Below are 57,671 nucleotides of genomic sequence, written 5' to 3'. Positions count from 1 at the left end.
GAAGAGTATGATACAAAACTGAATGCTCTTATCGCAGCGAAGGATACGCCGGATATATTCATTTGTAATCCGGGACCTAATCTGACACAGTACGTAGATGCGGGCGTTGCGGCTGATTTAACGGATATACTTACGAACCAGGAAAAGGATTGGTATAACAGCTTCAGTGGAGGTATCTTCGAAAGAATTACATATGACGGAAAAATAATGGCTGTTCCAACGAATTTTGCGGCTGCTTGTGTATTCTACAACACGGAGATATTTGAAGCAGCGGGTGCGGAAGTTCCTTCCACCTATGAGGAATTGCTAACAGCGTGTCAGAAAATCAAAGACACGGGATATACTCCTATTTCCTGCTCCGCAGGAACGGCATGGTGTTTATCCATGGTAGCGGGTTATCTTTGTGATCGTGTCGGCGGCCCTGATAATCTTCAGAAAATTGCAGAACATCAGATGGAATGGACAGATCCTACTTTTATCGACGCGGGCAATAAGCTGAAAGAGTTATCCCAATACTTCCAGGCAACGGCTGCAGGCGATTCCAATGATCAGGCAACGGCCGCATTCTATAACGGCGAAGCGGCAATGCTTATCCAGGGCTCTTGGGCTATAGCTCAGGTTAACGGTAATAATCCTGATTTTGAGCCCAAATGCGGTGTGTTCCAATTTCCGGCGGTTACCGGAGGAGCTGACCCGAATCGCATGATCGTTAAGACAGATAACCTTGTTATGAGCTCTTCTACAGAACATCCTGATGCGGTAATTGCATTGATGAAATATTTTACGGATGATACAGCGCAGAAATATACGGCAGAGGTGGGAGGAAAGATTCCGGTTGTAACCAATGTGGAAATCGATTACTCCAAGGCGCCTGCACAGTTATCCTATGTTCAGGATATCCTTGCTAATATGACGGGTACTTTCGGCTTCTATAATGAATCCCTGGCGAGTGTGGAAGCAGGAGATGTTTTCGATAACGCTATGGTAGATATTTTCCTCGGAAATGCTACTTCGGAGGACGCGTTCCAGAAAGTACAGTCCTTCTATGAAAAAAATGTCTGGAATTAAAAAGTAACGAATATTAAGAAGATATACGGGGCTTGAAATTTAGTCCCGTATTCTTTTAAAAAAGCATCGGGAGGTGGGTTCCCTAATGGAAAAGATTTTAAAAGATAAAAAAGCGATTGTCATTTTTATTGCACCCGCATTTCTTTTATTTACACTTGTTTTATTTATTCCTATTATACAGGTATTTTATTATTCCTTGTGTGACTATAATGCGCTGACAAAGCCGGAATTTGTCGGACTTAAGAATTATATCAATTTATTTACGGACGATGAAACGATGAGGACAGCTCTTAAAAATTCATTATTCTTCATGATATTTTCAGCTGTTTCACAGCAGATTACCGGATTGCTGTTAGCGGTTTTTCTAACGAATATAAAGCATGGAAGGAACTTCTTTAAGAATGTTTATTATCTTCCCTGCGTTCTCTCTTCAGCAGCTTTGGGTTTGCTTTGGGCATTCATGTTTAATCCCAAGATGGGAATCAATCAGATGCTGGCCTACTTCGGCGTAGAAGGTCCGATGTGGCTTTCTTCTACAAAGGGATTTATCGTTCTGCCTATGTGGGTTATCGCCTGCATTGCACTCTGGCAGTATGTAGGATCGACAATGATGCTCTACATAGCACAAATCAGCGGAATATCAAAAGAATTATACGAAGCCTCGTATATTGACGGTGCGTCCAAGGGACAGACCTTCCGCTATTTGACGCTTCCGCTTGTAAAACCGATGGTGACCATATCCTTGTCGTTAAATTGCATCGGTTCCCTGAAATTTTTTGATTTAGTCTATAATATGACACAAGGCGGTCCTAATCATAGTACAGACGTGCTGGCAACGCATTTATACACGCAGGGCTTCCAATATTTCAAATACGGCTATGCAAGTTCCATATCCGTCATATTGCTGGTTCTCTGTTTAATAGTATCTTTTCTTATCAATAAATTAATTAAAGCAGAAACTTATGAAAGTTAGGGGGATGAAGGTATGATTAATAAAAATAAAAAACCGGTCAGCCCGATTTCAATCATCATATATGTAGTATTACTGCTGTTGGTCTTAGTATATTTGGTACCTCTTCTATGGATGGTAAACGTTTCCTTAAAAACAAATGCGGAAGTATTTGCTTCTCCCTTCGGAATGCCGGAAATATTACAGATTGGAAATTACATTTTTGCATGGACTAAGGGCTATCTGGGAAGGGCTATGCTCAATTCTCTGATTGTATGTGTAATTGCGCTGATCGTCAGCATGTTTTTCGGTTCTATGGCTTCTTTTGCCATCGCGAGGATGAAATGGAAGCTGTCCGGACTTACGATGACATATTTTATGATAGGAATGATGGTACCTGTACACTGTGTACTAATTCCTCTGTTTGTGCGGTTTTCCAATCTCGGATTGACCAATTCGCTGGCGGGTTTGATTCTGCCTTATATTACGTTTTCTCTTCCGATGACCATATTTTTACTGGTAGGATTTTTTAAGGGCATGCCGAGAGAAATGTTTGAAGCAGCATGTATCGACGGATGTAATATTTATCAATGTTATTTTCAAATAGCGATACCTCTCTCCAAGACAGGTATGAGCGTAGCGGCACTTATGACCTTCGTAGGAAACTGGAACGAGCTTTTACTGGCAATGGTATTTATATCCGATACGACCAAAAAAACTCTGCCGGTAACCCTGACCTATTTTGTAGGGCCATACTCGACGAATTATGTTCAGATGTTTGCAGCGGTCATTATTGCAATAGCGCCTACGATTCTCGTTTATTGCATGTTCAGCAACCAGATCGTAGACGGATTAACGGCAGGTGCGGTAAAGGGTTAAATTTAAAAAGATAAAAGCTTGGAAAGGTAAGGTAAACAATGACGAGGGAAGAAGCGAGGCAGAAGGCTACCAAGCTGGTTGCAGAAATGACGATAGAAGAGCGCGCCGGGCAGTTAAGATATAATTCACCAGCAATTCCGAGGTTAAATATACCTGCTTATAACTGGTGGGGGGAGGCGTTGCATGGGGTGGCACGCGCCGGTACTGCGACAGTTTTCCCACAGGCAATCGGTATGGCGGCAGCCTTTGACGAAGAATTGATATATGAGATTGCTGATTGCACTGCAACAGAAGGAAGGGCAAAATATAATGGATATTCTGCTCACGGTGACAGGGATATTTATAAAGGGCTTACCTTTTGGTCACCTAATGTAAATATTTTTCGAGATCCCAGATGGGGAAGAGGGCATGAGACTTACGGAGAAGATCCTTACTTGACTTCAAGGCTTGGTGTAGCCTTTGTCAAGGGCTTGCAGGGGGATGAAGAGGTAATGAAAGCGGCGGCTTGCGCGAAGCATTATGCAGTTCACTCCGGTCCCGAAGCTCTAAGGCATGAATTCAATGCCTTAGCTACGCCTAAGGATTTGGAAGAAACCTATCTTCCTGCCTTCGAAGCGCTTGTAAAGGAAGCGGAGGTAGAAGCGGTAATGGGAGCTTATAACCGGGTAAACGGAGAGCCTTGCTGCGCAAATAAGATGCTGATGCAGGATATTCTTCGCGGCAAATGGGAATTCGAAGGACATTTTGTCTCAGATTGCTGGGCACTTAAAGATTTCCATGAACATCATATGGTTACATCATCGGCGAAGGAATCTGCGGCAATGGCATTAAACGCCGGCTGCGATCTTAATTGTGGAAATATATATCTTCATATATTAAAAGCTTTTCAGGATGGACTAGTAACAGAAGAAGCGATTACCAGGTCCGCTGTCCGGTTGTTTACTACCCGTTTTCTTCTTGGATTATTTGAAAAAACCGAGTACGATAAAATACCGTTTGAAAAAGTAGAATGCGAGGAACATTTGGCGCTTGCGGATAAAACAACAAAGGAAAGCATCGTTATGTTGAAAAATGACGGAATCTTGCCTTTGGATGTGGATAAGTTGAAAACTATCGGAGTAATAGGTCCCAATGCAAACAGCAGGAAAGCGCTGATCGGCAATTATCATGGAACCTCTTCGAGATATTTTACCGTACTGGAAGGTATTCAGGATTATGCCAGGGATAAAGTCCGCGTTTTATATTCAGAGGGATGTCAGCTATCGGAGGAAAGAACGGAAAAGCTGGCTTTTGCTAAGGATAGATTGGCTGAGGCGCTGACTGTGGCAGAACATAGCGATATTGTTATTCTTTGTCTTGGCCTGGATGAAACGTTAGAGGGAGAAGAGGGAGACACCGGGAACAGCTACGCTTCTGGAGATAAAGAAGATTTAAGGCTTCCAAAGCCGCAAAGGGATTTAATGAAGGCGATAGAAAAAACAGGGAAACCGGTAGTGTTCTGTCTAATGTCAGGAAGCGATATCGATCTGAGTTTTCCTGCCAGCCATTTTGGTGCGATATTGCAACTGTGGTATCCCGGTGCCCGCGGAGGGAAAAGTGCTGCCGATATTATATTTGGCGAGGTATCTCCTTCCGGTAAACTTCCTGTAACCTTCTATGAAAGCGTGGAAGAGCTTCCTGAATTTACGGATTATAGCATGAAGGGAAGAACATACCGCTATATGGAGAAAAAGGCACAATTTCCGTTTGGCTTTGGACTGACTTATGGAAAAACACAGGTTATGGGAATTGAGGTAATGGAAATCGATAAAAACGGTATATGTGTTGAAGTCATGGCAGAAAATCAGGGAATTGTAGATACCGACGATGTAATTCAGATTTATATAAAAAACCTAGATTCAAGATTTGCTGTTAGAAATCCGGCCTTGTGTGCTTTTAAAAGAGTGCATATAAAGGCAGGAGAAACGTTAAAGCAAAAACTGACTATCGATAAAAAAAGCTTTACTGTTGTTAACGATGAAGGAGAACGTTTCTATGACGGCAGTAATTATATTCTGTATGCAGGCATGAACCAGCCGGACGCAAGAAGTGCGGAACTGACGGGAATAAAGCCGATAGAAATGAAATTACAAATTGAATTTTAATTAAAAGAATAATTGGAAAAGCAGCTAATTCACCCGATATAAGGAAAAGATTAGCTGCTTCTTTATTTAATATACGAAATAGTATAAAAAATAATATTTTCACGGAATATTAATAGAATAATATGTTAAAAAGGATTTCAATATTTTCTAAGTCGAGATATAATGAAGGTATATCAGGAATATATTCAAAGCCGGCCGGGCGAAACCATTTATTATAACACATAAGAAAGAACAGAAAATGAGAAAGCAGTTAGAGGGACAGATAAATCTCTTCGATATTTTTATTTCTAAGGAATCGGAGAAACCACAAAAATCAGAGGAAGTAAAAAAAGACGGCAAGCAATATTTTGAAGAATGTAAGATGTGCTGGTGTTTCGACTGCAGACACAATGCCGTAAACGAAGGAGTCCCCAGAGAATTCATGGGAGAGTATAAGCCCTGTCCGTCGTGTACGTTTTGTACAGACAGGGATAAAGCAGATCCTTGTGAAATCGGCTCTTATGACAACGGATGTAAGGTTCGTTCCGAAGAGGAAGGAATTTAATGGTAACGGCCAATCAGGGAGGCTTTGGGAATTTCAGAAGATATTTAAAAATGTAATGCTGCAAAAGGAGAAGACGAAATGAAAAAGGAATTTGATGTAGTTGCGTTAGGGGAATTGCTGATTGACTTTACGGATAACGGAGTGAGTGAGCAGGGAAATACAATATTTGAAGCCAACCCGGGAGGCGCTCCATGCAACGTGCTGGCTATGCTTCAGAAATTAGGCGACCGTACTGCGTTTATCGGAAAGGTCGGGGAAGATATATTCGGAACGAAGTTAAAGGGAGTTTTGGAGGAAGTAGGAATCAATACTACCGGCTTGATTGTGGATAAGGATGCAAGGACCACTTTGGCATTTGTTCAGACCTTTGAAGACGGAGACAGAGATTTTTCTTTCTACCGCAATCCTGGCGCGGACATGTTGCTGACAGAAGACGAGATAGATGAAAAACTGATCAAGCATAGTGAGATCTTCCATTTCGGAACCTTATCTATGACTCATAAAGGGGTTCGTAAAGCGACGAAAAAGGTAATCAAAATGGCAAAGGAGCATGGTGCACTGATTTCCTTCGACCCCAATCTGCGTCCGCCCCTTTGGGAGTCTTTGGAAGAAGCCAAGGAGCAGGTAGCGTACGGACTGGGCAAATGCGATATTTTGAAGATTTCCGACAACGAGATTCAGTGGTTTACCGGAGAAGAGGATTACGATAAAGGTATAGAGAAACTGCGAAAGGAATACGGCATTCCTTTGGTCGTGCTGTCTATGGGAAAAGACGGAAGCAGAGCTTATTATAAGGATATCAAAGTGGATAAGCCCGCTTTTGTTCAGGAAAAGACAATAGAGACTACGGGCGCGGGAGATACCTTCGGCGGCTGCTGTCTGCACCATATTCTGAAATACGGTATCGATAATCTGAATGAAGAGAAGCTGGACGAAATGCTTACTTTTGCCAACGCTGCCGCTTCTATCGTTACGACGAGGAAAGGTGCCTTGCGCGTTATGCCCGCTAAGAATGAAGTGGAAGAGTTTATTAGGACCTATTAAGTTATGCCCACCGGATAATCGGGCTTGGAGGACAAGAATGGAAGAAAATAAGATTATTTCTCCGCTAAGCAGCATTCACATGATTCCGATGGACGTAATAGACGGTTTTAAAGTGAGGCCGGGGATGTATGAAATTAACGGGGCAGTGGCAATTCCCTGCGGTGTTAATTTCACGGTACATTCCTTCGGCGCTACCTCCTGCGAACTGCTTTTGTTTAAGAGGATGGAAGAGGAACCCTATGCGGTACTAAGATTTCCCGAAAATTATAAGATAGGAAAGGTATACTCGATGATCGTATTCGGGCTGAAGATCGAAGAATTCGAGTATGCCTATCGTTTGGACGGACCATATAACCCCCAAAAAGGACTTTTATTCGATAAAGATAAGTGCTTGTTAGATATATATGCAAAGGCGGTTACCGGTCAGAGTGTGTGGGGCATGGAGAAAAAAGAGACGGTCTGTTACAAAGCCCGGGTGGTGAAGGACGATTTCGACTGGAGGAATAACGGGCGGCCTTTGATACCTATGGCAGATTTAATCATATATGAAATGCACATCCGAGGACTTACCTATCACAAATCTTCAGGCGTGAAATATCCGGGAACCTTCGAGGGTTTAAGGGAAAAGATACCTTATCTGAAGGAGCTTGGAATAAACGCCGTTGAGCTAATGCCTATCTTTGAATTCGACGAAATGTCCGATTACCGGGAAGTAGATGGAAAGCCTTTAATTAATTACTGGGGCTATAATACTGTCAGTTTTTTTGCTCCGAATACGAGTTATGCAGGAAAGGTTGAATATAACAGAGAAGGTACGGAGCTTAAGGAACTTATAAAGGAACTGAACGACAATGGCATTGAATGTTTTCTCGATGTGGTTTTCAATCATACGGCGGAGGGTAACGAGCAGGGGCCATTCTTTTCTTTCAAGGGTTTCGATAATAATATTTATTACATGCTTACTCCAGAGGGCTATTATTATAATTTCAGCGGGTGTGGAAATACGCTGAACTGCAATCATCCTATCGTGCAGCAGATGATACTGGAATGCCTGCGGTATTGGGTAACGGCATATCACATTGACGGTTTTCGTTTCGATCTGGCCAGCATATTAGGGCGTAACGAGGACGGCTCTCCGATGAGCAAGCCCCCTCTGCTGCAAAGTCTCGCTTTCGATCCTATTCTTGGAAATGTGAAGCTCATTGCCGAGGCGTGGGATGCGGGAGGCCTTTATCAGGTAGGCAGCTTCCCTGCATGGAACCGCTGGGCGGAGTGGAACGGTAAATATCGGGACGATATGCGTAATTTCCTGAAGGGCGATTATGGCATGGCGGACATTGCGGCGCAGCGGATCACCGGCTCCAGGGACCTGTATCTTCCCGAATTCAGAGGTACTAACGCGTCGGTAAACTTTCTGACCTGCCACGACGGTTTTACGTTATGGGATTTATATTCCTACAATATGAAGCATAACGAAGCCAACGGCTGGGACAATACGGATGGAAGCGACGATAACAGAAGCTGGAACTGCGGAGTGGAAGGTGAGACGGAGGATAAGGAAATTCTCGCACTTCGCAGGAGAATGATAAAAAATGCGGCAGCAGTTCTTATGCTGAGCCGCGGAACACCGATGTTCCTGGCCGGAGATGAATTCGGCAATACCCAGTATGGAAATAATAATGCTTATTGCCAGGATAATGAGACCTCGTGGCTTAACTGGGATATGCTGGAGAAAAACAGAGATATCTACGACTTCTTTAAATACATGATTCAGTTTAGGAAGAAGCATGTTATTGTTCGGAAGTTTTCCGGACGATGTTCCTTGGGTTTCCCCGAAATCCATGTGATGGAGCCGGAAGAGAATCTTAAGGTACTGCGTATCGTTTATGCAGGGCGTAATGCTCAGGACGGCATAAATGATAAAGATGATATCGTGTGTCTGGCAATCAATGTATTCTGGGAAGAGCAGGAATTCTTGCTGCCGGGTTTAGTTCCCGGTATGGAGTGGTTTGTAGCGGCAGATACGGGGTTGAAATATCTTGCGGATGGTATTCCCCGGTCGGAGGAGGATATGCCGGAGGTAGCCTGTGGAAGAATGCGGATGATGCCTCGTTCGTTATGTGTGTTTGTGGTAAAAGAAGTGAGGGAATTTCGCATGTGATAAGTGGGTATTTTTAAACATATACATACCACCTGTGGTATAGGCAATTACCTGATTAAAAAATAAAATAAAAGGAGAAAGATTATGGAAAAAGATTTACTGGAAAAAGACATGCTGGGCGGAAACGCCGGAACCTCCATGGAGACGGCTGCAGAAAATGAGGCCGGAACTCAGGAAACGATGGCGGATTACAGCAGGGAGCTGGAGGCTTCTTTCAGAAAGATCGGGGAAGGGGAGATTATATCCGGTACGGTAATTTCTGTGAATGAAGAGGAAGTGATTCTCGATTTGAATTATTTTGCTCAGGGCATCATCAAGGCGGAAGATATGAGTAATGATCCGAAGTTTAATATTCTGGAGGAAGTGAAAATAGGCTCTGTTATTGAGGCTACCGTAATTAAGACAGATGATGGGGCAGGGAATATTCAGCTTTCTTGTAAAGAAGCGAAGGATATTTTATCATGGGATATTTTGAAGCAGTATCTGAATGATGAGAAGGAAATTTCTGTGAAGGTGAGCGAGGTGGTAAACAGCGGAGTTATTGCTTATGCGGAAGGAATTCGAGGATTTATTCCGGCATCACAGCTATCTCTTAGTTATGTGGAGGATTTGGAGCCGTGGATGAACAGGCAGCTTACTGTGAAGGTCATTACAGTGGATGAAGAGAAGAAGAAGCTGGTCTTGTCGGCGAAGGCCGTGGAGAAGCAAAAAGCGGAGACGGAAATTAATCATAAGATTTCTATGCTGGTGCCGGGTACGGTACTGGAGGGAACCGTGGAATCTTTGATGCCTTACGGCGCGTTCATCGCTCTTGCGGATGGACTCAGCGGCTTGGTGCATATTTCTCAGATTTCTTCGAAAAGGATTAAGAAGCCTTCTGAGGTGCTGGCAGTAGGAGATAAGGTGAAGGTGAAGGTGCTGGGCACTAATGACCATAAGATCAGCTTGAGTATAAAGGCTGTGGAAGAGGATTCAAGACCGGATGAAATGGAAGAGAAGGAAGCCGCGGAATATAGCTCAAATGAGGAAATCGGTACGTCTCTTGGAGATTTGTTTAAGAAATTAAAGCTTTAAGTAAGAACGAAAGAAGTAAAATAAAAAAGGAAGTAAGATAAAAATGTCAGTAGAAAGTGTTAAAAAATATTTAAAGCCTTTCGGGCTGGATGACAAGGTCAGGGAATTCCAGGTATCCAGTGCGACGGTGGAGCTTGCGGCTGCGGCTGCAGGCGTTATTCCGGCGAGAATTGCCAAGACGCTCTCCTTTAAAACGAATGACAGCGTTATATTAATTGTTACGTCGGGGGATGCCAAGGTCGACAACAAGAAGTATAAGGCCATATTCGGCACTAAGGCGAAAATGTTAACGCCGGAGGAGGTCATTGCTTATACGGGACATGCTGTAGGCGGCGTGTGTCCTTTTGATATTCCTGATAAAAACGTTAAGGTTTATCTGGATATTTCCATGAAGCGTTTTGAAACAGTCCTTCCTGCGGCAGGGAGCAGCAGCAGCTGTGTGGTAATGACCCCTGAGGAGCTGGAAAGAGCATCGCAAGCTAGAGAATGGATCGATATTTGTTCTATTACTTAAATTTACCGAATTACTGCGGAGGGATAAAAAGTGGCATCGAAAAAAGTGACTATTAAGGATGTGGCAAAGGAAGCCGGAGTATCCATATCTACAGTATCCAATGCTTTAAACGATGTAGATGTTCTGCATCCCGATACAAAACAGCATATTTTAAAGATAGCGGAGAAACTGCATTACATGCCGAATTTGAACGGAAGAAATTTAAAGGCACAGGCGACCAATGTAATCGGACTGTTCATTAACTCCATAAAGGGACCTTATTATGGAGTATTGGCAGATTCCATCTTTCGGGCATGCAAAAAGCACGGATATGAGCTGAATATTTTTATCAGCGACAAATCCAACAATATGATGGCAAATATTTTGGGCAAACGAGTGGACGGTGCCATCGTTTTAAACGGATGGATCAAGGAAGAGCATATAAAAATGCTGGTGGATAACGATATCCCCACTGTGTTCATAGATAGAGAGATGAAAGGAAAGTATATATCCAGCGTTGTGTTTGACTCCTATCACGAGGGCGAACTCGCCGCAAAGTTTTTGCTGGAATTAGGGCATAAGACTGTCGCTTACATGCGAGGTGTGGAGAACAACTTCGACAGCACTGGGCGAGAAAGAGGCTTTATTAACGTATTGAGGCAGGCGGGCATCACTTTGGAGGAAGATTATATCCTGCAGGGTGACTTTGAGCGGGAGGCTTCTTACAATTCCATGAAGGATTTTCTGGAGACGGGGAAGAAGCTTCCTGAAGCTGTCTTTGCCGCCAATGATGAAAGCGCGATTGGTACGCTGGAAGCACTTTTAGAAGAAGGCATCCGTGTGCCGGAGCAGATTAGCGTTATCGGATGCGACGATATCGAAACAGCACGGTTGGTAAGACCTTCCCTCACCACCATCAGAACTTCTTTCGAAAAGCAGGGAGCGCTTGCTGTTGAGCAGCTCGTGGGTCTGATAAAAGGGGAAGAGGAAGGCGGCATCACCATCTTGCATGGGAGAATCATACCGAGAGAATCCACTTGCCCTAGAGAATGACTCAGGGCAGGAGACAGGTTTACGTTTCATCATGGCGGGGATTTTGGGATACTTTCTTAACGGCGAACATAATTGCGGTGGTAATATTGGTTTGTGCCTGAGTGTTCAAAAGCTCAAATCGCGTCATCGCCTCACCAACGCGGGTCACAACATATCTTGGCGGCAGCTCGTTCAATACCAATGCGAGCACGTCAGCGCGGCATCGTTCACAAGTACACATTTTCGATGCCTTCATCAGCTCCGGCAGTTTATATTCAACCATTTGTTCCATCATGTTATTTGAATTGAATTTTTTATTCATGGAGGACGATTTCCTTTCTATCACCAGTACTATCTGTTGCTTGTTTAGAATCAACTATGCTGCTGCCTATTAACTGAGGCCGGAATTCCCTCTTTGCACCTTCTTTTTTTGGTTTTGTATTGATACATCTTTTGATCGGCCTCTTTTAACAAGTCTGTAATATTATAGGCAGAATCAGTACAATTAGAAAATGCCTTAATACCATAGCTGAAGGACATTGTATAAGGTTTGGGGGTCTTATTCCCGAGTTCTTTTAATTTGTCACACATTCTTGTGATGATTTTTTCTGCCGCATCCTCTTCGCTGTTTTTAAAAATAATCATAAACTCATCTCCTCCATATCTGCAAACCACATCCGAATCACGAACTGATGAGAGAAGTACGTTGGCAATAGTTTTAATTGCATAATCACCTTCACTATGACCGTAGTTATCGTTGATGGGTTTCAGGCCATCAATATCGATAAAGGCAATGCAGTGTGTTTTTGAAGAATCGGCCCGGGTCATAATATTCTCCAATTCCTCCAGCCCGGATTTACGGTTATAGGCTCCTGTCATTTCATCAATCGCGGCAGACATTTTTAATTTGCATTCATTAAACTTCCATTTACTGATATTGTCAATCACGTTGAATACGCACACTTGTCCATTTGGCAATAAAAACCTGTCGGATGTAATTTGATACCATGTGCTGCTGCTTTCTTCATAAATCTCCTGATGAATCGGAAAAATATTATTTTCTTTGTCAATTATGATATTTGTTGCAATAAATTTAATTACATTGCTTTTCGTTTGTTCTGAAATGTATTTGATATCTCCAAACATTTCTTTTGCTGAGAGATTGGCGTATATCACACGTCCGTTGCCGTCTACCTCCAAAACTGACACATGAAGAAGATTGAGAGTCTGGAGGATCTGATGATAACGCCAGCTATTGAATGATATTGACATACTGGGGGTTATGCTGTCAGCTTCCTGCGTGGAAAATACCGCTACCTGATCGACCAGTTCATTACATGCATCAAATAATTCACCGGTATTCTCAAATTTACTGACAACATATCCTGACCTCAGCTGCCGCAAACTCCATGTCAAAATAGACAGTTGGGAGTGTAACTGCTTCAATGGACTGGCCATATAGTTATGCCGGGGTGGCACTGGAGTATCCAGCTTACCTTGCGAAAGATCTGTTGCCAGATGATTTATTTCGTTCAAATTCTGAATCAATTGATTCATTTTCGTAACGAGTGCCTGCAGTTCGGGTATAGAGGTATGTACTTCCATTACGCCACACTGCTTGCCGGATAGCAGCTTCTCCAGTACATCTTGCATAGCTATAAGTGTCTTTTGACTGATATCGTCCACCTTCGTTACTTCCTTTCCTGACCATTCTCATATAACTGGTGCAGACTATTTTGGAATTGCGGAAAATCGGCAGGTTCTGTCTCCGGTAGACCAGCAGTCGATTTCTTTTACAATAAATTGACGACTGCTGTATGTTTCGAGAATGCCTGCAATAAATCCCTCATCATAGTCGCACACGGTTTCACCCGAAATAGGCAGGCCTGAACAATCCAGATCTTCTGAAACCGTTAAGGTAAAGGAAAGCGAATCCAAGTCGGCTTTATCAATACGCAGAACGCCAATTTTCAGCTCCTTTAGTTTGTTGGTCAGGTTAGCGATAAAGTAATCGAAGTCGCCGGAAAGATCCAGCACATTTTTTGCCAATTCGGTACCGGCCATATGTCCGGCTGCGCGATATAGGCTGCTGGCGGTCACTTCATCGTATTCCCGGGATAAAATATCTTTCAAGGTATATTGAAACAGACGGTAAATGAGCACCGGCATATCCGGCCCAAGGTTTTTTCTGCCCTCGCCAATATTTCCAAGACCTTCCCAGGTGAACTTGGATGGTTTATTTTCATATTTCATACAGGATTCCTCCTTTAAGGTCAATTGAAATAGAGTACATAGCCGTACTCGCGGTATAAGTATAAAATGGCTAAACAACATTATGGTTTACTATGCACTCAATTTGCCTTTTTTTGTTCCCAATTACATAAGGATATTCGGTGAGAATCATGGATGAACATATGCATACAGAACGACCAGGTACTATTGGACTATGAGAGAATTCTGGCGTCGGGAGGAAGCTTTAGGGATACACACCCTTATTTTGAAGATTCTTTTTAATTGATCTGTTTCTATGAATAGTAGCCCTCCTAATGTTTCAATTGTCTCCTTCACAATTCGTAATCCAAAGCCGTGATAATCTTTATTGTCTTTTGTAGTTTTCGGTTCGCCGTTTTCCATTAACAGTTCACCGTTAAATGAATTGGAAACTTCAACAATCGCCCACTCCTTAGTTCCCCGGCTTATGACCTCAACAAACCGTTCCTGACCGGATACTTTATCACAGGCTTCTATTGAGTTATCTATTATATTTGAGAAAACATGAACAATATCCAGCTCGGTCATTGAAACACTTTCAGGGAGATGAACATGTGCTGAAAAGCGGATACCTTTTTCTTCACAGACGTTGGCCGCATCCTGCAAGATGGCATCCAACAATATATTATTGGAATAGGTTTTGTGAACAAGTACGTCCCGTTGCATCGTATCATGTATATCGTCCAATATTCGGGTGGCTTTTCCATATTCCTGATTGCGTAGCATGGTTTTGACGGAAGCCATCAATTTCTCGTAATCATGCCGGAACATTCGATAGCTTTCTGTAAATTTTCGGTATGACTGATAATGCCGCACCTGGCGGGAAAGCTGTTCTTGCAGCTTGCGGGTGTGCAACTCGTACTCAAGCAATTCGGATACTTTGGCCGTATGGCTAAAGACAAACACCAGCCACACTTTACTTATAATACAGGAACCCAAATATAAGGAAGAAAGCCAGGTTTGCCTGATATCATCATGATACCGCGCATCATTTATGAGCGTGAGAAATAACAACTGGAAAAATAGATAAATGACTACAAATCTAAGCTGAACACTGTTATTGAACAAATACTTTGCTTTATTATCCGGAAGTATTACCTTACGGATGAACAGGCTGACTAGTATGGAAAGAAATATAGCCAATACAAATATTGTATGATAATAAATGTCATTATGAAGAACCTCTTTTATGCTGATATGCAAAGCTATGGAATAAATAGACATGATAATTCCCCGGCTGCTGTATAAGGAAAACATGTAGATGCTGCCTGCATATAAGATTTGCACCCAGTTGCCTCTAAACAACAGATAGAACGCAAACATCATAGAACCCATCATGAGATAGACGCTGAATCGGTGTTCCAGAAACAAATAGGATAATATGGTAACGCCAATATTAATACCAACCGCGGATATATAAAAAATCCAGTGTCTTCTCTTATGCGGAAAGATTGTTTTAAAATATAGAAGGATAAATATATCGTATAAAATAAGTGAAGCGAGCGCTAATAACTGCATATGTTCTGTCCCCCTTATTCATTAGTAATCATGAATACTGGCACGGTTGATATATTCCCGAAACGCCTGCCTGACTTGCTTCATGTATGTAACGCCGATTGGAATTTCCACGCCTGTCTTTAAACCGAGACTGTTTTGTCCAAAATTTGCAATATAGGGCAGATTCACAATGTAAGAACGGTGGATACGGACAAAGCCCTTATGTATCAGCTGGCCTTCCAATTGTTCCATTGTTGAATAAAAGCTGACGGTTTCATTCCCATTGTAATGAACCGTCACGACCCGTTTCCAGATTTCAAAAAAGGATATTTCTTTGATCGGAATCACCTTTTGGACATTGCCTGATTCACAGACAAACATATCGTTTTCCTTTTTTTGAGCCAAAGTTACGGCACGGAGGAAGACTTCTTCAAATCTTACAGTGGAAGTTTTATCTTTCACCAGATAATTGACCGGAGAAATATCGTAAGCATCGAATACATAATCTTCACTCGTGGTCAGATAAATAATTTCCGACTTGCATCCCAGCTCCCTCAGTTTCTTACCGGTATCCATTCCGTTCAGCTTGCCCATGAGGATATCAAGATAGATGATATCCGCCTGATTCGGCGAATCGAACAGATGAAACAGTAACCCCTCGCCGCTATCAAAAGATGAAATTATAACATCTACATTGTTTTTCTTCGATATTTTTTTAAGCAGTCGGGCGTATTGATTAACGGTTTCCTGATTGTCATCACATAGATATATTGTCAACATAATGATTCACCTGCCTTTCCCATCAATCTCAATCAAGGAAATAAAAATATAACAGTAGTATAGCACAAGTTTAAACGGCTTCCTATAAGTTAGAAATAGGTTTGTACAAAAAAGATATTTTGTGATAGAATATTCATTAGATTTCATACCTGCATGAGTAGGAAACACTTATGTTGCCGAGTGCATAAATATAGGGCATGAAAATCACAGTAATATCACAATTATGCTCTATAATAATTATCAATACCATTCGGTGTAATGCTGTGATATCTCTTTTATATGTGATATTAGTATGTTTCGAAATAATGTATAATGTAAAAATGAGGAGGAACTCTCAAATGGCGAAGAACAAGGAGCCACAGACGGATGTTGAACAGAAGTTAAAGACAAAATACGACCGTAAAATGGAAGAAAGAAAGAAACAAGAAATAAAGGACAAGCGCAAGACCAGGATCATGCAGGTTGGTGCAATCGTTATCGGTGTCGGTATCATTGCGGCGATTGCAGGCTCTATTGTTATTTCTGCAGTGGATAAGCATAATGCGATCAACTCTCCTTATGTGACAATAGGAAGTTATGAAATCACAGAGCCGGAATACAATTATTATTACAGTGCCACGGTCAATAACTATGTTTCTACTTATTCTCCCATTCTTTCTTATATTGGTTTAGATACCTCGGTAGATTTCGATGAGCAGCAATATTCGGAGAATCTGACATGGAAGGATTTGTTCGACCAGATGACAGTGGAACAGATTAAGCAGACTAAGGCGTTGCTGGATGACGCTGCAGCTCATGAGTTTACTCATGATACTACTGAAGAATACGCTAACATATTGAGCTCCTTTAGCTCTAGTGCAGAATCCCAGAGTTTATCGCTCAGCGACTTCTATACTACCAGTTACGGACCTTATGCTACGGAAAAAAGATTAGAGCCTTATATCAAGGATAACATTTTAGCGGAAGCATATTATAATGAGCTCCTGAGCCAGAACGTACCTACGGATCAGGAAATAAAAGATTATTATGCAGAGCATACGCAGGAATATGATAAGGTAGATTACAAAAGCTTTATCGTTAAAGCTGATATCGCAGAGGATGCTACGGATGAGGATATCGAAAGGGCGATGTTAGAAGCGAAGAAAAAAGCAGATGCAATGATGGAAGCCCGTCAGGCAGGCGAAGACTTTAAGGCATTGGCTTTGGAAAATGCGGCTGAGGAGGATAAAGAAACCTATCAGGATACAGAGACCGACGCAACTCTTAACGAGGGCAGGGTTTATAGCGGCATAGTGAGCACCATATCCGGCTGGCTTTTTGATGAAGGAAGAGCGGAAGGCGATATTACTGTTTTGGAGGATACTACAGACCATCAATATTATGTTGTGGAGTTTATTAACAGGTATTATGATGATGCTACAGATTCAACCATCTCCGATACGATTTCCGCAGAGAGAGTAGCTCAGTATATTACCGGGCTTGAGGAAAGTTACACCGTAACGGATAACAAAGGCGAGCTGAAATATCTTACCGTAGATCTGAGCGCGGAAACGACGGAAGATGCAGCCACCGCCGAAGATACCACTACTGTCGAAGATGCCACGGAAGCGGATACGGCGGAATAAACAACGAGCCGTATGCTCCTCTAATTGCTACTATGATTAAAAATAAAATCCTGCGAGGACTTTGAGCTTTCCCGCAGGATTTTTTTTATTTACAGAAATGCAAATTTTGAAAAACGCATATACCCTCATAAAAGAACGGGCTCGGATTCCTCCAGCATTCTCTTGACCTTTTCGAGGTGAAGCCCTTCCAACTCTTTTCCGGCACGATTGAGCATTAGAAAATATTTTAATATGTCCTTTGTCTGTGCTTCTTCGGCAATGGCCATACGGATGGGATGGTTTTTGAATATCCGTTTATCCATCCAGCTTAAGTTATTATAAGATTTTCCCTTATATTCAAATTTATTTTCATAGTAATCGATGAGCGCGTTAAGACGCTGCTTACCGTCGATGATTTCGTAATCCGCATTCCGTTTAAGGCGTTCCTCCTTGGGAAGGTGATTTAAAGCAATCTTGCCCAAATCGATATTGTGGAAAATACTGTCGATGAGAAGTTCCTTGTCCTTTTGCTCCCAGACGTCCTCCCTCTGGTAATCCGACTTCGTATCGATGCCAAAATAATAATTTAGATGAAGGAGACTTTCTAAAGAAGAGTTCTGGAAAGTCAGCTTGGAGATCTGATTGTTGGCAAAGCTCGTATTCTCATGTGAAACGGGCCTTATATCCATCCATGGCGCAACCCTGTATATCTGGTATGTATATGGATGTCCGTAATTGTTACTGATCGCTTTGCCGGTAAGACCATATACCTTTCCGTTATATAACACTTCCTTGATGACGCAGTTTTTCAGGCTTGCGTATACTACCTCCTGTCCCACGGTAAAATAATAGGTGGGCTCATTTAAGTATTGCAGAGTCTTTTCTATCGATAAAATACCCTGCTGCCTTTCGTGTGCCAGCCTTTCCTTTAATGTTTGTTTTTTTGTTTTATTATTTTCAGACATTACATACCTCTTATAAAGTTTTTTATGATCCCTTTATTCCTTGTATTCGGATAACAGCTATTTTGTATTGTGTCTAAATCCGTCTATTATATACATATTCAGAGGCTTACTTTTTTATACGAAAATATAGAGAATGGTAAAAATGTTTCGGGTCAATAAGGATGTTTTCGGTTTCGTTAATTATTATTCCAGAAGACCCTGCTCAATAAGAAATGTCTTTGCAACCTCTTCGGGAGTTTTTCCGTTCACATCCACCTCATAGGTCAGATTGGTCATAATCTCATTGGTAAACCGACCGCCCAGCATATTGAGAACCTCCTCCAGATTGGGAGCGATATCCTGAAACCGCTCAAACAGATCGTTGCGCACTAGCAGGGCATCATTATATTCTGGAAAGAATTTTAAATCATCCTTTAACACCTTGAGCCCCACTTTTTTATTCATACCGTCAGTGGAATACACCTCCGTCACATCAATGTTTCCGTTTTCGATAGCAGAGTATTTTAACGCCATATCAATTGCTTTTCCCTCTTTAAAATCAAGGCCGTAAAATTTGGTAAAGGGACCGTATTTCATACTTCCTTCCTCACTGAAGAATTCATGCTCGGCGCCAAACACCAGCCCGGGTGCCAAATCAATTAAATCACTGATAGTTTCAAGTCCGTACTCATCGGCCATCGCCTGCGTCACCGCAACCGCATACGTATTTTCATGTCCCAGGGGATCAAGTAAGTGCACTTTATCCTTTTCGCTGGAAAGCTCATTAGCATATTCGTAAAGCGTCTTATCTTCCGGCACCTCCGATACATCCACCTTTAAATAAGTGGTGAGCAGAGTGCCGTCATAGCTGTTCATAAGATCGCTCCCGCCCCCCGCAACCAGATCTCGGTAGTTGTTGACAGGAGACATTTCATCACGGATTTCCACCCTAGCGTCTGTGTGCTCTTCCACCAGCAATTTTACCATCTGATGGATAATCTTCATCTCAGAAAACTGACCGTCGTAAATTACAATAGAGCTTTTAGCTTTTTGATCTCCGCCGCATCCCCCAAATATTCCAATCATAAAAAGTACGCCTATTAATAATGTTAATTTTTTTATCATCCGACTCCTCCTGTTCGTCAATAAAATTGTACAATCATTTTCAAAGTTCAGACAGAGTGCCTATTCAGCTTTTTTTCAATCAGAGCCATGCCGCCGTCAAACAGTATTGCCATCGCCATCAGTGTGCCGGTGCCAAAAAGAATCAGCAGCATGTTCTGAGTGCGGATACCCTGATTGATGACAGAACCCAGTCCGCCGCCTCCCACTGAAGTAGCAAATACCGCCACGCCTATCGAGGTAACCATGGCAATTCGGATACCGGTAAACACCATGGGAAACGCAAGGGGAAGCTCTATGGTGAACAGACGGTCCCATTTGGAAAGGCCCATGCCCCGAGCGGCTTCTTTAATTCCATGACCGATATTTTCTAGGCCCAAAAAGGTATTGTGTACGATGGGCAGCAGAGAATATAGAACAAGACCAATGACAACGGTAGCTTTCCCAGCACCGAACAGCACCATGATCATACCCAGCATAGCCAGCGCCGGCACTGTCTGCAACAACTCGCTTGCCCATAGCACCGTCTTGCGGGCGGGGGGATAAAGGTAAGCAAAAATCCCCAAGGGCAAACCTGCTGCTGTGGAAAATAAAACTGACAGAAACACCAGATACAGGTGTTCCAATACTATCTTAACCGTCATTTTAAGTTCACTTCCTTTCCCTGACGGGTAATGCGGAATTTCACGAAATCAATAACAAAACTAAGAGAAATTGCCATTATGCCAGCCGGAATTGCTCCCGCTAAAATCAGGGAATTGTTGTTGGTGGCAATACCGATATAGATAAACTCGCCCAGTCCTCCAAGACCGATCATTGAGGCCAGCACCGCCCAGCTTACGGTATAAACCGTAGACATCCGCAGACCGCCGATAATGGACGGCATAGCCAACGGCAGTTCAACCTCAAACAGGCTTTGAATTCTTGACATTCCACACCCTCGGGCCGCCTCCAGCAAACTGGAATCCACCGAAAGCAGACCTGCATATGTATTTTTCAAAATAGGAAATACCGCATAAATTGCCAGTGCAATAATAGCTGTAGCCGGCACCATTCCCATATATAAAAATAAAATTCCAATAAATACCACACCGGGGATGGTCTGGAACACGGAAATTATAGGCAGCGCATACTTAGCGATGCCGGGTACACGGGAAAGCAGGATACCCAGTGTAAGAGCAACCACGAATCCGATTGCAACCGAGGCAAAAACATATAAAAGGTGAACTCCCACAGCAATCAGGAGTTTGTTCCCATACAATTCCCATAAGCTCATTGTCCATCACCCCACAGTGCATCGGCCATGGCCTTCGCCATGCTGGTTTTGGTCACAATACCCGCTATGGTATCGTCCTCATAAAGAACTACCACATAGCTGCTGTCTGTGTTGAGCAGCTTATCAAAGCTTTCCATAGCGCTCTCAGATACATAAGATACGGCGCTTTCTGAAACCGGAACCTCTCCAATGGTCCCTACGCTTTTGTCGGCTTTTTTAATGCTACCTACAGTCACGACTCCCGCATAGGTATCATCGTCATTTTTAATCAGCAGCGAATCGATCTGCCGCCGTGCCATGATTTCGGTACATTCGTGAATACCACGTCTTTTATATACGCTTACGGGATCGGGCCGCATGAAGTCGGCAGCTGTCAACACCGATGCCGGACTGCCCTCGACACGTTTTCCCATAAAGGTACGGATCAGGTCGTTGGCCGGGTTTTCCAACATCTCCTCCGGTGTTGCCATCTGCACAATTCTCCCATTTTCCATAAAAATAATCTTATCGGCCAGCTTGAGTGCTTCGTCCATATCGTGGGTAACAAAAACAAATGTTTTATTCAGTTTTTTATGCAGACGGCTAATCTCATCCTGCAGAGAATTCCGGGTCATGGGGTCCAGTGCACCGAAGGGCTCATCCATCAATACAAGGGGAGGCGAAGCAGCCAGCGCCCGCAGCACCCCGATCCGCTGCTGTTGTCCGCCGGAAAGCTCGGACGGATATTTATGTCCGTACTCCTCATATGACATTCCCACCATGTCCATCAGGCTCCGGGTAATGTGTAGAATCTTTTCCTTCGGATATTTCAGGCGTTTTGGCACTACGCCGATGTTCTGAGCCACCGTCATGTTGGGAAAAAGCCCGATCTGCTGAATCACATAGCCAGTCTGCCTGCGCAACTGTACTGGGTCGGTCTGGGAAATATCCTTTCCGTTCACATAAATATGTCCAGCATCCGGCTCAATCAGGCGGTTGATAGATTTGAGAGTCGTGGTTTTTCCACAGCCTGAAGGGCCGATTAAAACGGCAAATTCCCCTTCTTTGATTTCGAAACTCAGATTATCAAGAATAACCGAGCGCCCGTACTTTTTGGTTACTTGTTCAAACCGAATCATAAATCTCCTTTCTAGAAGAAACGACAGGACAACCTTTGATCCTTTATGGATTTTTTCTTTTCAGGTAACAAAAAAAGCCGTTATCCGATGTTTTGCCATCAGAGATCCTGACAGCATCAATCTGGATAAAGACCTTTCCATACTGATAAAATAATGAGTATATTTCTTTGCATCTGCGAAAAATTACCTGTTAACACAATGCAAGGGTACAGAACTTTTTTAAATTCACCTCTTAAAATCCTGAAAAGGATTCATCCAAATTAAACTAAATTGCTATCCAGTTATCGCTCACTATTTACCTTAAAGCTATCCTGATAAAGCTCTTCTATACAAAAGCATACAGTAGAATCCGGGACATGTCAAATTCGACAAATTTTTTAGTATTTTAACGTTATTATTATGAAAATTTTAAAAATATTCTGAATATCAGAGGCTTCCTGTGGAAGAAGAGGTTTAGAAAAAGAAGACTTTGAAATCGGAAAATGATGTGACCCCAATAAGTTAGACTTTATTAGCGAGACAGCTTCGGCTGCCTCGCTAATTTTATGCAGCCAAGAGATTGAGCCTGTATTGTACAGGGCTCATCCATCCTAGTTTTTCTTTGATTCTTTGTTCGTTATAATACTTTATGTAACCTTCGATTTCATTTTTTAATTCTTCATAACTATAATATACCACACCATAGTATATCTCTTGTTTTAATAAACCAAAGAAGTTCTCCATGACTGAATTATCATGGCAGTTGCCTTTTCTTGACATACTCTGGAAGATTCGTTCTTCTTTTAGACGATGTGAATAAGCTTTCATTTGATAAGCCCAACCTTGATCTGAGTGAAAAGTTCTTCGGTAAGGACAATCGGATGTTATTTCAATAGCCTTATCAAGAGCATTCATTACATTAATTGCAGAGGGATGCTTATCTATGCCATAACTTATGATTTCACTATTGCACATATCCATAAACGGGTCCAAGTATAGCTTGTGCATTGTCATATGTCCTTTGGAATCTACCTCATAGTATTTAAACTCTGTAGTATCAGTTGTAATCTTCTGATGTGGGATATGAGTATTGAAACGTCTGCAAATTCTGTTACGTGCAACTGTTCCAACTTTCCCCTTATATGAACTATACTTACGACTTTTCCTGGTAAAAGACATAACTTGGAGACTAAGCTTTTGCATAATTCGTTGGACTTTCTTCTTGTTTACTGTATATCCCTGATTCCTGAGTTCTCCATACATACGACGATATCCATAATCCTTATTATTCTCATGAATATCTAATATCCTATCCTCCAGCTCTTTATCAGGATTTTCTCTATTAAATCTTTTCTGCCAATACATATATGTCGCTTTTGGAAAACCTACAACTGCGAGAATATCTTTTAGTTTGAACTCTCCTCGGAGGCTGTGGATGATTCTCGCTGTTTTTTCAGAAGAGCTTCCTCCTCTAAACGCAGCTTCCTCAGTTCTTTTAAATAGGCATTCTCTATACGTAGCTTTAAAAGTTCATCTTCAAGATGTTTCACATGTTCAGCGCTAGTGTCTATTGGATTTGCTTCAATAGGCTGAGATTTATGTTTATTGTTTAGCTTATCAAACACGTTCTTCCGACCTCTTTTCCTAGGCCTCAAAGCATCAGGACCAGCAATCTGAAAATCATTCACCCATTTACAAATCTGTGCAGGATTATGAATTCCTTCTTGAATAGCTAATTCTTGATATGAAACCTCACTTGTTAGATATAATTCTACAACAAAAATCTTATATTCAAAAGAGTATTTTTCTTGTTTTCTTGTACGCATCAAACCTTCGTCACCTTGTGATTTGTAATTATCGACCCACTTTTTTACATTACTCGAGGCGGAAACACCGTATTTCTTTGCTAAATAATCTTTTCCTCCTTCTCCATTTAGATAAGCCATCACAACCTTTTTCTTAAATTCAAAAGTATATTTGGACATAAAATACTGACCTCCAATCGTTAGATTTTTAGGTCTAACTTTTGGGGGTCAGCACAAAAAATAAGGTCTTTCATTTTTAAATAAATAAAAAATAAAGAGAGAGCAATGATATGCTCCCTTACTTATATTATTAAATAACACCTTGAACGGCGTCATATCCCATTTCCTTTGTCCGAATTTTGAGGGCGTTACGTATCTCGTAAGTAAAAATCTTACCGTCGCCCACTTCTCCGGTATAAGCAGCTTTCTGAATCGCATCAATTACCTTCGTCTCCCATTCCTCGGAGGAGACAACAATTTCGAATTTAACCTTAGGCTGCATAAGAATGTCAATCTCCGTACCGCGGACGACTTCGGTATAGCCCCTCTGAACCCCGCAGCCAATAACCTGAGAGACAGTAATTCCGTTTACCTCAATAGCATTTAATGCGTCTTTTACGTCTTCCATTTTTTCTTCACGTACGATAGCTTCTACTTTTATAATCATAATCACAGTCCCTCCTTTTTAATCCCAGCCGTTGAAGGATGGATAAGCATTTTCACCATGTTGACAAATATCAAGACCAAGTTTTTCGTCTTTGTCTTCTACACGGAGAGGTGTAAATAATTTGACAATACCTGCACAGATAAGAGTACCCACAACTGCAAGGGCGATGGAAACTGCAATGCCGGCCAGTTGTGCCAAAAACAGCCTTGTTTCACCGAATACCAGACCATCCCACTGAGCCACGCCGTTGATAGAGCTTTGAGCGAACAATCCGGTAGCAATACCTCCCCAAATACCTCCGATTCCATGACAGCCGAAAGCGTCAAGAGAATCGTCAATTTTCAGTTTGCCCTTAATAAATATAATTCCGAAGTAGCAGATAGGGCTTACGAGAGCGCCGATGATAAAGGAGGACCAAATTGGTACAAAGCCTGCGCCGGGTGTAATTGCTACGAGCCCGATTACCATGCCGGTAGAAGCGCCCACCAAGGTAGGTTTTCCTTCTTTTATAATATCAATGAGCATCCAGGAAAGCAATGCCGAAGCGGCAGAAATGGCAGTCGTCATAAATGCGTGTGCCGCCAAACCATCGGCCTTTAAAGCACTCCCTGCATTGAAACCGAACCATCCGAACCAAAGCAAGGATGCTCCCAAAGCAACGAAAGGAATGTTATGGATACGGTAAGAAATATTTATGAAGCCTCTTCTGCCTCCTATAAGGTAAGCTAACAGAAGAGCGCTTATACCAGAACTGATATGTACAACATTACCTCCTGCAAAATCCACGGAACCGATAGAAGCTAAGAAACCGTCCTGCCCCCATACCATATGAGCCAATGGATAATATACCACTATGGACCAGAGCGCGATGAAAAGAAACAGAGCCTTAAAGCGCATACGTCCAACGACGGCTCCCGTGATCAGGGCGGGGGTAATCATTGCGAACATCATCTGGAATGCCGTAAATACATAGTGCGGAATCGAATCGGCATAAGGGCCGGGTTCCATTCCAACTCCATTTAAGGCAAAATAATGAAAATCGCCGATTATTCCTAGATGATTACCGCTAAAAGCTAGTGAATAACCGAATAAACACCACATAACAACTGAGAGACCCATTACAGAAACACAAGCCATCATGGTGTTAACTACATTTTTACGACGCACGAGTCCTCCATAGAAGAAAGCGAGACCGGGTGTCATAAGAAATACAAATGCTGTACAAATCAACATAAAACTAGTGTCGCCAGAATTCATTTTCAAATTCTCCTCTTTATTTAGTTAGTCAGACTTTTTACGCGTAAATAAAAAAGAAGTCCATGAGTTATAAACCCACTGGACTTCTTTGTCTAGACGTGATTATAGCACACGTGTTTTCTCATAGCAAGACAAATTTAAAAAATATTAAAAACCCCCATCTGATTATTACGAGTGTATCAGATGAAGGTTTTTAGGAAAACAAATTATTTTTATTACAAAAAATGTTAACAAATATTAATCGGTTGCATCCTGAAGCGCTTCATAGCCTTGCTCTCCAGTTCGTACTTTTATAACATTTTCAACATTATATACAAAAATCTTGCCATCACCGAAATTGCCGGTATAAAGAGCTTTTCTTGCAATATTGATAACATCCGCAACAGGAACTTTACTTACAATGACCTCAACCTTAACCTTGGGAAGTAATATCATATCAACCTCAACACCACGGTATTTTGTTCTTCCCTTCTGAGCGCCACAGCCAAGCACCTGAGTGACAGTGATACCTGTAACACCTATCCCATTAAGTGCTTCTTTAAGCTCCTCAAACTTGTTTTGCTTACAAATAATAGATACCTTGGAAAGTTTGATATCACTTGCGATAGGAGTAGCCTCCGTCATTACCTGTACAGGCACCGAATGATCTACAGGAGCCTTATTTACAGGAGTTTCCGAACTGTCAAAGTCTGCAACGGATACTGACGGCATGAAGTCTGCATATGCCGATACAAGACCGTGTTCCGTGCTGTCAAGGCCCTGAATTTCTTCTTCGGGTGTAACTCGAAGACCATGGGTTTTCTTTATCATAAAAAATACAACTACCATTAAGACTGTCGTCCAGAGGACGATAGCTCCGATACCAAGAAGCTGAATACCAAGCTGCTTGAAGCCGCCGCCATAGAATAAACCCTTGGATAAGCCGGATTCATTTTCATAAATATTGAATAAACCAACAGCTATAGTACCCCAAATACCATTAACCATATGCACGCCAACCGCACCTACCGGATCATCAACGTGGAACTTAAGATCAATCATTTCTACTGCTACTACAATTAAAATACCTGCTACAAGACCAATGATTGCCGCTCCGAATGCATCTACATTGGCACAGCCTGCAGTAATGGCAACAAGACCGGCTAAGGAACCGTTAAGAGTCATTGAAACATCCGGCTTGCCGTTCTTAATCCATGTAAAGGCCATGGTAGCGCAAGTTGCTACTGCTGCAGCAATAGTAGTTGTTCCGAATATCTGTGCAAGCTGGAAGTTATTGGATGCTGCCGCTCCGTTGAATCCATACCAGCCAAACCAAAGGATAAATACACCCAGCGCACCAAGAGTCAGAGAATGTCCGGGGATCGCATGAACCTTTACCTTTCCGTCCTTGCCCTTTGAATATTTACCTAATCTTGCACCAAGAAAGGCTGCACCGATAAGTGCGGAGAGACCGCCTACCGTATGTATAGCCGCTGAACCTGCGAAATCAACAAAGTTCAATTGATACAGCCAGCCGTTGGCATTCCATACCCAGCCTGCTTCAATAGGATATACTACGGCACTGATAACAGCACTGTAAATTAAGTAGGAACTGAATTTTGTTCTTTCTGCCATAGCACCGGAAACGATAGTTGCTGCCGTAGCACAAAAAACTAAATTAAATACAAAATTTCCCCACTCGAAATTACCAAAATCCGAAAAAATATTGGATGAAAGCTTTCCGATAAAGCCATTGGACTCCCCGCACATAAGTGAGTATCCGATAAGTACGAATACCACAGTACCTACGCAGAAGTCCATGAGGTTTTTCATAATGATATTACCTGCGTTTTTTGCCCTCGTAAAACCTGATTCAACCATTGCGAAACCACATTGCATAAAAAATACAAGTGCGGCACCAATAAGGAACCAGACTCCTGTAGAACCAAACATTATACCCGATTCATAAAACAACTCTGTAAAATTTTCCATATAAGCCTCCTTCTGCCCTGAGTTGACATTTCCCCTCAGAAATTTTTTTACAATAAAAAAGGCGCTTTAGAAAAATCTAAAGCACCTTTGCTATTGGTAGCATTATATTCTTACTAATAATATTTGTCAACCTCCTTTCTTATTTTTTATTAAAAAAAATTTTCGAAAAAATTTATAAAATAGTGATGTTAATTATGTTTTGATTCGTATCCTAATATCCTATCTATTTAATTTTGTTTGCAAATTTCTGCTTAAATCTCTCATTCCCGATATTTCACCCGACATGATTTGTATGTTTTCATTCTGTTCTTCCATGGAGGCCAGAATTTCTTCCGTTGCTGCCGCATGTTCGGAAGACAGGGAGGAGATATTTTCAAGTTTTACCAATATATGAAAAAAGGCTTCGTTGACATCTGATATTTTTTTATCCTGCTTTCTGATCTGAAGGCCTATCTGTTCAGAATTGCCCTCAAGCCTGCCAAATTGCTCTTCGACCTCTTCGATTACCTTTGTTCCGTTTGCTACAGCTTCTCTTCCTTCTAGTACTTTTTCATAGGTTTTGGATGCCACATCCTGCAGGTTATCGATTACCGACAACACATCCCGTACTGTTGTGGAACTCATTTCCGCCAGATTTCTGACTTCATCGGCCACTACGGAGAAACCCTTGCCTGCTTCACCTGCTCTTGCCGCCTCAATGGCGGCATTTAATGCTAAAAGGTTAGTCTGTCTTGCGATTCCAGTGATATTATCCATAAACCGGTTAATCTGCTCCATACTTTCTTTCAGCTCTACTACTGTGTTCATAGCCGAACCTACTGCGGTGTCAATCGTGTGCATTTCCTCAAGCATAACCTGAACATTTCTGACATTTGCCATGACAATATCTTTCATTTCATCTGAGAAACCCATGGTTTGGGAAGATATTTTCTGAGTTTCCTGTATGGTAGAGGTGGCATCTGAGGTTTTCTTCGCTATCTCACCGGTACTTTCCGCTTGTTTTGTGACACCTTCGGCTATCTTATCCACAACCTGTGTAGTCTGACTACTTGCCATTTCAATGGACTGCATATACTGATGCACCTTCGTAATGGACTCGTCAAGCTGAAAAGTATTTTCATCGATGGTCGAAAAAATAATGGTCAGCTTTTCCGCCGTCTGAATAGCTTCTGCCTCTTTCTTCTGTGCTGATACTACATAGGAATGTCCCCATTTTGTAAGAAAAAATAAAATTACCACAATCAGTATCCCATTACCCATCCGGGTAATCAATTCACTCATTGTGGCATTTTTCCCTAAAAGTCCTTCGGGATTCAGTATGAAGAAAATCAACAGCATGGCATTATAGCATCCGGTATAAATAAGGAGGACTGACTGTTTGAAATAAAGGGCAGCCATTGCCAATGTTCCAATATATATCATAAAAATACGGGTTGTACTTTCACCCTTTACTATGTATCCGAGTATACTGGCTGTTACCGCAACCGAAAAAGGAATCAAAACTCCGCAGACAATATCCAGCTTTGGAAATTTTTTATTTACAAGCAGCAGAAATGTAGAAAACAAAGTTGCCGAATAGGTTGTTAACATCACCTTTATTCCATAATCCCACCCTGCAACTATCAACCCCTGAACTACCAATATTGTTGACAACACCCAAATCAGAATGACATTAAATCTGTTAACTCTTCTCGTGTCAAACTCAGCTTTCATAGATTCTCCTCCTTATTATGTCAAATTACCCAAAGTTATCCTTACCATACCTGCGACAGGGTAGGTATTTAAGCAGCTTTATCGTAGGTTATAAAAAAAGCTTTGTCAATAGATTGTCGATTTCCTGACATAGATTTTACTATTCGGCCGGCGGCTTCATAGCAGTAATTTATGCATAGAAATACTGCTGCGCAGTATTTTGCGCTTGTACAACCCGGTTTTTCTGTTTTTACATAAATCTTACGAGCTGCTTACCTCTGACAGATAGAAGATAAAATAGAAAATATGATAAGCTTTATCGCGGAAACAGAAAATTTTTATCAACAAGATGAGGAGGAGTCTATGAAAAGAAGATTACACCAACTAACTGCTCTGCTTGGAGTATTGATGCTCAGCACATCCGTACTCGCAGGTTGCGGAAATACCGAAGCGGAGAAAGTCGTGGAAAGCAGCGAGGTGCCGGTGTCAGAAGAAAGCGTGGAGGTTGTGGCAGCGCCTGACCAGATCGAAACAGAAGCCGAGACTGCGGAAGCCATATCACCTAAGTACATATTTCTGTTTATTGGTGACGGAATGAGTTATCCCCAGATTCAATTGACAAATTATTACCTGAGTGCCGTTGCTGATACGAATGGAAATGATATTCTGGAGTCAAAAAACAATCTGAATATGATGAACTTTCCGGTGGCGGGTTCTGCTCAGACCTATGACAGCACTTCTTTCTGCCCCGATTCTGCATCTACGGCAACGTCTATTTCTACCGGTTACAAGACTTACAGCGGAACCATTAATATGGATGAGACCGGAACCATTTCATATGAAACTATTGCAGAAAAGCTTAAGAAACAGAAGGATTATGAGATTGGTATCATATCTTCTGTAAATATTAACCATGCCACTCCGGCCGCATTTTACTGTCATCAGCCTTCCAGAAATGCTTACTATGAAATAGGTCTGGAAATGATAGCCAGTGACTTTGATTATTTTGCCGGCGGGGCACTGTTGAAACCTACGGGTAATGACAAGGATAAGGAAGATCTGTACATGCTGGCTGAGCAGGCGGGCTATACGGTAGTGAAGACCCAGGCCGAAGCCGAGGCAGTTTCCGCTGATGTGGATAAGGCTATCATAATAGATGAGCATTTGGCGGATGCAGATGCTATGGATTATGATATGGACAGAGAAGAGGGAGACTGGTCTCTGGCAGATTATGTGGAAAAGGGAATCAGTGTGATGGAGGATTCCGAAAAAGGTTTCTTTATGATGTGTGAGGGCGGTAAGATTGACTGGGCCTGCCATGCCAACGATGCGGCAGCCACTCTGACGGATACATTAGCTCTGGACGAAGCTGTGGCTGTGGCCGTGAAGTTTTATGAGAAGCATCCGGAGGAAACATTGATTCTGGTAACCGGAGACCATGAGACCGGCGGCCTCACCATAGGTTATGCGGGAACGGATTATGATACCTTCCTTACAAATATTTCCAACCAGCATATTTCTTACGCCAAGTTTGACAGTGACTATGTGAAGGGTTATAAGGAAAACAAGTCAGACTTTGATACGGTGATGAAGGACATTACGGAGTTATTCGGGCTGGAGACACCTATTACAGAAGGCGGTGATAAGACTTCTCAAAAGGATAGTGCGGATAAACACCCTGAATCTGAGGATACCGGCGCTCTGGTGCTGACAGATTACGAATATGAGAAGCTTAAGAAGGCTTATGAAACTACTATGAGCCGTACCGGCGAGGAGAAAGAATTTTCACAGGAAGAATATGTGCTGTACGGGTCTTACGAGCCTCTTACTGTAACGATCACTCATTTGCTGAATAACAAATCCGGCATCAGCTTTTCTTCCTATGCCCATACCGGACTTCCTGTAGAAGTATTTGCTATGGGACCTGGGCAGGAGGATTTCGGAGGATACTATGACAATACTCAGATTTACACTAAACTCGCAGCACTTACCGGAGTAAACTGATAAGATGAAGAGTAATAGGAAAAGAGAGTTTCTATTTATCGTAGTTGGGATGCTGATGATTGCTTTTCTGATTATCCTTCCCACCGGATATGAAGATGCGGTAATCTATAGGGAGGCCGTGCGGTGCAAGGTAAAGGTTCTGTCCACCGATGAAAGCAGTGTGATTTCCTCCGGGCTGATTCAGTCCGGAGAACAAATCTGTAAGGTCGAGATACTGGATGGCAGATTTAAAGGCAGAGAACTGAAGGGAGTAAATATGCTCAGCGGCTCTCTGGAAAGTGATAAAATTTTTAAGGCGGGTGATAAGGCGCTGGTAGTAATCAGTGTGGATGGGCAGGGGAATCCTACGAATGTCACCATGTCGGATTATTACAGGCTGGATAAAGAACTTATTCTGGCAGGACTTTTTACATTCTTTTTAATTATGATAGCCGGTTTCAATGGAATGCGCGCCATTTTTTCCTTTATCATCAGCGTACTGTTAATTTGGAAGGTGCTGGTGCCTCTGTATCTGAACGGATATAACCCTATCGCGGTAGGGCTCTTGGTAACGGCTTTTTTGACAGTCATGATTATTTTCTTTGTGTGGGGAATAGATATCAAGTCTCTATCGGCTATTCTTGGTTCTCTTTTGGGAACGTTGATCACCTGCATTATGGGGATTACATTTACCGGTGTGCTAAAAATACACGGAGCGGTCATGGCCAATTCGGAATCGCTGCTGTATGCAGGGTATCAGCATCTGAATCTGACGGCTATCTTTATGAGCAGTATCGTTATCGGTTCTTGCGGCGCTATGATGGATCTGGCAGTGGATATTACCTCGGCTGTTAACGAGGTGGTAGAGAAGAAACCTGATATTGGATGGAAAGAGGCATTTGTTTCGGGAATGAACGTGGGCCGGGCAGCGATGGGGACTATGACTACTACACTCCTGCTGGCTTATTCCGGAGGATATATTGCTCTGTTAATGGTATTTATGGCTCAGGGAACTCCGATTATGCATATCCTTAACTATAAATATGTAGCATCAGAAGTACTGGATACCGTTGTAGGAAGCTTCGGGCTGGTAACGGTGGCACCGTTTACCGCTTTAGTCAGCAGTATCCTGCTTACAAAAAAGGAAGTTAAATTTTCACACCTAAAGCAACAGTAGAGATGCAGTAGTGATTTATTAGATAAAAGTCAGCATAAACGGTCATTTTATGACTAAGTGCCGGCTTTTATTTTTTATGTAAGAGGATCCGAGTGTCAAAAGTCATGTTTTATAATCTATGAGGCAATAGGACCAAAGCAGAAAGACTCCTGCTTTGGTCCTATTGCCTCATAAAGTTAACAGAAACGACTTTTGATATCCTGATCGTGATAGGAAAATGAGCTTATTACATAAAAAGTAATTGACAACTTTTCTTGTCAATGTTAGAATCATTATGACAAGGAAAGTTGTCATAATGATCTCATATAATATAATAAGACGAAAGGGGAGAGAGGAAATGCCCTTGTATAACAAGCTGAAAGAATACCGTGCGAAAAAGAGTTTAAATCAGCAGCAGTTAGGCGGTTTGGTGGGAACCTCCAGACAGACTATCAGTATGATAGAAAGAGGAGATTATTCTCCGTCCGTGACCTTGGCGATAAAGATTGCCAAGGTATTCGACACAGCAGTGGAAGACATATTTAATTATGAGGAGGAGAAATAAATGAAGAATAATAATGTGCTGATAAATGAAAATCAGGAAGAAATCATTAGAAAAGATAACAGAAAAGCAAGAAAAAGTTTTCTGATCGTTATTCTTGTTAGTGCTATAGTTGGTGCGATTTTCGGATTCTTTTCAATAATGGCGGGTGCTGCGATTCCAAGAATATCGGAGTCGTTTAGAGATTTCATGATAAACAATGCCGGAATGATAAGCATTATTTTTGCAGTCGCCGTACTCATCCTAACGGCAGCAGAGGTAATCGGGTGTATTCGAAGTATTGGATATAGCAAAAAGGCAGCGACAAGGCTCATAGAAAATGATGAAGAAATAAAATTAGAATCAATTGAAAAAAGACTTTCTTTTCATTTATGGATAACAAATGCGATGGTCATTTTACATTTTCTTTGTTTTTCCGTTATAGTATTCCTTTTTATGAACTTCATGGTAACGGGTAAAAGTATAGGATTTTTATTGTTTGCAGTTTTGATATTGGTAGTAGGTATCATAGCGATGACAATGCTGCAGCAAAAGCTGATAGATTGTATAAGGCTCTTGAATCCCGAGAAAAAGGGAAGCGTATATGATATGAATTTCCATAAAAGGTGGGAAGAAAGCAGTGATGAGGCCGAACTTTTTACTATTTACAAAGCGGCATATAAGTCCTATCGAGCAGTTAATATGCTGTGTATGATATTGTGGGTATGTTTTATGCTTCTAGGGCTGACTACCGGAATAGGTTTCCTTTCCGTTCTTACTGTTTTAATTATATGGGCGGTTTCAACAGCGGTATATTCTTATCATAGTATGAAAGCTGCTATGAAATAATGATAACTAGTAAATCAGAAGAGACACAGTTGACATTTATTTAAACAAATGATATATTGATGGAGAAAATTTAAAGAATAGGAGATGTGTGGATGATTATTTATTCTTGCTAATCAGTAACTGAATGATGTGCATGGTGATTCGGTCGTTAGAGTGATGTGATACAGCGGCCGGGGTTTGGTTATCATGCGTGCAGGAATAATTTTGATCGGACATCTTTTGATATTATTAATAAGGTATCATTCGTTATTATGAAGCTGGTAGGCCAAATAGTAAGTGTGTGATTTGTCAGGTGCAGATAATTATTTCTGCACCTTTTTTTCTGTAATAAGAAAGAAAGGGATTCGGTCACGAAAGTGGGCGAATCCTATAAAGCGGAGGTATATAAATGTCACAAATAAGTGTAAACCATTTAACTTTTTATTATGACGGAAGCTATGACAATATATTTGAGGACGTATCTTTCCAGATAGATACGGATTGGAAACTAGGATTCATTGCAAGAAACGGCAGAGGAAAAACTACTTTTTTAAATCTTCTTCAGGGGAAATATGAATACAAGGGAACGATAACATCCAGTGTGGAATTCGATTATTTTCCCTTTGCAATAGCCGATCGTTCCAGGGATACGCTGGCTGTGGTGGAGGAGATTTACCCGGATTACGAATTTTGGAAGGTATGCAGGGAACTAACGCTGCTTCAGGTAGATACGGAGGTTTTTTACAGGCCCTTTGACACCTTAAGCAACGGAGAGCAGACGAAAGTAATGCTGGCGGTTCTTTTTTCCAAAGAAAACAGCTTCCTTTTGATCGATGAACCTACCAACCATCTTGATATGCAGACGAGAGAACTGGTCAGTAACTATTTAAATAAGAAGAAAGGCTTTATCCTCGTATCCCATGACAGGATGTTTTTGGATGAGTGCATCGATCACGTGCTGACTATCAACAAGACAAATATCGAAGTACAGCAGGGCAATTTTTCCAGTTGGTGGGAAAATAAGATGAGGCAGGATGAATATGAGCTGGCGGAGAATGAACGGCTGAAGAAGGATATCTACCGTCTAAAGGAATCAGCCAGACAGTCCAGGGAATGGGCTGACAACGTGGAAGCCACCAAAATAGGAAAAAAATCTGAGAAATATGAAAAGAATATTGATACCAGAGCCTATGTAGGGGAAAAGTCCCGCCGTATGCAGATGCGCCGCAAAAACACAGAAAGGCGGCAGGAGAGGGCGATAGAAGAAAAGTCGTCTTTGCTTAAAAATATCGAGACCACGGATGACCTTAAGCTGTTCCCGTTAAGGCATCATAAAGATGTGTTAGTGCGCCTGGAGAGTGTGGAAATCTCCTACTCGTTAAGTGGCGCATATGAAGACAGGAATGAAAAACAAATAATCGGCGGTTTCAATCTGGAAGTTCGAAACGGTGAAAAGATCGTGCTTCAGGGAAGAAATGGCTGCGGTAAGTCCAGTATCATAAAGGCTGTATTATCTAGCGCCCCGGAATCTGCGCGCTGCAGCTATGATATGGAAAGGGAGTATGCCGGAAAGGTGAGCGGACAGATCGAACCTGCGGGGGGCCTGGTCATTTCTTATGTACCTCAGGACACTTCTCACCTTTTGGGAAGCATCTCCGATTATGCTAAGAAGTATGATATTGATGAGACTCTTTTTAAGACATTACTCAGGAAGCTGGATTTCTCCAGAATCCAGTTCGAAAAGAACATGGAGGAGTACAGCGGTGGCCAGAAGAAGAAGGTTCTCATCGCGAGAAGCCTTTGTGAACAGGCTCACCTTTATATTTGGGATGAGCCTCTTAACTTTATCGATGTATTTTCCAGGATGCAGATTGAGGATCTGATCATGAAATATAACCCTACCCTTCTTATGGTAGAGCACGATAAAACGTTCGTCGACAAAATAAAAGCGAGAATAGTACAGCTTTAAACATGATATAACAACCGTTTGAAAAATGCGTTGCGATACTCTGTAGGAGTGAGTCCTGCAATTTTCTTATAGGCTTTGGCAAAGTTATGGCTGTCCGTAAACCCCAAGGATGCCGCAATTTCACTGATGGAAGCATTTGTATCCGTCAGCATGAAGTTGGCGGCATCCATTTTTACGTTCAGGATAAACTGCTTGAGCGGTATACCTGCTATATTGCTGAACAGATGGGAGAGGTATTTTTCGTTATAGCAAAAATGAGCGGCCACATCTGCCACCTTCAGATTCTTGTCTGTATTTGACTTCACATAATCGATAATATCATAGTACATCTGCTTCTGGGTTCGCTTCGAGCGCTGACTGACATTATTTTCCCGATAGAACTGGCTGTAAAGTTCGCAAAGAATAGTAGTAGAAAGATAGTTAGCGGTAGTACTGTCATAGTTGCTGCGAATAGCGTCCTGAAGCTGCTTCATGAGCACCACGATCTTTTCCGCATGAGGAATCTTTCCCTGGCGCGGAATAGCGATGGTGTATTGAGGAACGGTATAAGGATAAGCCGTATGCCTGGAGTTGGGAATGGCACTCAGGGCCACCTCATGGTCTATGGAAAAATGAAGCCAATAGAAGCTGCAATGGGAAGGTCGAATGCCCTTTCTGCGGTTGTTCGGAGGAGGAAGGGGAGGAAGCAGAAGAAACTCTCCTTCATTTATAGTAAATGGCTCCCCGTTATAGGAAATGTACAAGGTATCCTTTGTAACCACAAATAACTCATAGTCCGTCAGAGGAAAATCCTCATGCACCCAGTTAGGGGAAGGCGCTTCAAACTTTCCAGTCATGACATAATTCATCGGATGTTCAATATAAAATTCGTATACATACATAGAAAAATCACACCCTTTCTCACCTTGAGATACTTATTACCAAACGAAATGACACCTAAATGAACTTTATAACATATTTTCAAGTGTAAATATGTGTCTTTAAGATGCATTTAATTAAAAATATTATATAATAATTTTTGATAAAAGTAAAGATATATAGTCATAATGTACATAAAAGTTAGAAAAAGTGTAAAAATCACAGAATATAGTAGTGTCAAAAAGAAATATATTACAATTTTACACTTTATAAAGCAGTATGATATTTTACTTTCTCTTATATGATGCTATATTTGGCCCGTAGAACATAACAAAAGGGACAGGAGAATTCATAAGAATATGAAAACTGACAAAATGGGAAAACGAAGTAGAGTGATTCGGTATAAGGAGCTTGAGTATGGCAGCGTCAGAATCACAGATCCTTTTTTGGAAAATGCTTTCCGGTTGGAGCTAAAGTATTTGAATGAATTGGATGTAGATAAGCTGCTTTCCGGATTTCTGGAGACCGGAGGTATTGCGGCCAAGACCGGACGCTATCCCGGATGGGAGAGTACGGAGATCCAGGGGCACACGCTGGGACATTATTTGACGGCTATTTCGCAGGCATACGGAGAGACGAAGGATGAGATATTCCTTCGGAAAATAGAATATATCCTCTCGGAGCTGAAGAAGAGCCAGCACGAGGACGGTTATCTGTTCGCTTCTCCCAGTGAGCTGTTCGATAGAGTAGAAAGTAAAAGACCCGTTTGGGTACCATGGTATACCATGCATAAGGTGATGGAAGGGCTTATATCTGCCTACCGTTTTACGGGAAGCAACATGGCATATGAGATAATGACATCACTCGGACTCTGGATATATCGCAGGTGCTGCGCTTGGAGCGAAGAGACAAGAACAGTAGTTTTGGATGTGGAATACGGAGGAATGAACGACTGTCTTTACGATTTATATATGGAGACGGGAGACGAGAGGTTTGCTCAGGCAGCGCACCAGTTTGATGAAATGCCGCTTTTTCAAGCAATGTACGAGAACAGGGATGTTTTAAACGGACTGCATGCCAACGCTACTATTCCAAAGCTAATAGGTGGATTAAAGCGCTATATCGCCTTTGGAAACGGAGCGCAGGAGGATAAGGAAAGCTTTTATTTGCGCGCTGCCGAGAACTTTTACCGGACAGTGACTGAGCATCATACTTATATCACCGGCGGAAACAGTGAATGGGAGCATTTCGGAGAACCGGATATACTGGACGACGAGAGAACGGCTTGTAATTGCGAGACATGCAATACATACAATATGCTGAAGCTTTCAAAGCTGCTGTTCCAGATTACGGGAGAGAAAAAATATGCAGATTATTATGAGAGATCGTTCATTAACACGATTCTTTCTTCCCAACATCCGCGGACGGGAATGACTACTTATTTCCAGCCTATGGCTACGGGATATTTCAAGGTATTTGGAACGCCCTTCGACCGTTTCTGGTGCTGTACAGGAACCGGAATGGAGAATTTCACCAAGCTGACAGAAGGGATTTATTTCACACTTCCTGGAAGGGTCTATATCAACCGTTTTGTAAGTTCCAAGGTATTTACAGAGGAAGATGGACTTGAGCTGGAAGTAATCGTAGATTTCCGTACAAGCGATAATGTCAGGATAAAAGTGGTAAAAAGCGGAGAAAAAAATGAACAGACGGAAATTGCGCTGCGTATACCCGAGTGGTGTAAAAAGAGTCCTCAGATAAGAAAAGCCATGAAGGAGACGACAAGCAAAGAGGAAGAGGGGTACTTCATCTTGTGTTCGCGCTGGCAGGAGGGAGATGAGATAGAAATCACCTTTCCCATGAGTCTTGTGCTGCACACCCTTCCCGATAACAAGAATGCCGTTGCATTTACCTATGGTCCTTTTGTGCTCAGCGCAGGGCTGGGAAAACAGATGATGGATACGACGATTACCGGAGTTGATGTTCTTGTTCCCAAGAAGGAATTGTTAATCAAGGATTATATCGTAGTGGAAAATGGAACAATTTCAGAGTGGAAAGCGGATTTGGATAAGAATCTGGTTCGCACTCCCGGGAAATTGGAATTTACATTGAAAAATACAGAAACCGACAGAGAGCTGGTATTTACTCCGCATTATGTAAGATATCAGGAGCGTTACGGTATTTATTTTAAGCTTTGCCAGAAGGGCTCCCAGACGTTAGCAAGATATAGAGAAAGGGAGAAGATGAGGCAGGCGCTTTCAAAGAGCCAGATTGATACCATCCCTATCGGGAATGAGCAATACGAGCTTGCACATCATATCAAGGGTGAGAAAACGGACACGTCGAGGGTGGATGGACATCGGTGCCGTTATGTGAAAGGAAATGGCTGGTTCTCCTATGAGCTGAGTCTGACAGCGAAGGCGAAGAAACTTTGCGTTACTTACGCCGATGCGGATGAAGGAAGCTCCTTCAATATTTATTTGAACGACGAGTTGTTTATAACTGAAACTCTTTTAGGAGAAGATGAAGCGTTCTATACGAAGGAATATCTCCTGCCGGAGGAAATTTTACTGGGAAATAACACGGTTATCGTGAAGTTTCAAAATATAGGCCTTAATGGCGAATGCAGAATTTTTGACGAACTATATATCAAAAAGTAACAAGAAAGAATGATTGGAGGAAAAAGTATGAAAAAGAGAATTGCAGCACTGACACTGGCAGCTATGATGACTGCATCTGCACTTGCAGGCTGTGGAGGTGAAACGTCAGACAGTGCATCCACAAGCGGTACATCCAGTACATCTGCTTCTACCGAAGCAGAAAGCACCGACAAGGCGGCATCCGGTGAAAAGGTAAAACTAAGTGCCCTGTTCATCGCACACCCGTTGACCAAGGATTTAAATGAAATGCAGTGGCTTCAGGAAATTGAAGAAAAAGCAGGAGTGGACATCGAATGGGAAACTATTTACACGGACTGGGAAACGGTAAAGGCTACCAGATTTGCATCCGGAGATATACCGGATCTGGTATTTAATGCGACTATCGATTCCGACTACACTACATATAACGGATTATTTGAAGATATGACCGAATTGATTGAAAAGGATGCACCCAATATTCAAGCAATGTTTACCGAACAGCCCGATACGAAGGTGTTGGCTACCTTGGATGGAAAGATTTACGGTATCCCGAAATTCCAAGGGAAATGGCCATCCACCAATACGGTAATGTTTATTAATAAGCAGTGGCTGGATAACCTCGGATTGGAAAAACCCACTACCTTCAGCGAGCTGGAAGCAGTTTTGAAGGCCTTCAAGGAACAGGATGCTAACGGCAACGGAGATATGAACGATGAAATTCCTCTGGATTACAATGCATACGGCGGCAATAACGCCTGGTTCAACTCCGCATATTCTCTCACGAACCTTCTGGGGGGAATGGGAATTCAATTGACCAACTGGGGCATAGATGCATATTTTGCCGAGGATGGTCAGGTGAAAAATTATGCGGTAGACGAGAGATATAAATTGTTCATGAAGTATTTACAGGATCTGTATTCCCAGGGATTGATCAATGAAAACGCACTGACCAATGATTATTCCGCATTTCAGTCTTTATCCCGCGGCAATGAAAATGGTGATGCGCTGGTAGGTGTAGTATTCGGATGGGAGGAGACGGATAAATTCGGACCTACTCTCTATGAGCAGTATGAACCATTAGCGCCTCTCGATTATGATATCGGCGTTGCGGCAGGCACCTATGATACCCGTTGGAGAGACGATTACACCGGATTGAACTTATCGGTTAACAGAGTCGCAATGAGCGCCGACTGCTCCGATAAGGATGCGGCAATGAGATTTATTGATGGCTTCTACGATGCGGATACTTCTGTCCAGGTATTATTTGGCGGCATTACCGATGGCTGTGTGGAAAAGACGGGAGACAATACCTACAAGGTCTTAGATCCCCTCGACAAGGATACGGATGCAGGTACATGGAAATGGACCAACGCATTTGCAGATAACGGCCCAATGTATATCAGACAGGATTGTACTATCGAAATGGCGCAGGATATGACATATGCTTTAAAGGAGAGGGAGTATTATAACGATATAATTGCAAAGGCTGATGAAATGGATAGCTATCCGCAGTTTATGATGAAGTATACGGAAGACGAGCAGAACACGATGGCAATGGCACAAGCCAGTATCAACGGTATTATTGATAACTATTGGTCCTTATGGATGACCGGAGAATCCGATATTGATGCGGACTGGGATACTTATGTACAGAGCGTGAACAATGCGGGTCTGCAGCAGGTATTGGAAATCCGTCAAAAGGCATTTGATGTTTATCTTGGAAAATAAATAAAAGGTGATTCTTATGAACGCACTTACGGCAAAAGGTAATAAAATCAAAAATTATTTTACACATACCTGGCAGCTCTGGCTCATGCTGCTGCCGGGTATAGTCTATATCTTCGTTTTCTGTTATGTTCCGATGTACGGCATACAGTTGGCGTTCCGTGAATACAGCTTTACCGCCGGTATAACCGGCGGTGAGTTCGTGGGGATGAAGTACTTTAAACAATATTTTGAAAGCCCGATGTTCTGGCCTACCCTGAAAAACACCTTTATTATCGCGGCTACCAGCATTATCCTGGGTTTTCCGGCGCCGGTCATTCTGGCTATGATCATCAACCAGATTCGGAATAAGAAGTGGAAAAGAGTGGTCCAGACTACTGTTTATATTCCTTATTTCATATCGGTGGTGGTTCTGGTGTCCATGTTGAACATCATGCTTGCCAATAACAGTGGTGTTATCAGCAATTTCTTGAAGGGGCTTCATCTTGTGAGTCAGAACGTTAACCTGCTAGGTACGGAATCGGCATTTGTCCCGGTTTACGTTCTGTCGGGAATATGGCAGACCATGGGCTGGAACAGCATTATCTTCCTTGCGGCGCTTTCCGCTGTGGATACGCAGCTTTACGACGCCTGTAAGATAGACGGAGCGAACAGATGGCAGACGATGATCCACATCGATCTTCCGGCAATCATGCCCACGATTATTATCATGCTCATTTTGAACATGGGAAATATTCTGAACGTAGGCTTCGATAAGGTATATCTGATGCAGAACAGTCTGAATCTGGGGGCATCCCAGGTTATATCCACTTATATTTATTCCGTAGCGATCAAAAAAGCGCAGTTTAGCTTTGGCGCGGCGGTGGGACTGTTCAATACGCTTATCAATTTCTTTTTTCTGGTCGTAACCAATAAAATTTCCAAGCGTGTCTCCGGCACTGGCTTGATGTAAGGAGGCGTTTCGAAATGGCAAGAGCAGTAAGAGTAAAATATAAAAGTCCGGCGGACAAAATATTCGGAGCGGCGGTAATCGCCTTAAGTATCATTATATTTATGATTATTCTGTACCCACTGTGGTTTGTCGTTATTGCCTCTATCAGTAATTCTAATCTGGTAAATCTCGGAAAGGTCACCTTCCTGCCAAAGGATATCAGGCTCTATGGCTATGAACAGATTATGGAGGATGTGAGAATATGGAAGGGCTATGCCAACACCATTCTGTATGTTACAGCGGGAACTGTACTTAATTTAGCAATAACAATGCCGGCAGCCTATGCTCTTTCCAGACCGGACTTCAAGGCCCGGGGGAAAGTTATGTTTTATTTTGTATTTACGATGTTTTTCAGCGGCGGTCTGGTGCCTCTTTATATGACGGTGAGCTCGCTGAGTCTGATCAGCACCAAAACGATTCTGATTATTATGGTAGCAATTAATACATATAACCTGATTATCGCAAGGACCTTTATAGAGAATTCCATACCGCATGATCTGTATGAGGCGGCGGTTTTGGACGGTTGCTCTCACTTCACCTATTTCTGGAAGGTGGTGATCCCCTTATCGAAGGCGGTAATCGCCGTACTTATTTTGTACTATGCGGTATTCCACTGGAACGATTATTTTAACCCCCTCGTTTTCAACAGTAACAAGAACAATGAGCCGCTTCAGATCGTCCTGAGAAGGATTCTGCTCCTGAACGAAGCATTTTCCAGCGGAAGCGGAGGCGTTCAGGGCGGTTATGCCCAGTCTTCAGCAGATCAAGTGAAATACGCGGTAATTATCGTGTCCACACTCCCGATTCTGTGCGTATATCCCTTCGTGCAGAAGTATTTTGAGAAAGGTGTCATGATTGGAGCGGTAAAAGGCTAAGGCGCTTCTACCATCGTTTGACAAGGTCACACGATGGTATTAACGGTCCAGATAAACCGGGCCGGCCAGCACATCCCTCGATACGTAGAGGGTCATATCGGGTCTTGTTGCGAGAGTCCATTTTACGAGGCGGATACGCTTATATTCGATTTCAAGGCATGTAATACAGCGGGGGTGCACACAGCTCCCGCTGTTGTAATAAAATTTATCCTCTTCCGTTAAGGAAGGACGGTGGGTATGGCCGGTAATCAATATATGCTTTTCCTTTGCCGCCCAATGCTGCAGGCGCTGTTCCGTCCTGCGTTTCCTCGTGTAATTCTTGGCGGCGCTGGTAGGGTCAAGAACGCCGAATCTCTCCAGAGGTCTCCAGATATACCGTACGAGAAAACGGGTGAACATCCAGAAAGTAGAGTTGAACAGATCGCTTTGGTGGCCATGGGTCAGATATACGTCGTGAGGGCCGCATGTATCGTCTCCGGGAGGGTAGTAGTGGGCTTCATTATTTATAGAAGGTGATGGAACATTTTCCAGAATGATGCCGGAGTGAAAAGTCATATTGGGGAAGAGGGGCTGCTTTTCCCAAAAAGAAATATTTTCACTGCTGCAGTGGTAGGTACTGCAGGTTTTTTGTGTATAGCGGTTGTTCTTTTTTATCATATCGTGATTTCCATAAAGCATATACAGCCTGCCTTCCTGACGGAAAAGGGAGAGTAGCCAGAACACGTTGCTATGGGTCTGGATAATCTGTTCCATACTGCGGTTTTCCCACAGTTCATCCCCGTCGCCCAGCTCGATATAAGTATAACCGTATTGATAATAGTGCTGAAGCGCCGCAAAATATAGATTTTGGTTTTTTAGGAAATTATCGTATGAGGTGCCCGTGCCACGGTGGCAGTCACTGATCAGAACGTATTTGGAACGGTCTGTCAGAGGGAGCTTCAGTGCTCCCTCGAAAGATTTGTTAAGACGTGAATAGTAGCTCATGAACGGTTCCTTCTTTGCTGATTCAACTTATTATATTTATTGATATGCAGCATTTTGAAGAATATATGAGGAAGATAGTAATATAAATATAAAAGCCGGTCGAGAGACAAGCAAAAGGGCCGCGTAACGAAGAGGTACATGCTGTACCAAAATTGATTGATAAGCTGGGCGATAGCGTCTCTTATGCGATGCAGCCTGCGGGGACGTATGGAGGAGCCGGCAAAGTAAAATGTTACGGTGTTAAGAGTTACATTGAAGTCTTCCTTGGTATAACCCGCAGCCTTAAGACTCTTTACGAAGGCCCAGACCATTTCCTGACTGGGAAAAGAGATGCTTGCCTGCATAAACAAATCGGCGGGTTCAGAAAAGCGGCCCATGGAAAAGGCAGACAGCCACCATTGTCTGGAGAGGACATCTGCGATGCGGACTCCTTTTCTGAATAGGCAGAAGGAAAGCTGAGGCATTTCATTGTCGGATACGCTGTAAAAAGGCGTGCTTTTAATTTCCCGTTGATTCAGTATCCGGTCGGCATAATAGATATCTATTTCTCCGCCGGTATTGATTCCGTATTGTCCCCTGCGTAACTCCACCAGCCACGTCTTATCTTTGTAGTCAAAATAAATGGGGAGGCGGTAAAGGACAAGATAAAAACGGCAGCCGGACCTGCTCTTATCTGAATCGGTGCGGGAAACAAGAATATCCTGGGATGCCAAATAAGAAAATCCGAAGGGCTCCAGAAGCTCGTTCATAATATTATATTTTTCATCGTTATTCAGGGCGCACACTTTTTTCAATATTTTTTCCCGGCGCCTGTGGCTAATGAAACAGGAAAAAAGGAGGACAAAGAGGAAGGTTCCAAAAAGTACGTACATAACAGAGTCCATAATCGTTGACTTGTTATATAATATGAAAATATGTCGAAAGGGATACCTTAGAAAAAGTTCAGCCGGAAATTTGAATAATAGTCGCTTTTCCTTTGTATCCGGCGTCCCCGATAATTTGGGGTATGTTTTTTTCTCCTTGAATGTCACTTTTTAACGCGAAATGAACGTGACCGGCCAGCACCAGCTCTACCGGACTGTCCTTCGCCGTAGTAAGGGTGATAAACTCCGTAGATACGGTGTCAGGATAAATGCCTCCGTGGATTCCTCCTCCCAGAACTACGCCTCCTTTCCAGACAGCAGCAGCTTTATGAAGAACGGCCTCGGTGTAAAGGGGTACGTGCAGCATGAGAATGACAGGTTTCTTTTCAGCGAGGATTTCCTTGTACCGGGTAAGCGCATCAGGGGTGATCTGATTACTGCTGTTATTTACGGCTACGATGGTAAAGTCTTCGTATTCCTTTGTATGGATAGAGGTGTTATTTTCCATATATGAGTTAAAGAGGGGGAGGTATTCGCTCTTCCCCTTTTCGGTCATATATTCCCAAGGATAGGTCCAGTCGTGATTGCCTATATTATATATATAAGGTATCTTTAAATCGTCCAAACAAGTCTTCAGATATTCCAGATTGGAGGCGGAAGGATAATCGATGATATCTCCCCCAAGCAGCAGTCCGTCGAAATCCTGTTCATTGGCATATTGAATCCACTGGGGAAATTGTAGGAAGGGAGAAGGAACGTCCTCCATGGTGAAAACAGGAAGGCGCTGCTTCTCGTAATCGGATATTTCCTGATTTTCTTTATCTCCCGGAACGATCATATGAGTATCTGTCAGATATAAAAACTCATAGCTTTCTTCCGTGCCCGGTATGCGGATCTTGTAGGTGGTTATATCTTCTTTCTTGATGGAGGCAGAGTCCCCGCATGCGGAAAAAAGGAACGTAAATGTAATAGTGAGCAAAATAGCCTGAAATACCCGAAGGTTTGTCCGTTTCATAAGATGCCTTTCTAATGTCAAATCTGATAATATAATATACTAAAGGGTGTGCAAAAATATTGAAGAATTACTTAATTTTTTAAAAACAGTACTATAATACTATATGCGAGCCCTGCTTAATCTTATGAAGAAAGTATTTTTATGCTATTTCTCTGCATTTTTAAAAGGATAACAGGTGCAAAAAAATAAAAAATTGTATAATATTACCAAATAAAAATGAATAAATGAAAATATTTTATAAATTATTCATAAATTATTTACAAATTATCATTCCTACTTCATATCTATCTGCTATCCTTTAATTGTAAGCAGCAGGGGTGTTGTAGATTCATGGGAGGTGTGGGATGAGACGGAGAGGGTTCTTGACATTGTTGGGGATTTTCGCGTTGATTGCAGTTCTGAATGCCATTGCATGGGAAAGTGAGGCATTCTGTAACTTTTATGTGCGGAATATTTTTCCCCTATGGGTGAATACATATGGACGGTTTACAGGGTTGTTCCCTTTTTCTATTGGAGAAATAATGATGGCAGCAGGCTTGGTAGTAACAATGATAGCTGTTGTGCTGGGATTCGTTGCGGCTATTTTTTTATTAGCTTTTAAACGCTCTTCGATCTATTCCAAGGTCATGGGTTTTTGCGGCAGATATTTTACCGCTTATGCGTGGATATTCGCGGGGTTTTGCGGGGTGATGACCTTGAACTGTTTTATTCCGTATCACAGCTCTGCTTTGACGCAGAGGTATGGGATGCTTGACCGGATGTCGCCACAGGATCCGCTACTTCCGGATTTATTGCAGAAGGAATATACGCTGGAGGAATTGGAAAACCTTAGAGATTACGTGGTCATAAGGGCCAATGAGCTGGCGAAGCAAGTGAACAGGGACGAAAAGGGCAATATTATTTATCCCGATAATATGGAGGAAATTGCTATAGAGTCCATGAGAAATTTAAGCAAATATTGTGAGCAGTTAGGTGGTTATTATCCCATGCCGAAGCAATTTTACTTCTCAGGGTTTTTCAGTCAGCAAAAGATGAAAGGATATTTTTTCCCTTTTTCCATGGAGGCCAATTATAACAGCCTGATGCTGGAAATCAACCGCCCTGCAACTATCTGTCACGAATATGCCCATCTGAAAGGATTTATGTTCGAAGATGAGGCGAATCTGATCGGTTTTCTGGCTTGTGCCAATTCTTCGGATGTGACGTTCCAATACAGTGGTTATTTAAGCGTTTTGAATTATATAAACAACGAATATTATGATGCGATAGGCAGAAATAATGAAATCTACGATTCCCGTGTAAAGATATCTGATCAGGTAAAGAAGGAGAACGTATTCTTAAGAGAAGCTGCCTGGGAAAAGGTTGAGGCAAAGGCGCTCATCAATACGGAAGTCGTAGATAAAGTCTCCGACAAATTATCGGAGACTTCCATGGTTCTTAACGGTGTGGGAGACGGAATCTTAAGTTATACGAGGGTAGTAGGCCTGCTGCTCCATTATTACGACGGTTCGATGGAAGTACAGCAAACGTTAGCTGACCCGGGATATTTGGTACAATCAGATGAGTAAACCCACAGGACAATGATCGGAGCCGAGCACGTCAGTGTAAATGACAGCGTCCTGCAAGCGATCCTTTAAGCTGTCCGACACGAGGAAATAGTCAATACGCCAACCGGCGTTTTTGGCTCTGGCACTGAAACGGTAGGACCACCATGAGTAGATGCCCTCCTTATCAGGATAGAAGTAACGGAAGGTGTCAATAAAACCGGATTCGGTTAAAATAGTGAATTTTTCTCTCTCTTCATCTGTAAAGCCCGCGTTTTTGCGGTTGGTTTTGGGGTTCTTAAGGTCAATTTCCTTATGAGCTACGTTTAAATCACCGCAAAAAATGACGGGCTTCTCCTTTTCCAGCGTCTTCAGATAAGAAAGAAAATCATCTTCCCATTTCATACGGTAGGATAGTCTCGCCAGCTCGTCCTGAGAATTGGGGGTGTATACGGTTATCATATAGAATTCCGGGAATTCCAGCGTGATGACGCGGCCTTCGTGGTCGTGTTCTTCGATCCCTATTCCGTAGGAGACGGAGAGAGGTTCCTCTTTGGTGAAAATAGCGGTACCGGAATAGCCTTTTTTCTCGGCGTAGTTCCAGTATTGGAAGTAACCGGGGAGGTCCAGATCGATTTGGCCGGCTTGGAGCTTGGTCTCCTGTAAACAGAGAATATCAGGGGATTCGGAGACCAGGAAGTCCAGGAAGCCTTTGCCGATGCAGGCACGGAGGCCATTTACGTTCCATGAGATTAATTTCATAATGTTTGATTCCTTTCATAAAAAGGTTATGGTATCAGGTTATGAGTATAGTTTAATGAAAAAAAATGAATTTGTAAATATATTCGTGAAGCGGCTATTTAACTGGGGTTGAAGAGAGATCGTGGAGAAAGTATTCGGGAGATTAATAAAAAATCAAGAATCTGTTCACACTTTGGACACATTTATGACATATTATGTTAAAAGTTGATATAGGAACCACATACATAGGTTTGTATCAACAAAAAACATTTCATATTTCTAGGAGGAAAAAAATTATGAAAAAGAAAGTAGTTTTATTATTAACAGCAGTAGCAACATGCGCAACATTGATGATGGCTTGTGGAAACACAGACGTAGCAACGGAAGATGCAGCAGTAGAAACTGAAGCAGTTACGGAAGAAGCAACAGATGCAGCAGCAACTGAAGAAGTAGCAGAAGACGTAGAAGCAACTGAAGAAGTAGCAGAAGACGCAGCAGCAACCGAAGAAGTAGCAGAAGACGCAGCAGCAACTGAAGAAGTAGCAGAAGATGCAGCAGCAACTGAAGAAGTAGCTGAGGATGCAGAAGCAACAGACGCAGCAGCAACAGATGAAGCAGCAACCACTGATGAAGCAGCAGATACAGAAGCAACAGACGCTAACTAATTATAAGCTGGCAATTGTGCAGTAAATAATTAAACGAAGAGGCTGTTTACTATCCTGAATGGACGGTAAACAGCCTTTTTATCATGTAATAAGATCAGGGTGTTAAAAGGTCCTTTTTGCGAACAGTTCTAGACAGTATACCCAGCTTCGCATCAACTTTGAGTGTAGTCGATCTTTATGGAGTCCTCGTAAGGGAGGATCCATTCGTTTACAATCCTATATGCGAAGTGGCGCATGTCGGAGAAAGTCTGCTCATAGTTTTCCAGAGTGAGCTGTCTGTCTCCTGCGATGATCTGATCAGTCATATATTGGTTAATTTCAGGGGAAAAATGGAGAGTGTCCATGTAGTTGTTGAGATTGGTTATAATCTCGGTCTCATCCTGAAAATAAAACATTTGGACGTTGTCATAGGTGAGCAGCCGTCCTACGGTTTGTTCCATGTTGTAAAGGTAAGCCTCCAAATCGCCTGTGCGGTAGATGTTGTCCCACCAAAGCATAGAGTAGGCAGGAAAGAAAATTTTGAACTGTGTTTCGGGATGAGCGGTAATCTGATCCTCTACCAGTCCGATATTGGCATTCAGTACATCTTGATAATAATCCTTTTCTTTCATGGGAGAAATCTGGGGTGCCCGCATGTAGTTGTTTAATGCCATGTCCTGATTGAACTGTTTCCACTGTGCCCAGTTGTAGGAGTCGTTCTCATCGTAATCTCCGATAAGAGAGTTAGCAATGAGGTAAGGTGTCTTTTCCAACAAAACGCCTTTGTTATATATATATTGTACGTCATCGAAGTAATTCTTGTTGTATAAATACATGGGACAGCCGGTCAGTTCGTAGGTGGGTATAGGATCAGCGGCAAGAGAAGAGGTGTCCATACTGTAGAAAACATATTTCAGGTCATGACTTTCATACGCAGTATCCAGAAGGTAGCATAAGTCCGCGGTAGCACCATAGGAACGGACAGCCTTGATGGCAGTGCAGCCGAAGCCCTGGTCGAACCAGCCGTTATTATAGTTTTCAGCCACGGAGGAGCCTAAGATCAGGCTGTCGTAATCGAAGGTGCGAAGGGTGCCGATACATTGATATTCCTTATCGGTCAGAACTGCCTTTAACCCGAACCATGGCTTATGGTAATGGAAAAAGGGGTCCAATATGATGACGAATCCGGCGATAACTGCCATAATTACCAATATTCTTTTAAAAAAAGATATAATAAAATTTTTCTCCAATTGCTTTATACCTTTCTGTCTATTTGCCGCGGTATAGCGTATGAATCTGCCGCCAGTGTGCTGTCTCATTCATAATTAGCCAAACAGTACACTAGAAATTGAAATAGATAAATGTGCTGACCTGTGAAAATGAAATCAGCGACCATAGGAATACGATAGTAATGTACCAGCAGAACTTGGAACCGTAATTCGTCTCCGCTACTATCTGGAGAGAATTTTTTCTCGTCAGGACAAAGGCACTGATAGCCAGCGCGATGAAGAAGAATACAATGTAAACTGTGCTGAGCATATCCGGGGCCAGAAGGTTGATGGCCTGCTTGATAACATAAAATTCAGGAATGTCCATATTAGCGGCCAGCTTGTATAGATAGCCGGTATTTTTAAAGGCGAATATATTTTTGAACATCTGGAACGCATAGGTCATGTTTTCGCTTCGAAAGAAAATCAGGGACAGGTTGAAGAAGGAAAAAGTGAAAAACCATCCCAGCCATCTGGGGATATGGATTTTGGAAGGAACCTTTTCTTTATTGCCCTTTATTCCAACGATCCCCAAGTTATCCCACACGACTAAGAGACCCTGCATGGTCCCCCATGCGACGTATGTCCAGTTGGCACCGTGCCACAGCCCGCTTAAGCAGAAGATTATTATGGTATTGAGAATTGTTCGAGGCCTTCCCTTTTTGCTTCCTCCCAGAGGAATGTACACGTAGTTTACAAAAAAACGGGATAGGGTCATATGCCAGCGCTGCCATAACTCTTTAACGGAACAAGCCTTGTAGGGTGAATTGAAGTTAATGGGTAATGCAATATTGAACATATAGCCGAGTCCGATTGCCATGTCGTTGTATCCGCTGAAATCGAAATAAATCTGGAAGGTATATGCGAGAATGACCAACAGTGTGGAAGGCGTATCGAGAAAATAGGTCTGCTCGAAGCCGAAATTCGTGGCTAATGCCAGCATATCAGCCAATAGGACTTTTTTCCCAAGGCCCAGCACAAACAAGGAAATGCCTTTTGCAAAATTACCGGAGTCGAAGCGCCTTTTGTTTAAGTCCTCGAATTGAGGTATCATTTCCTTGTAAAAAACGATAGGACCTGCAATCAACTGGGGAAAAAAGGTCACGAAGGCAGCATAATTGATAAAGGAAGGATGATCTAATTCACCCTCATTGCGGTCTACAGTGAAGGAAATCTGCTGGAAGGTAAAAAAGCTGATACCCAGAGGCAGGAGTATATGTTTCAGTGCGTAATCACTGTGGAAAATGTAGTTTATATTGTCGATGAAAAAATCATAGTATTTAAAATAAAATAAAATGGCGAGATTGATGCCAATGCCTGTTAAAAGACCAATTCTGCTTGTAAATCTGGTCTTTGAAAAGGTCATGAGCCAGCTTAATGTATAGTTGACGAGTATGCTTATGGTGATGATAAGGAGGTAATAATTGTTGAAGTAACCGTAAAACCATAAAGACATACCGACGAGGAATACCTTCGCCAGCTCGTATTTTTTTAGCTTGTTCAATCCGTACCAGCCCAGAAGGACCAGGGGGAGGAATATGAAAATGAATATATAGGAATTAAAAAGCATTGTGAGTGTGAATACCTTTCTGGGGAGTGTGGCTTGTATATGGGAGGAGACCGGCAGGGCACGGGCAGAGGCCGGTAACCACGGGCAGAGGTCGATGACCACGGGCGGAGGTCGATGACCACGGGCGGAGGTCGATGACCACGGGCGGAGGCCAATAACCACGCAGAGACCAATAACCACGGGCAGAGACGAAAAAACGTGGTTTTTTCGTTCGCTTCGCTCGTCAAATAGAAAAATAAGCAAATACTCGTGCGAGCACGGTATTTGTTTATTTTTCTATTTGACTCTGCCCTATTCGGACATTATAACATAATTCTTGCCATAAAAATATTAAATATTTCCTTGATTTAGATTAGCCAGAATATTTTCCTGGATATTAAATTCTTTTGGAAAAAGGGATAAATTCGGCTTACTGGGAAATAATGATAACTATATAATCAGTGGAATTATTTTAAAATATTCAATAGATTAAGATGGAGGAGATTATGAAGATGCGTTCGTTAGTTACAACCTTGGCAATGGTATTGACAATATGGCTGCTGGCGGCGCCTATTATGAGTGGATGCGGTGATGGGCAGGTGTCGGATTCTAATACAAATAGTGTAGAAAATGTTAAGAGAGACGACGCAGTGGAAATGAATACAGTGGAGGCTGCGGAGGATTCTGGGGATAATGAGGCTTATGCGTCTATGAATGAAATAAGGGAAGCGGTAGTGAATATTCTTGGAGATAATTATTGGCCGGATAAGAAACTTACAAAGGAAGAGCTGGAGACGGAAACAGGTATTTCAGAGGATATGTATGATGATTATTTTGCGGAGAAACAAAGTGTTGAAACGGATATTGATACGATAATTATTATTAAGGCGAAAGAGGAATATGTAGGAGAAGTGGAATCTATACTGAACGAGTATAGAGAGAGTCTGATGACAAAATATAAGGACCGTCCGCAGGAGTTGGGGAAAGTGGAAGCATCCAGAATAGAGACGGTGGACAGTTATGTCAGCTTTGTACAGCTTGGTGCGGATACCGAGGCAGCTGCTGAAATAGGAGATGAGGAAGTAATTTCTGTTTGCCAGCAAGAGAATGAGAGAGCGGTGGATATCATAGAAAAAACATTGTTTGATGAGTGATGTTAACGCCCTGCTATTGATAGCCTTTGTTTTATGGGGTATAATAAACACATTAAAGTGGTTGCGAAACTTAATCGTTTCGCAAATTTTCATGCGCATATTTTGCTGTGCATGATTTGCTGCAGTTTAGGCGAAGGCTGAATCGTAACACAAATGGAGGAAAGGCAGGGTTATTAGTGTGACCAATACGATTATATTCGACATGGACGGAATACTGTTTGATACGGAGAGAATTAGCTGTGAGTGCTGGGATGAAGTTGGACAGGAAATGGGGCTTGGCGATCTGAGCAAGGGGGTAAAGGGTTGTGTTGGTTTAAATAGAAATGATTCAGAAATTCTTATGAAGAGTATTTACGGAGAGGAATTTCCCTTTGAAGAATTCCGCGGTACGGTGCATGCTCTCATGAAACGCAGGATTCTGGAGGAAGGACTTCCTTTGAAGGAGGGAGTCATGGAGATACTGGATTATCTGACACAGGAGGGCTATATCGTAGGACTGGCTTCCTCAACAAGCTTAAAGGGCGTTATGGGACATCTGGAGGAGGCGGGCATCACTCATTATTTCCGTAAGATCATTACGGGGGATATGGTGGAGCACAGCAAGCCCATGCCGGATATTTATTTGAAGGCATGCGAGGAACTGGGTGTGACCCCGATGAATGCTATTGCCATCGAAGATTCACCTAACGGAATCCGGTCGGCGTATCGTGCAGGTATGAAGCCGATTATGGTGCCGGATTTGATTGAACCGTCACCGGAAATCGAATCCATGCTCTATGGGAAATTTTATTCTCTTTTGGATGTGATGGATTATTTAAAAAGTTGTTAGAAAATGGCAGGGAATATGATGCAGGAAGTGAAACGCATCCCTTTAAAGGGAATACATAATACCAGAGATCTGGGTGGATATACGGCGATGGATGGCAGCAGGATCAAACCTTGCCGTCTGATTCGAAGCGGGGAGTTATTCGATCTTACGAAGGAAGATAAGGAAGTGCTGACAAGAGACTACGGACTTGCTGCGGTAGTAGATTTCCGTACAGAGGCGGAGAGATATGAGAGACCCGATCCGGAACTCGACGGAGTGACTTATATCGTTAATCCTATTTTGCATGAGAAGGTTCTGGGCATTACCCGGGAAAAGGAGACGGACGAGGACGTTGTAGGCAGAGTGCTTAGGCAGCTTGGCGGCAATGAAGATGCCGGAGTGGAATACATGAAGAATATATACAGTAATCTGCTTACCGATTCTTACTGTAAAAAGCAGTACGCTTCCTTCTTCAACATATTGTTAAATCAGGAAAAAGGGGCGGTGCTCTGGCATTGTACTGCGGGCAAGGATCGGGCCGGTACGGGAGCGGCATTGCTCCTGTGTGCCCTTGAAATTCCCAGAAAGCAGATTGTGGCAGATTATATGAAGGTCAATGAGTTTGCTGCTGAGAGCATCGATAAGATGATGGCTATGGTTTTGGAGAGAACGGGCGATACGCGGCTGGGAGAACATATTCGCACTCTATTTACCGTTCAGGAAAGCTATATCAATACATTATTCAAGATAATGGAAGAAGGATATGGGAGTGCGCGGAACTATCTGAAAGAAGAAATGGGGCTTAACGGGGACGGGATCATGACCCTTAAGAATAAATATCTGCAATAGATAATAAAAATATACATGCCCGATTGGACAGGATGGAGGAAAGTATGTCAAAATCAAAGGTGTATTACACGAGTATGAAGACGTCGTTCAATGAAAATCTTCCGCAGAAGCTTGAGCGGTTACTAAAGACGGCAGGAATCGGAGGAATTGATTTCGACAGAAAATACGCGGCGATTAAGATTCATTTCGGGGAGCCGGGAAATCTGGCTTTTCTCAGACCGAATTATGCGGCCGTTGTGGTGAAGGTCGTCAAGGAATTGGGCGGAAAGGCATTCCTTACCGACTGCAACACGCTGTACGTAGGCGGGCGCAAAAATGCGCTGGACCATATGGACGCGGCGTATCAGAATGGGTTTTCACCGTTTTCTACCGGCTGTCATGTGATTATTGCTGATGGACTGAAGGGAACTGATGAAGAACTGGTACCTGTAGAGGGCGGCGAATATGTGAAGGAGGCGAAAATCGGCCGGGCGATCATGGATGCGGACGTATTCATTTCCTTAAACCATTTCAAGGGACATGAAGCCACAGGATTTGGCGGTGCTTTGAAGAATATCGGCATGGGATGCGGTTCAAGGGCAGGTAAAATGGAGATGCACAGTGCGGGCAAGCCCTCTGTGAATCAGGAAGTCTGCATAGGCTGCGGGCGCTGTATCAAGATATGCGCCCACGATGCACCGTCTGTTACCAATAGGAAGGCGAGCATCGACCAGGATAAATGCGTAGGCTGCGGACGTTGTATCGGAGTCTGCCCAACGGATGCCATCGAGGCGGCAGGAGACGAGTCCAATGATATCCTCAATAGAAAGATTGCGGAGTACAGCAAGGCAGTCATTTCGGGAAGACCTCATTTTCATATCAGCCTTGTTATCGACATATCTCCTAACTGTGACTGCCATGCCGAGAACGATATTCCTATTGTACCCGATGTGGGAATGTTCGCCTCTTTCGACCCGGTAGCTCTGGATATTGCTTGTGCGGATGCCGTGAATAAGCAGCCGGTCATTGCCGGCAGCCAGTTGGACCACATGCCTCACGTGCACCACGACCATTTTATAGACTCTGCGCCCGCTACCAATTGGAAATCCTCCATAGAACATGCGGTAAAAATAGGAATCGGCAGCTCTGAATATGAGTTAATAGAAATATAAGCGACATAGAGGTTCTGAACTTTAATAGCTGTAACAAAAACAGTTATTATTACTGATTTTTGTTTATTAAAAAATGTGACATGAAAATGCCACAGCAACTAATCGATGATGGAATTATTGGAAGGAGGTTAGTATCTTAGAGGACCACTCAATGGACTCCAGATAACCTTTATATAATATCTTCGTATCTATCCTGATGACCTCGGCGTATTTATGTACTGCCGGCCAGTCGCCTTGCTCGTAGGAAAGTATAAGTCTGCAAAAGGGCTCCAAATCTCCTTTTCTGTGGACGAGAGCATTAAATACATCCTTTGAAATCAGCATTCCTTCCAATGCTTTCTCCATTGGCTGGTCCAGGAGCACATCCAGCGTACTGAACAGACACATCATGGAAATTTCTTCTTTGCGATTTTGGTATATGCTGTTATCCGCTACATATTCACTGAACCGGGAACGAACTAAAGACAGTCGCATAAGCTCTAACGGCTTGTTTTGGGAAATATCCTGAAGCATCAGAATGCTGATCCACCGCTCCAAATCGATGAGGCCCATACGGACCAGAGCATACTTTATGGAATTAAAGGCGGATTCTCCTTTTTTATGGCTGATTACGCGCATCATCCGGTATGCCAGATTGACATCCGATTCGATAATTTCTGTGATAGCGTCGTAAGAAGGCTCATCTTTGCTAAGCTCGCTGAGAATCATGGAATACTGTACCTTCGAGAACCTTCTCGGACTAGAGCCGTCCACAATTTTAGGTTTGCAGAAAAAGTATCCCTGAAATAGGTGGAAGCCCATTCTCAATGCCTTTTGGAATTCTTCTTCCGTCTCGATTTTCTCTGCAAGAAGAAGCTTTTTCTGGGATAGTGCCCGTTTTATATCGGCAGTAATGGTATCTAAGGGTGTAACCATAATATCGTATTTAATAATATCGGCCAGGGGCACGATGGGATAAGAGCCATAGCTTTCTTCAAAATCATCCAGCGCTATCTGATAGCCCTTGTCCTTCAAGCTCTTGATCCTGTTTATCAGGGCAGCATCTACCTTTACTGTCTCTAAAACTTCGATAATGAGGGTTTCAGGTTTGATCAACTCGATATTATCGGACATGATAAAATCGTAATCGAAATTGACGAAAGCCTTCGACTTGCCGACGACCTGATCGATGCCCTGCTCAAACAAGCTTCCGATGACTGCCGCCGTAGCGGAGACGGAGGAAGCATTCCCAAAGCTCACTGCGCTGGAATCAGAGCGGAACAGGAGCTCGTACCCATAAATCTTCATCGCCTTATTAAATATAGGCTGTCGGGCAATAAACATAATTAATCACTGCTTTCTTATCTTTTGTATGACCTTGATTCCCGCAGAATCAGCGGCCGTTTGTGGTATCTTCGATGAGATCTGTGATTGTACGGATAGAACTTAGCTGATTGCTCTTGCTCATCGCGTCTATATATGTTTGCCTGGTGAAATAAAGCTCATGAATCTTTTCCACCAGTAAATTTTCTGTAAGATAGTCTTCATCGATCAAGAGGCTGAAGCCCTGTGATTCAAAGGATTTAGCATTTAAGAGCTGGTCGCCGCGGCTGCTGTGGGTAGAAAGCGGAATGAGAAGATTGGGCTTTTTAAGTGCTAAAAGTTCGCAGATAGAGTTAGCTCCGGCTCTGGAAACCACTACGTCGGCCATGGCGAATATGTCCTTCAGCTCTGTCTTCACATATTCAAATTGCTTATAGCCCGTAATATTTAACATAAGGTTATCCACTTTATCTTTCCCACAAATATGAACTACCTGGAAATCCTGTAAAAGCTTAGGCAGAGCGTCGCGCACAGTCTTGTTGATGGATTCCGCTCCCAGACTTCCTCCTATAATCATGACTACCGGCTTGTTGGAGGTGAATCTGCATATGTCGTAGGCTGCTATCTTGTTGCCTCTGGCCAATTCCTCGCGAATCGGAGAGCCGGTAAGTATGGCCTTTCCCCCGGGAAGCATCTGAATGGTCTCCGGGAAATTACAGCATATCTTGGAAGCTACGGGAATACAAAGCTTGTTGGCTAATCCCGGGGTCATATCCGATTCATGGATAATGCAGGGGATATCTAAGGATGCGGCGGCACGAACCACAGGAACGCTGACGAATCCACCCTTTGAAAAGACGATG

At 42.6% G+C, this 57,671-nt stretch carries 50 protein-coding genes (2 of these 50 only partly in view); 26 read left to right on the top strand and 24 right to left on the bottom strand.

Annotated elements, in window-relative coordinates; genetic code table 11:
* The 10 genes from V6984_RS21790 to V6984_RS21745 form a co-directional block, all read left to right on the top strand.
* Positions 1-1,068 carry the 3' portion of an ABC transporter substrate-binding protein gene (locus V6984_RS21790; protein ID WP_342757695.1) on the top strand. The gene continues 315 nt to the left of window position 1, outside the view, so only the last 1,068 of its 1,383 coding nucleotides appear in the window; the start codon falls outside the window, past its left edge; it ends in the stop codon at positions 1,066-1,068.
* 85 nt (positions 1,069-1,153) lie between these two features.
* Positions 1,154-2,041, top strand: coding sequence for a sugar ABC transporter permease (locus tag V6984_RS21785; RefSeq protein ID WP_342757694.1), 888 nt, complete (start codon positions 1,154-1,156; stop codon positions 2,039-2,041).
* Positions 2,042-2,053: 12 nt separating this feature from the next.
* Positions 2,054-2,896, top strand: coding sequence for a carbohydrate ABC transporter permease (locus V6984_RS21780; protein ID WP_342757693.1), 843 nt, complete (start codon positions 2,054-2,056; stop codon positions 2,894-2,896).
* Positions 2,897-2,934: 38 nt separating this feature from the next.
* Positions 2,935-5,040: a glycoside hydrolase family 3 C-terminal domain-containing protein gene (locus tag V6984_RS21775; RefSeq protein WP_342757692.1), complete on the top strand. Its 2,106-nt coding sequence runs from the start codon at positions 2,935-2,937 to the stop codon at positions 5,038-5,040.
* Positions 5,041-5,278: 238 nt separating this feature from the next.
* A complete protein-coding gene (locus tag V6984_RS21770) occupies positions 5,279-5,584 on the top strand; it encodes a hypothetical protein (protein WP_342757691.1) in 306 nt (101 codons plus the stop codon).
* A gap of 78 nt (positions 5,585-5,662) precedes the next feature.
* Positions 5,663-6,628 (top strand): carbohydrate kinase, encoded by a 966-nt coding sequence (locus V6984_RS21765; RefSeq protein ID WP_342757690.1) that lies wholly within the window; start codon positions 5,663-5,665, stop codon positions 6,626-6,628.
* A 37-nt stretch (positions 6,629-6,665) separates the two neighbouring features.
* Positions 6,666-8,789 carry a glycogen debranching protein gene (locus V6984_RS21760; RefSeq protein ID WP_342757689.1) on the top strand — a complete coding sequence of 708 codons (2,124 nt, stop codon included), beginning with the start codon at positions 6,666-6,668 and terminating at the stop codon, positions 8,787-8,789.
* A gap of 138 nt (positions 8,790-8,927) precedes the next feature.
* Positions 8,928-9,863, top strand: a complete 936-nt coding sequence (locus tag V6984_RS21755) for a S1 RNA-binding domain-containing protein (RefSeq protein WP_342760068.1) — start codon at positions 8,928-8,930, stop codon at positions 9,861-9,863.
* A 43-nt stretch (positions 9,864-9,906) separates the two neighbouring features.
* The gene (locus V6984_RS21750) at positions 9,907-10,377 is read left to right on the top strand and encodes a YbaK/EbsC family protein (protein WP_342757688.1); all 471 of its coding nucleotides are present in this window, start codon (positions 9,907-9,909) and stop codon (positions 10,375-10,377) included.
* Positions 10,378-10,407: 30 nt separating this feature from the next.
* Positions 10,408-11,409 (top strand): LacI family DNA-binding transcriptional regulator, encoded by a 1,002-nt coding sequence (locus V6984_RS21745; protein WP_342757687.1) that lies wholly within the window; start codon positions 10,408-10,410, stop codon positions 11,407-11,409.
* Positions 11,410-11,428: 19 nt separating this feature from the next.
* Here the strand turns inward: V6984_RS21745 and V6984_RS21740 are convergent, their stop codons facing one another.
* From V6984_RS21740 to V6984_RS21720, 5 genes are all read right to left on the bottom strand, one after another.
* The gene (locus V6984_RS21740; RefSeq protein ID WP_342757686.1) at positions 11,429-11,683 is read right to left on the bottom strand and encodes a late competence development ComFB family protein; all 255 of its coding nucleotides are present in this window, start codon (positions 11,681-11,683) and stop codon (positions 11,429-11,431) included.
* 77 nt (positions 11,684-11,760) lie between these two features.
* Positions 11,761-13,074 carry a sensor domain-containing diguanylate cyclase gene (locus V6984_RS21735; protein ID WP_342757685.1) on the bottom strand — a complete coding sequence of 438 codons (1,314 nt, stop codon included), beginning with the start codon at positions 13,072-13,074 and terminating at the stop codon, positions 11,761-11,763.
* Between the two features lie 45 nt (positions 13,075-13,119).
* Positions 13,120-13,641: a V4R domain-containing protein gene (locus V6984_RS21730; protein WP_342757684.1), complete on the bottom strand. Its 522-nt coding sequence runs from the start codon at positions 13,639-13,641 to the stop codon at positions 13,120-13,122.
* A gap of 183 nt (positions 13,642-13,824) precedes the next feature.
* A complete protein-coding gene (locus V6984_RS21725; protein ID WP_342757683.1) occupies positions 13,825-15,177 on the bottom strand; it encodes an ATP-binding protein in 1,353 nt (450 codons plus the stop codon).
* Between the two features lie 21 nt (positions 15,178-15,198).
* Positions 15,199-15,936, bottom strand: coding sequence for a LytTR family DNA-binding domain-containing protein (locus tag V6984_RS21720; RefSeq protein WP_342757682.1), 738 nt, complete (start codon positions 15,934-15,936; stop codon positions 15,199-15,201).
* 338 nt (positions 15,937-16,274) lie between these two features.
* Here V6984_RS21720 and V6984_RS21715 point away from each other — a divergent pair, with 338 nt between their 5' ends.
* A complete protein-coding gene (locus V6984_RS21715) occupies positions 16,275-17,561 on the top strand; it encodes a peptidylprolyl isomerase (RefSeq protein ID WP_342757681.1) in 1,287 nt (428 codons plus the stop codon).
* A gap of 125 nt (positions 17,562-17,686) precedes the next feature.
* Here V6984_RS21715 and V6984_RS21710 read toward each other — a convergent pair whose 3' ends face one another.
* The 10 genes from V6984_RS21710 to V6984_RS21665 form a co-directional block, all read right to left on the bottom strand.
* Positions 17,687-18,505: a DUF262 domain-containing protein gene (locus V6984_RS21710; protein ID WP_342757680.1), complete on the bottom strand. Its 819-nt coding sequence runs from the start codon at positions 18,503-18,505 to the stop codon at positions 17,687-17,689.
* A 183-nt stretch (positions 18,506-18,688) separates the two neighbouring features.
* Positions 18,689-19,609 carry a glycine betaine ABC transporter substrate-binding protein gene (locus V6984_RS21705; RefSeq protein ID WP_342757679.1) on the bottom strand — a complete coding sequence of 307 codons (921 nt, stop codon included), beginning with the start codon at positions 19,607-19,609 and terminating at the stop codon, positions 18,689-18,691.
* Positions 19,610-19,656: 47 nt separating this feature from the next.
* The gene (locus V6984_RS21700; RefSeq protein ID WP_342757678.1) at positions 19,657-20,250 is read right to left on the bottom strand and encodes an ABC transporter permease; all 594 of its coding nucleotides are present in this window, start codon (positions 20,248-20,250) and stop codon (positions 19,657-19,659) included.
* The gene (locus V6984_RS21695) at positions 20,247-20,882 is read right to left on the bottom strand and encodes an ABC transporter permease (protein ID WP_342757677.1); all 636 of its coding nucleotides are present in this window, start codon (positions 20,880-20,882) and stop codon (positions 20,247-20,249) included. Before V6984_RS21695 ends, V6984_RS21700 begins: the two co-directional genes overlap by 4 nt.
* Positions 20,879-22,000 (bottom strand): ABC transporter ATP-binding protein, encoded by a 1,122-nt coding sequence (locus V6984_RS21690; RefSeq protein ID WP_342757676.1) that lies wholly within the window; start codon positions 21,998-22,000, stop codon positions 20,879-20,881. The genes V6984_RS21695 and V6984_RS21690 overlap by 4 nt, the downstream gene beginning before the upstream one ends.
* Before the next feature lie 543 nt (positions 22,001-22,543).
* A protein-coding gene (locus tag V6984_RS21685) for an IS3 family transposase (protein ID WP_342757675.1) occupies positions 22,544-23,964 on the bottom strand; the annotation gives its coding sequence in 2 pieces (ribosomal slippage) (positions 22,544-23,478 and positions 23,478-23,964; 1,422 coding nt in all).
* 130 nt (positions 23,965-24,094) lie between these two features.
* Entirely contained in the window at positions 24,095-24,451 is a 357-nt protein-coding gene (locus tag V6984_RS21680) for a P-II family nitrogen regulator (protein ID WP_342757674.1), read from the bottom strand.
* A gap of 18 nt (positions 24,452-24,469) precedes the next feature.
* Positions 24,470-25,708 carry an ammonium transporter gene (locus tag V6984_RS21675; RefSeq protein WP_342757673.1) on the bottom strand — a complete coding sequence of 413 codons (1,239 nt, stop codon included), beginning with the start codon at positions 25,706-25,708 and terminating at the stop codon, positions 24,470-24,472.
* Between the two features lie 237 nt (positions 25,709-25,945).
* Positions 25,946-27,679, bottom strand: a complete 1,734-nt coding sequence (locus V6984_RS21670) for an ammonium transporter (RefSeq protein ID WP_342757672.1) — start codon at positions 27,677-27,679, stop codon at positions 25,946-25,948.
* A 219-nt stretch (positions 27,680-27,898) separates the two neighbouring features.
* Positions 27,899-29,392: a methyl-accepting chemotaxis protein gene (locus V6984_RS21665; protein ID WP_342757671.1), complete on the bottom strand. Its 1,494-nt coding sequence runs from the start codon at positions 29,390-29,392 to the stop codon at positions 27,899-27,901.
* A gap of 342 nt (positions 29,393-29,734) precedes the next feature.
* On the opposite strand from V6984_RS21665, the gene V6984_RS21660 reads away from it, so the two are divergent.
* The 5 genes from V6984_RS21660 to abc-f all read left to right on the top strand — a co-directional run bounded on the left by V6984_RS21660 (position 29,735) and on the right by abc-f (position 35,848).
* Positions 29,735-31,375, top strand: coding sequence for an alkaline phosphatase (locus tag V6984_RS21660; protein ID WP_342757670.1), 1,641 nt, complete (start codon positions 29,735-29,737; stop codon positions 31,373-31,375).
* Between the two features lie 4 nt (positions 31,376-31,379).
* A complete protein-coding gene (locus V6984_RS21655) occupies positions 31,380-32,531 on the top strand; it encodes a YibE/F family protein (RefSeq protein WP_342757669.1) in 1,152 nt (383 codons plus the stop codon).
* Positions 32,532-32,868: 337 nt separating this feature from the next.
* Positions 32,869-33,075 carry a helix-turn-helix transcriptional regulator gene (locus tag V6984_RS21650; RefSeq protein ID WP_342757668.1) on the top strand — a complete coding sequence of 69 codons (207 nt, stop codon included), beginning with the start codon at positions 32,869-32,871 and terminating at the stop codon, positions 33,073-33,075.
* Positions 33,076-33,900, top strand: a complete 825-nt coding sequence (locus tag V6984_RS21645; protein ID WP_342757667.1) for a DUF3169 family protein — start codon at positions 33,076-33,078, stop codon at positions 33,898-33,900.
* A 388-nt stretch (positions 33,901-34,288) separates the two neighbouring features.
* Positions 34,289-35,848 carry a ribosomal protection-like ABC-F family protein gene (gene abc-f, locus V6984_RS21640; protein WP_342757666.1) on the top strand — a complete coding sequence of 520 codons (1,560 nt, stop codon included), beginning with the start codon at positions 34,289-34,291 and terminating at the stop codon, positions 35,846-35,848.
* Here the strand turns inward: abc-f and V6984_RS21635 are convergent.
* Positions 35,845-36,729 carry a helix-turn-helix transcriptional regulator gene (locus V6984_RS21635; RefSeq protein ID WP_342757665.1) on the bottom strand — a complete coding sequence of 295 codons (885 nt, stop codon included), beginning with the start codon at positions 36,727-36,729 and terminating at the stop codon, positions 35,845-35,847. The two genes, abc-f and V6984_RS21635, sit on opposite strands and share 4 nt — an antisense overlap.
* 336 nt (positions 36,730-37,065) lie before the next feature.
* Between V6984_RS21635 and V6984_RS21630 the strand changes: the two genes are divergently transcribed.
* From V6984_RS21630 to V6984_RS21615, 4 genes are read left to right on the top strand one after another with little or no spacing between them, the layout of a single operon-like run.
* Entirely contained in the window at positions 37,066-39,366 is a 2,301-nt protein-coding gene (locus V6984_RS21630) for a beta-L-arabinofuranosidase domain-containing protein (RefSeq protein ID WP_342757664.1), read from the top strand.
* A gap of 27 nt (positions 39,367-39,393) precedes the next feature.
* Positions 39,394-41,073, top strand: a complete 1,680-nt coding sequence (locus tag V6984_RS21625; protein WP_342757663.1) for a hypothetical protein — start codon at positions 39,394-39,396, stop codon at positions 41,071-41,073.
* Positions 41,074-41,089: 16 nt separating this feature from the next.
* On the top strand, positions 41,090-42,022 hold the full coding sequence (locus V6984_RS21620; protein WP_342757662.1) for an ABC transporter permease: 933 nt from the start codon (positions 41,090-41,092) through the stop codon (positions 42,020-42,022).
* A gap of 14 nt (positions 42,023-42,036) precedes the next feature.
* On the top strand, positions 42,037-42,936 hold the full coding sequence (locus tag V6984_RS21615; RefSeq protein WP_342757661.1) for a carbohydrate ABC transporter permease: 900 nt from the start codon (positions 42,037-42,039) through the stop codon (positions 42,934-42,936).
* Positions 42,937-42,975: 39 nt separating this feature from the next.
* Here V6984_RS21615 and V6984_RS21610 read toward each other — a convergent pair whose 3' ends face one another.
* The 3 genes from V6984_RS21610 to V6984_RS21600 all read right to left on the bottom strand — a co-directional run bounded on the left by V6984_RS21610 (position 42,976) and on the right by V6984_RS21600 (position 45,798).
* Positions 42,976-43,920: a metallophosphoesterase gene (locus tag V6984_RS21610; protein ID WP_342757660.1), complete on the bottom strand. Its 945-nt coding sequence runs from the start codon at positions 43,918-43,920 to the stop codon at positions 42,976-42,978.
* Complete coding sequence (locus V6984_RS21605; RefSeq protein WP_342760067.1) at positions 43,917-44,705, bottom strand: DUF4474 domain-containing protein; 789 nt, start codon at positions 44,703-44,705, stop codon at positions 43,917-43,919. The genes V6984_RS21610 and V6984_RS21605 overlap by 4 nt, the downstream gene beginning before the upstream one ends.
* 157 nt (positions 44,706-44,862) lie before the next feature.
* Complete coding sequence (locus V6984_RS21600; RefSeq protein WP_342757659.1) at positions 44,863-45,798, bottom strand: metallophosphoesterase family protein; 936 nt, start codon at positions 45,796-45,798, stop codon at positions 44,863-44,865.
* 344 nt (positions 45,799-46,142) lie between these two features.
* On the opposite strand from V6984_RS21600, the gene V6984_RS21595 reads away from it, so the two are divergent.
* Positions 46,143-47,366: a DUF3810 domain-containing protein gene (locus V6984_RS21595; RefSeq protein ID WP_342757658.1), complete on the top strand. Its 1,224-nt coding sequence runs from the start codon at positions 46,143-46,145 to the stop codon at positions 47,364-47,366.
* On the opposite strand, the gene V6984_RS21590 is transcribed toward V6984_RS21595, so the two are convergent.
* Positions 47,355-48,104: an exodeoxyribonuclease III gene (locus V6984_RS21590; protein ID WP_342757657.1), complete on the bottom strand. Its 750-nt coding sequence runs from the start codon at positions 48,102-48,104 to the stop codon at positions 47,355-47,357. The genes V6984_RS21595 and V6984_RS21590 overlap by 12 nt on opposite strands.
* 275 nt (positions 48,105-48,379) lie before the next feature.
* Here V6984_RS21590 and V6984_RS21585 point away from each other — a divergent pair, with 275 nt between their 5' ends.
* Entirely contained in the window at positions 48,380-48,748 is a 369-nt protein-coding gene (locus V6984_RS21585; protein WP_342757656.1) for a hypothetical protein, read from the top strand.
* A 152-nt stretch (positions 48,749-48,900) separates the two neighbouring features.
* On the opposite strand, the gene V6984_RS21580 is transcribed toward V6984_RS21585, so the two are convergent.
* On the bottom strand, positions 48,901-49,929 hold the full coding sequence (locus tag V6984_RS21580) for an SGNH/GDSL hydrolase family protein (protein ID WP_342757655.1): 1,029 nt from the start codon (positions 49,927-49,929) through the stop codon (positions 48,901-48,903).
* A gap of 139 nt (positions 49,930-50,068) precedes the next feature.
* Entirely contained in the window at positions 50,069-51,499 is a 1,431-nt protein-coding gene (locus V6984_RS21575; protein WP_342757654.1) for an MBOAT family O-acyltransferase, read from the bottom strand.
* A 557-nt stretch (positions 51,500-52,056) separates the two neighbouring features.
* Between V6984_RS21575 and V6984_RS21570 the strand changes: the two genes are divergently transcribed.
* The 4 genes from V6984_RS21570 to V6984_RS21555 all read left to right on the top strand — a co-directional run bounded on the left by V6984_RS21570 (position 52,057) and on the right by V6984_RS21555 (position 55,506).
* Complete coding sequence (locus V6984_RS21570) at positions 52,057-52,698, top strand: DUF4358 domain-containing protein (protein WP_342757653.1); 642 nt, start codon at positions 52,057-52,059, stop codon at positions 52,696-52,698.
* A 178-nt stretch (positions 52,699-52,876) separates the two neighbouring features.
* A complete protein-coding gene (locus V6984_RS21565) occupies positions 52,877-53,527 on the top strand; it encodes an HAD family phosphatase (RefSeq protein WP_342757652.1) in 651 nt (216 codons plus the stop codon).
* 3 nt (positions 53,528-53,530) lie between these two features.
* Positions 53,531-54,355, top strand: a complete 825-nt coding sequence (locus V6984_RS21560; protein ID WP_342757651.1) for a tyrosine-protein phosphatase — start codon at positions 53,531-53,533, stop codon at positions 54,353-54,355.
* A gap of 44 nt (positions 54,356-54,399) precedes the next feature.
* Complete coding sequence (locus V6984_RS21555; RefSeq protein WP_342757650.1) at positions 54,400-55,506, top strand: DUF362 domain-containing protein; 1,107 nt, start codon at positions 54,400-54,402, stop codon at positions 55,504-55,506.
* 114 nt (positions 55,507-55,620) lie between these two features.
* Here V6984_RS21555 and V6984_RS21550 read toward each other — a convergent pair whose 3' ends face one another.
* Both V6984_RS21550 and V6984_RS21545 read right to left on the bottom strand, forming a co-directional pair.
* Complete coding sequence (locus V6984_RS21550; protein WP_342757649.1) at positions 55,621-56,829, bottom strand: EAL and HDOD domain-containing protein; 1,209 nt, start codon at positions 56,827-56,829, stop codon at positions 55,621-55,623.
* A 49-nt stretch (positions 56,830-56,878) separates the two neighbouring features.
* A protein-coding gene (locus tag V6984_RS21545; protein WP_342757648.1) for an undecaprenyldiphospho-muramoylpentapeptide beta-N-acetylglucosaminyltransferase crosses the window boundary here: on the bottom strand, positions 56,879-57,671 show its 3' portion. The gene runs 281 nt beyond the window's last position; the window shows 793 of its 1,074 coding nt (coding positions 282-1,074); the start codon falls outside the window, past its right edge; the stop codon is at positions 56,879-56,881.

Source organism: Kineothrix sp. IPX-CK (genome assembly GCF_039134705.1).
GTDB lineage: Bacteria > Bacillota > Clostridia > Lachnospirales > Lachnospiraceae > Kineothrix > Kineothrix sedimenti.
This window is presented reverse-complemented; position numbering and strand designations above follow the sequence as displayed.

Bases quoted from the DNA above. Each gene is read 5' to 3' on its own strand.
- V6984_RS21610 (WP_342757660.1), bottom strand. From the start codon at position 43,920: ATGAGCTACTATTCACGTCTTAACAAATCTTTCGAGGGAGCACTGAAG.
- V6984_RS21760 (WP_342757689.1), top strand. From the start codon at position 6,666: ATGGAAGAAAATAAGATTATTTCTCCGCTAAGCAGCATTCACATGATT.
- V6984_RS21615 (WP_342757661.1), top strand. From the start codon at position 42,037: ATGGCAAGAGCAGTAAGAGTAAAATATAAAAGTCCGGCGGACAAAATA.
- V6984_RS21620 (WP_342757662.1), top strand. From the start codon at position 41,090: ATGAACGCACTTACGGCAAAAGGTAATAAAATCAAAAATTATTTTACA.
- V6984_RS21560 (WP_342757651.1), top strand. From the start codon at position 53,531: ATGGCAGGGAATATGATGCAGGAAGTGAAACGCATCCCTTTAAAGGGA.
- V6984_RS21655 (WP_342757669.1), top strand. From the start codon at position 31,380: ATGAAGAGTAATAGGAAAAGAGAGTTTCTATTTATCGTAGTTGGGATG.
- V6984_RS21600 (WP_342757659.1), bottom strand. From the start codon at position 45,798: ATGAAACGGACAAACCTTCGGGTATTTCAGGCTATTTTGCTCACTATT.
- V6984_RS21705 (WP_342757679.1), bottom strand. From the start codon at position 19,609: ATGATAAAAAAATTAACATTATTAATAGGCGTACTTTTTATGATTGGA.
- V6984_RS21720 (WP_342757682.1), bottom strand. From the start codon at position 15,936: ATGTTGACAATATATCTATGTGATGACAATCAGGAAACCGTTAATCAA.
- V6984_RS21555 (WP_342757650.1), top strand. From the start codon at position 54,400: ATGTCAAAATCAAAGGTGTATTACACGAGTATGAAGACGTCGTTCAAT.
- V6984_RS21635 (WP_342757665.1), bottom strand. From the start codon at position 36,729: ATGTATGTATACGAATTTTATATTGAACATCCGATGAATTATGTCATG.
- V6984_RS21785 (WP_342757694.1), top strand. From the start codon at position 1,154: ATGGAAAAGATTTTAAAAGATAAAAAAGCGATTGTCATTTTTATTGCA.
- V6984_RS21665 (WP_342757671.1), bottom strand. From the start codon at position 29,392: ATGAAAGCTGAGTTTGACACGAGAAGAGTTAACAGATTTAATGTCATT.
- V6984_RS21650 (WP_342757668.1), top strand. From the start codon at position 32,869: ATGCCCTTGTATAACAAGCTGAAAGAATACCGTGCGAAAAAGAGTTTA.
- V6984_RS21730 (WP_342757684.1), bottom strand. From the start codon at position 13,641: ATGAAATATGAAAATAAACCATCCAAGTTCACCTGGGAAGGTCTTGGA.
- V6984_RS21770 (WP_342757691.1), top strand. From the start codon at position 5,279: ATGAGAAAGCAGTTAGAGGGACAGATAAATCTCTTCGATATTTTTATT.
- V6984_RS21780 (WP_342757693.1), top strand. From the start codon at position 2,054: ATGATTAATAAAAATAAAAAACCGGTCAGCCCGATTTCAATCATCATA.
- V6984_RS21765 (WP_342757690.1), top strand. From the start codon at position 5,663: ATGAAAAAGGAATTTGATGTAGTTGCGTTAGGGGAATTGCTGATTGAC.
- V6984_RS21695 (WP_342757677.1), bottom strand. From the start codon at position 20,882: ATGAGCTTATGGGAATTGTATGGGAACAAACTCCTGATTGCTGTGGGA.
- V6984_RS21580 (WP_342757655.1), bottom strand. From the start codon at position 49,929: ATGGCAGTTATCGCCGGATTCGTCATCATATTGGACCCCTTTTTCCAT.
- V6984_RS21550 (WP_342757649.1), bottom strand. From the start codon at position 56,829: ATGTTTATTGCCCGACAGCCTATATTTAATAAGGCGATGAAGATTTAT.
- V6984_RS21595 (WP_342757658.1), top strand. From the start codon at position 46,143: ATGAGACGGAGAGGGTTCTTGACATTGTTGGGGATTTTCGCGTTGATT.
- V6984_RS21690 (WP_342757676.1), bottom strand. From the start codon at position 22,000: ATGATTCGGTTTGAACAAGTAACCAAAAAGTACGGGCGCTCGGTTATT.
- V6984_RS21680 (WP_342757674.1), bottom strand. From the start codon at position 24,451: ATGATTATAAAAGTAGAAGCTATCGTACGTGAAGAAAAAATGGAAGAC.
- abc-f (WP_342757666.1), top strand. From the start codon at position 34,289: ATGTCACAAATAAGTGTAAACCATTTAACTTTTTATTATGACGGAAGC.
- V6984_RS21625 (WP_342757663.1), top strand. From the start codon at position 39,394: ATGAAAAAGAGAATTGCAGCACTGACACTGGCAGCTATGATGACTGCA.
- V6984_RS21670 (WP_342757672.1), bottom strand. From the start codon at position 27,679: ATGGAAAATTTTACAGAGTTGTTTTATGAATCGGGTATAATGTTTGGT.
- V6984_RS21715 (WP_342757681.1), top strand. From the start codon at position 16,275: ATGGCGAAGAACAAGGAGCCACAGACGGATGTTGAACAGAAGTTAAAG.
- V6984_RS21725 (WP_342757683.1), bottom strand. From the start codon at position 15,177: ATGCAGTTATTAGCGCTCGCTTCACTTATTTTATACGATATATTTATC.
- V6984_RS21740 (WP_342757686.1), bottom strand. From the start codon at position 11,683: ATGATGGAACAAATGGTTGAATATAAACTGCCGGAGCTGATGAAGGCA.
- V6984_RS21755 (WP_342760068.1), top strand. From the start codon at position 8,928: ATGGAGACGGCTGCAGAAAATGAGGCCGGAACTCAGGAAACGATGGCG.
- V6984_RS21570 (WP_342757653.1), top strand. From the start codon at position 52,057: ATGCGTTCGTTAGTTACAACCTTGGCAATGGTATTGACAATATGGCTG.
- V6984_RS21775 (WP_342757692.1), top strand. From the start codon at position 2,935: ATGACGAGGGAAGAAGCGAGGCAGAAGGCTACCAAGCTGGTTGCAGAA.
- V6984_RS21630 (WP_342757664.1), top strand. From the start codon at position 37,066: ATGAAAACTGACAAAATGGGAAAACGAAGTAGAGTGATTCGGTATAAG.
- V6984_RS21645 (WP_342757667.1), top strand. From the start codon at position 33,076: ATGAAGAATAATAATGTGCTGATAAATGAAAATCAGGAAGAAATCATT.
- V6984_RS21590 (WP_342757657.1), bottom strand. From the start codon at position 48,104: ATGAAATTAATCTCATGGAACGTAAATGGCCTCCGTGCCTGCATCGGC.
- V6984_RS21750 (WP_342757688.1), top strand. From the start codon at position 9,907: ATGTCAGTAGAAAGTGTTAAAAAATATTTAAAGCCTTTCGGGCTGGAT.
- V6984_RS21660 (WP_342757670.1), top strand. From the start codon at position 29,735: ATGAAAAGAAGATTACACCAACTAACTGCTCTGCTTGGAGTATTGATG.
- V6984_RS21700 (WP_342757678.1), bottom strand. From the start codon at position 20,250: ATGACGGTTAAGATAGTATTGGAACACCTGTATCTGGTGTTTCTGTCA.
- V6984_RS21710 (WP_342757680.1), bottom strand. From the start codon at position 18,505: ATGTCTGAAAATAATAAAACAAAAAAACAAACATTAAAGGAAAGGCTG.
- V6984_RS21585 (WP_342757656.1), top strand. From the start codon at position 48,380: ATGAAAAAGAAAGTAGTTTTATTATTAACAGCAGTAGCAACATGCGCA.
- V6984_RS21675 (WP_342757673.1), bottom strand. From the start codon at position 25,708: ATGAATTCTGGCGACACTAGTTTTATGTTGATTTGTACAGCATTTGTA.